The following is a 57,671-nucleotide window of genomic DNA, read 5'->3' as shown; positions in this document are numbered from 1 at the left end:
AATGACGTAGCCGGTTGTGATAGCTGGAATAACGTATTAGAGCTTGGTAAAGACGACAGTAATCAGGAAGAAGTAGAAAAATTAATGGCTTCAGTAAAAGAGGATGATCTTGCTACCTTAATATATACTTCAGGAACTACAGGAAGACCCAAAGGAGTTATGTTAAGTCACAAAAATGTGGTAAGTAATGCCTTGCATAGCTCTACCCGATTCCCAATAGTAGATGGTAATACAAAAGCACTTAGTTTCTTACCAGTTTGTCATATTTATGAAAGAATGCTCATGTATCTTTACCAATATCGTGGTGTTGGTATTTACTTTGCAGAATCATTAGAAACCATAAGCGATAACCTTAAAGAGGTTCACCCTGATGTAATGACTGCGGTTCCGAGATTATTGGAAAAGGTATACGATAAGATTATTGCCAAAGGAGCAGATCTCACAGGAATTAAAAAGAAATTATTTTTCTGGGCTGTAGAATTAGGTCTAAAATATGAGCCCTATGAAGCGAATGGCTGGTGGTATGAAAAGAAATTAGGAATTGCAAGAAAACTTATCTTTAGTAAATGGCAGGAAGCCCTGGGAGGAAATCTAAAAGTGATCGCTTCAGGTAGTGCTGCCTTACAGCCTAGACTAGCAAGAGTATTTAATGCCGCCGGGATTAACGTAATGGAAGGTTACGGGTTAACAGAAACTTCTCCTGTAGTATCGGTAAATGATGTTAGAGACAGAGGTTTTAAAATCGGTACCGTTGGAAAAATGATTCCGGAAACTGAAGTTAAGATAGCCGAAGATGGAGAAATACTTGTAAAGGGACCACAAGTGATGATGGGCTATTATAAAGACGACGAAAAAAGTAAAGAAGTTCTAAAAAATGGATATTTCCATACCGGGGATATAGGCGAAGTAGACAGTGAAGGATTTCTGCGCATCACAGACCGTAAAAAAGAGATGTTTAAAACATCTGGCGGAAAATATGTTGCACCTCAGGTAATAGAAAACGCAATGAAACAATCCCGTTTTATTGAACAAATTATGGTAATTGGAGATGGAGAGAAAATGCCGGCTGCATTTATTCAACCTAATTATGAATTTCTTCATGATTGGGCTGAAAGAAAAGGAATCTCTATAGGAAGTACTAACGAAGAAATAGTAAACAACCAAACTGTAATCGATCGCTTCCAGGAAGAAGTAGATGAACATAACGAAAAATTCGGAAAATGGGAACGTATCAAAAAGTTTGAACTAACTCCTGACGAATGGAGTATCGACGCAGGACACCTCACTCCTACTATGAAGTTAAAACGAAGAGTGATCAAAGCAAAATATCAAGATTTATACAGCAAAATTTATGGCTAATTCAATTCACTGATTACAAATGTATAGTGTAAAACTTTAACTTTAAATCAGTAAACTCCTCATTTTATGAGGAGTTTTTTTATTAATTCAATAGAAAAATGTAAATTACTTACTCTTTTCGTAATATTTTACAAAATTTATTATGCGTGCATAGTATATTTTTCTTACCTTTACACCATAACAAATTTTCTGAATGAGAGAAAAAACAATTGATTATGCACTTCGTGCTACGTGGATGGCGGTTGCCAAAATGTATAACGAAGAAGCAAGTAAAAAAGGTAGTACTATGGCCACGGGGTTTGCTTTAATTAGCATCGATCCCGAAAACGGAACTCCATCTACTTCTTTGGGGCCTAAAATGGGAATGGAAGCTACCAGTTTATCACGAACTTTAAAAACCATGGAAGAAAAAGGATTGATCTTTAGAAAGAAAAATCCTCAAGACGGACGTGGTGTTCTAATATATCTCACCCCTTTCGGAGTAGAAATGAGAAATTTTTCAAAAGAAGTGGTTTTTACTTTTGATCATGCTGTAAGAAAGCATGTTTCTAAAGAAAAACTAGATACTTTCCTTGAAGTATTTCAATTGATTAACGATCTCATTGCAACAAAGAAAATTTACACAAAAAAGGAGTCTATAACATCTTAACAACCAGAAGTTAAAAAATGAAAAGAGTCATTAAAAAAGTTGCAGTCGTCGGTTCAGGAATAATGGGTTCCGGTATTGCATGTCATTTCGCTAATATCGGCGTCGAAGTCCTATTACTAGATATAGTTCCTCGAGAATTAAACGACAAAGAAAAGGCCAAAGGCCTGACATTAGAGAACAAGGTAGTTCGTAATAGGTTAGTAAATGATTCACTAACCGCTGCTCTTAAATCCAAACCTTCTCCAATTTACCATCAAAAATTTGCAAATCGTATCACTACAGGAAACCTGGAAGATGACATTGCAAAAGTTGCTGATGTTGATTGGATTATCGAAGTAGTTGTAGAAAGACTAGATATCAAAAAACAAGTTTTCGAAAACTTGGAAAAATATCGAACACCCGGAACACTTATTACTTCGAACACTTCAGGGATTCCTATAAAATTCATGAACGAAGGAAGAAGCGAAGATTTTCAGAAACATTTCTGCGGAACTCACTTCTTTAATCCTGCACGATACCTGAAATTATTTGAAATTATCCCAGGACCAAATACTTCTACTGAAGTACTTGAGTTCTTAAATGGTTATGGTGAGCAATTTTTAGGAAAAACATCTGTGGTTGCTAAAGACACACCTGCTTTTATCGGTAATAGAATAGGTATCTTTAGTATTATGAGCTTATTCCATATGGTAAAAGATATGGGACTGACTATTGAAGAAGTTGATAAATTAACCGGTCCGGTGATTGGGCGTCCTAAATCAGCTACTTTTAGAACTGTCGATGTGGTAGGATTAGACACCTTAGTTCACGTAGCTAACGGTATCGCAGACAATTGTCCTGATGATGAGCGACACGAGCTATTTAAACTACCTGATTTCATCGATACGATGATGGAAAACAAATGGTTAGGAAGCAAAACAGGACAAGGTTTCTATAAGAAAAACGTATCGCCAGAAGGAAAGAAAGAAATCCTTTCATTAGACTTAAACACTCTAGAATACCGAGCTAATAAAAGAGCATCATTTGCTACTCTAGAAATGACTAAAACTATTGATAAAGTAGTAGATCGTTTTAAAGTATTGGTTTCAGGAAAAGATAAAGCAGGAGAATTCTATCGTAAAAACTTATCAGCTCTTTTTGCTTACGTTTCAAATCGCATCCCTGAGATTACAGATGATCTATATAAGATTGATGATGCAATGAAAGCCGGTTTTGGATGGGAACACGGTCCTTTTCAGATTTGGGATGCCGTTGGTGTTGAAAAAGGAATCGAAATGATGAAAGCAGAAGGATATGAACCTGCTGCTTGGGTTAATGATATGATCGCATCTGGAAGCACTTCTTTCTACACCGTGAAAGACGGAGCTACGTATTATTATGATATTCCTAAGAAAGAACAAGTAAAAGTTCCTGGTCAGGATGCATTTATTATTCTAGATAATATCAGAAAATCATCTGAAGTTTTCAAAAACAGCGGAGTTGTTGTTGAAGATCTTGGTGATGGTATCCTTAATGTAGAATTCCAAAGCAAGATGAACACCATTGGTGGAGATGTACTTGCAGGATTAAACAAAGCTATAGACATCGCAGAAAAGGATTTCCAAGGATTAGTAGTAGGTAACCAGGCAGCCAATTTTTCTGTTGGAGCTAATATCGGAATGATCTTTATGATGGCCGTAGAGCAAGAATATGATGAATTGAATATGGCAGTTAAATACTTCCAGGATTCTATGATGCGTATGCGTTACTCATCAATTCCAACTATAGTTGCACCGCACGGTATGTCATTAGGAGGTGGATGTGAAATCGCACTACACGCTGATAAAGTGGTGGCTGCAGCAGAAACATATATGGGATTAGTAGAATTTGGTGTAGGTGTGATCCCTGGTGGTGGTGGATCCAAAGAAATGGCATTAAGGGCTTCTGATCTCTTCAAAAAAGACGATGTAGAACTTAATATACTTCAAGAGCATTTCTTAACCATTGGTATGGCCAAAGTATCAACTTCTGCTTATGAAGCCTTTGATACAAACCTACTTCAGAAAGGTAAAGATATTGTTGTGGTGAATAAAGATCGTCAGATTGCTACTGCCAAAGCCTATGCTAAATTAATGGCTGAACAAGGATATACACAACCTATACGACGTAAGGATGTAAAAGTGCTTGGTAAACAAGCGCTGGGTATGTTCTTAGTAGGTACTGATTCAATGGAAGCTAGTAAGTATATTTCTGAACATGATCATAAAATAGCGAATAAATTAGGTTATGTAATGGCTGGAGGGGATTTATCAGAACCTACCTTAGTTACAGAACAATATTTATTAGATCTAGAGCGTGAAGCTTTCTTGTCTTTATGTACAGAACGCAAAACATTAGAGCGTATAGAACATATGCTTAAAAAAGGTAAACCCCTTAGAAACTAGAGAAAAGAGAAAAGATAAAAGAATAAAGACAAGAGAGAAGAGTGTCTATTTTCTAACTTCTTTTTTCTCTTTTCCAAAAAACATAAAAAAAATGAAAACCGCATATATAGTAAAAGCATATAGAACAGCCGTAGGTAAAGCACCTCGCGGAGTGTTCAGATTTAAAAGAACTGATGAGTTAGCTGCTGAAACTATTCAGTATATGATGAAAGAGCTGCCTCAATTAGACAAAGCTCGCATTGATGACGTAATTGTTGGTAATGCCATGCCAGAAGGATCTCAAGGTCTGAATATGGCACGTTTAATTTCACTAATGGGATTGGAGTCTATTGATGTTCCTGGCGTAACAGTAAACAGATTTTGTTCTTCAGGAATAGAAACAATCGGTATGGCAACTGCAAAAATCCAGGCTGGAATGGCAGATTGTATCATTGCTGGTGGTGCAGAAAGTATGAGTTCTGTTCCTATGACAGGTTATAAAACAGAATTAAATTATGACTTAGCAAAGTCTGGTCACGAAGATTACTATTGGGGAATGGGTAACACTGCAGAAGCTGTTGCCAACCAATTTAATGTATCTCGCGAGGATCAGGATGAATTTGCATATAATTCTCACATGAAAGCGCTGAAAGCTCAGGCAGAAGACCGATTTCAAGATCAAATTGTTCCAATCAATGTAGAGCAAATCTATGTAGATGAAAATGGGAAAAAAGCATCAAAGTCATATACAGTAACCAAAGATGAAGGACCACGTGCAGGAACTAGTAAAGAGGTTCTTGGTAAACTAAGACCTGTATTTGCAGCAGGTGGTAGCGTAACCGCTGGTAATTCATCTCAGATGAGTGATGGAGCCGCTTTTGTTATGGTAATGAGCGAGGATATGGTAAAAGAATTAAATCTTGAACCTATCGCAAGACTTGTTAATTATGCAGCCGCAGGTGTAGAACCCAGAATTATGGGTATCGGTCCTGTTAAAGCAATTCCTAAAGCCTTAAAACAAGCTGGGTTAAAACAAGACGATATCGAGCTAATCGAGCTTAATGAAGCATTTGCGTCTCAATCATTAGCTGTAATGAGAGAACTAAATATCAATCAGGATATCGTGAACGTAAACGGTGGAGCGATTGCATTAGGTCACCCACTTGGATGTACTGGAGCTAAACTTTCTGTTCAGCTTTTTGATGAAATGCGTAAGCGAAATATGAAAGGTAAATACGGAATGGTAACCATGTGTGTTGGAACAGGACAAGGTGCTGCAGGTATTTTTGAGTTCCTTAATTAAGAACATAGATTACAGAACAAAGAAAAAAGAAAAAAGAATACAATTTTGAGAAAAAGACACAATTATAAAAACTTAAAGATATGGCAATTAGGATTAGAAATTGCTAATGAAGTATCTGATGTTTTAGTGACTTTTCCTAAACACGAAATTTATGATTTAGGTTCTCAAATAAGTAGATGTTCTGTTTCTATGCCAAGTAATATAGCAGAAGGCTCTGGGAGAACAGATAAGTCATTCAATAATTTTATTGACTTTTCTTTGAGCTCTTCTTTTGAGCTGGGAACACAACTATTAATTGCAAACCACAGAAAATATATTGATAATAAAACTTTAAAAAAGTTAGAAGACAAAATTGAAGAGTGGCAACGAATGACTATGGGATTTCAAAATGGACTCAATAAATAGATTCTATTTTCTCACTTCTATTTTCTCTTTTCATTTAAATAAAATTGAATAACTATGAGTACAGAAACTTTAAACAAAGACATTCTTAGAGGAGGACAATTCCTTGTAAAAGAAACGAAAGCTGAAGATGTATTTACTCCAGAAGATTTTTCTGAGGAGCAAAAGATGATGCGTGATAGTGCAAAGGAATTTGTAGACCGTGAGCTATGGGCGCATTGGGAAAAATTCGAAAACAAAGACTATGCGTATACAGAGGAATGTATGAAGAAAGCTGGTGAGCTTGGTCTTTTAGGTGTTGCCGTTCCAGAGGCATATGACGGACTCGGAATGGGATTTGTTTCTACTATGTTAGTATGTGATTATATTTCTGGCGCAACTGGATCCTTCAGCACTGCTTTTGGAGCACATACGGGTATTGGTACTATGCCAATTACATTATATGGTAACGAAGAACAAAAGAAAAAGTATGTACCTAAATTAGCTACCGGTGAATGGATGGGAGCTTATTGTTTAACAGAACCAGGAGCAGGATCTGATGCAAACTCCGGTAAAACAAAAGCTGTTCTTTCTGATGACGGAAAGCACTATCTAATTTCTGGTCAGAAAATGTGGATCTCTAATGCAGGGTTCTGTAATCTAATGATCGTTTTTGCCCGCATTGAAGATGATAAAAATATTACAGGATTTATCGTAGAATACGATCCTAACAATCCTAACGGTATTTCTTTGGGAGATGAAGAAAAGAAACTCGGTATCCACTCCTCTTCTACTCGTCAAGTATTCTTTAGTGACACAAAAGTTCCGGTAGAAAACATGTTGTCAGAAAGAGGGAATGGTTTTAAAATCGCTATGAATGCTCTTAATGTTGGTAGAATCAAATTAGCAGCTGCTTGTTTAGATGCACAACGTAGAGTAATCAATGAAGCTACAAAATATGCTAATGAGCGTATACAGTTCAAGACACCGATCATAAATTTTGGAGCTATTAAATCTAAAATTGCTGAAATGGCTACCAATACCTATGCAGATGAATCTGCAAGTTATAGAGCTGCAAAAAATATCGAAGATAGAATTGCTATCCGTCAAGCGGAAGGAAATACTCATCAAGAAGCAGAGCTAAAAGGTGTTGAAGAATATGCTATTGAGTGCTCTATCCTCAAAGTTGCAGTTTCTGAAGATGTTCAGAACTGTACAGATGAAGGTATCCAAATATTTGGAGGAATGGGATTCTCTGCAGATACTCCAATGGAATCTGCTTGGAGAGATGCTCGTATCTCTAGGATTTATGAAGGTACTAATGAAATCAATCGTATGCTAGCAGTGGGAATGTTAGTAAAGAAAGCCATGAAAGGACACGTAGACCTTTTAGGACCTGCTATGAAAGTAGCTGATGAATTAACAGGAATTCCTTCTTTTGATACACCTGATTATTCTGAATTATTTGCAGAAGAAAAAGAAATTCTGGCAAAACTTAAGAAAGTATTCTTAATGGTGGCGGGATCTGCTGTTCAAAAATATGGCCCACAATTAGAGGAGCACCAACAATTATTAATGGCTGCTTCTGATATTTTAATTGAAATCTATATGGCAGAATCTACGATCCTTCGTACAGAGAAAAATGCAAAGCGTTTTGGAGAAGATTCTCAAGAGGTTCAGATCGCAATGTCACAACTATACCTATACAATGCAGTAGATATCGTTATCAAAAAAGGAAAAGAAGCAATCGTTTCTTTTGCTGAAGGTGATGAGCAACGTATGATGCTTATGGGACTTAAACGTTTCACTAAATATGCGAATCAGCCAAATGTGGTTGCCTTAAGAACTAAAATTGCAGATAAAGTAGCCGTAGAAAATGGATACTGCTTCTCATAATAATATATCCGCTCCTAAGGATTAAAACTAGGAAGTTGTTTAATTTTGATTTAAGAGACCGTCTTTCTGTTGGGGAAAGGCGGTTTTTTTATGTTGTCAATGTATGAATTAAGTGTTGTAAATTTAAAAAAGTTATTAATTAGTAAATTATATATATTTGCCAATGCGCAGATTTTTAGACATCATTATTCTATCTCTTATTTTTTCATTGTCAACCACAATAATAGGGCAAAACCAAGATATTAAAACATCAAAATTAGAATATCTAAAAGAACTTGAGAAAAAGGAAAATAAATTATCTAATGAAGTTAGAAAATCTCTAAGCAGCAACAAAGAAAGTGAAGCCTATCAACAAGCTCAGAAATACTTAAAAAACTTTAAAACTGATCTCGGAAAAGCAAGTATATCTAACCTTTTGATATATTATTATAACGTGAAAAGTGTTCCGGATTCCTCTATATTTTATGCTAACAAAGTACTATCTCTAAAAAACTTTAGTAATGATACTGTCAGGTATAAATACTATATTGAGGCATACACGGCTTTATCCTACAATTATGGAGTAAAAGGTTTGTATGAAAAAAGTAAAAAAAATCAATTTAAAGGAATTGAAATTGCTCAGAAAATCCAGGATACATCAAGATACTATAAACAACTATTAGGTTTAGGGATATCATATTCGCGAGAAGGAAATGATGCTGAAGCCTTAAAATTGTTCAACGAAATTTTAACTTATAAAAAAGTTCCAATACTTACCCAAAAAACATATAGTAACATTGGCGTGGTCTATAGGAATTCAAAAAATTACAAAGCATCGATTGCCAATTATAAAAAGGCTTTGGAACTTTGTCATCCCAAAGATTATTACAGTCAGATTATAAATACGATGAACATTGGTTCCGGTTATATTGATTTAGGTGATTATGATAAAGGAATTGAATTTATTCGAGAAAGCATTAAGATCGGTTCCGAGAAAGAATATATACAGATTAAGACTGAAGCTTTAGGAAAAATAGGTAGTGCTTTAGTTTTACAAAAAAAATATGACGAAGCGAAAAATATATTCGATTCTTGTCTCATAAAAACAGCACAATATGGTTGGATAGAAGAACGGTTAAATATTTATAACAAACTTAGAGAACTTGCTATCCTTCAAAATAATTATACGGAAGCATATAAGTATCAAACAGAACATTATAAAATCAAAGATTCTCTGGATAAGTTACAAAAAGACAAAGAAATTAATCAATTAGAAGTAAAGTTTAGAACACTTCAAAAGGAAAAAGAAATTAAAGTTTTACAAAATCAAAATACGATAAAATCTTTAGCCTTAAAAAGCCAGGGGGAAGCCCTAGAAAATATACGTTTACAAACAAAAATTACTGAGCAAGAAAATCAAAATAGGATTCTATCTCTTCTTAATGAGTCCGAAAAACAAAAAAATGAATCTGCCAAAAGAAAAAATGAAATAACTATTCTTAAGAAGGATCAAAAAATTCAGGAATTAGAGATAAATAGACAAAAATCTGCCAAACAAATCATATTAATTGCTTTTCTTATCATTTTAATCCCAATTATTGGTTTACTTATTCTTTATTACCAAAAGCTAAAAACCCAAAATTTATTAAACATAAAACAGAAAGAGATTAGTGAACAAAAAATAGCAACATTAATAAGTGATCAGGAACTAAAAATGATCAAAGCATCTGTAAAAGGACAGGATAAGGAACGAAAACGAATTGCTCAGGAACTTCACGATAGTATCGGTGGCAACCTAGCCGCTATAAAATTACAATTCAGTAATCTTTCTGAAAATTATACAGAACTAGATACTATGTATCAACAAATAGATGAAACCTACCAACAGGTAAGAACACTTTCACATAATTTAATTCCTAAAAAATTTAGTCAAAATAAATTTGTTGCATTGCTAAAAGAATATATGCAGAATATTGGCGATGCAAGTAATTTAACTATTAATATCCAAGCATATCCAGAAAACGAAGTCAATATTATAAATCCGAAATTTCACAATGAAATATTTGCAATATTACAGGAATTAATTACTAATACGATCAAGCATGCTAAAGCTTCCATAGTTGACATACAAATTGATATTACTCAACATACGATTCATCTGATTTTTGAAGACAATGGAAAAGGATTTGATACTTCTAAAAACGTGACAGGAATTGGTCTTTCAAATATCAAAAATCGTCTTCAAAATTTACAAGGTACATTCGTTATCGATTCCAACCTGAAACGTAAAGGAACTATTTTTATAATGGAAATACCCAACGTACCCGTTTCTAATGAAACAGATGTTCTCGAAATATAACCCAAAGTTTATTATAACTATTTTAAGAAAGAAAAGTGTCGTACAGATCTTTTTAAACTCTCTTTTCTAAAATGAAGCACCACTTTATATGATTACCTCAAAAATAACACCTGCAAAATAAATAATTGTTAATCACATCCTGTTTTTCAATATATTATGTGAAATAATAAGAATTTATCAACACGAAAACGTTGTAGTAACTTTTCGAAACAGTCAAATTGAATAATTCGTAATAACTTAGTGAAAATTTAACACAAGAAACACTTTTACAAACAAAAACTTATGAATTATGGAATCATTTTATCCTCCCCCGAAAATTTCGAAATTATTTGAGCTACTTTAAATTTAGAAGATTGATTCTTTAAGATGATAGTCAGAAAATCGAAAACCAACTTCTAAATTCTTAATCCACAAGAAAACTACTTTTTTATAGGCGTCATAATTATTACTACAGTAACTATATAATAATCAAACCAGTATCGTTCTTAGTACTAAATAAAATAAGTCTGTTACAATTTCCTTTTTACAAGGAGTCTGTTTTTTCTTCTATAGATGACCTTTACAAGTTATTTTCTTAGGATTATTTTTCTCACAACGAAAACTTGCGAGAAAACGAATACTCACTCATTACAAACTCTAGTTCCTAACAGAACTTTAAAAAACTTAAAAATGAAAAGAAAAAACCCATTACGAATTTTAGTAAGCCTACTTTTTTGCTTGCCATTTATTGGATTACAGGCACAAGATGAGGATGTAATGTTTCAGGCGTTTGACTGGAATGTACAAAATCAACCCGCTGGTCAAACTTGGTATAATGTTGTTTCTAGCGTAAGAAATACTATTAGTGACGCAGGAATCGATCTGATCTGGATGCCGCCACCAAGCAACTCTGCAGCACCACAAGGATATTTACCAAGGGAAATTAACAATTTTGACAGTGCATATGGTACTACGCAACAGCTTAAAACCTTAATCGATCAGTATCATAGTCTGGGATTAAAAGTAATAAGTGATATTGTTGTCAACCATAGAGTAGGAACTAATGATGCGGTTACTTTTACAAATCCTGATTGGCCTACTTTTTATATTGTTGCTGATGATGAAGGAAGAAATTTTGTGAACGGACCTGTAGAGTTTAGTATTAATAGTGATTTTGTTCCAGGTTTCGAACTTAAATCAGATGGATCTAGTGGTGGTTTTGCAGCTGCCAGAGACTTAGATCACAAAAACCCAGCAGTAAGAGCAGAGATTATAAAATGGATGAAAAAACTACAAAATGATCTTGGTTTTGATGGATGGAGATATGATTTTGTTCATGGATATGACCCTATCTACAATAAAGAATATAATGATGCTACCAATCCTTACTTTGCAGTTGGCGAACTATTAGAAAGTAGCAGAGTGCAGACCAATAACTTTGTAAACAGAACGCAACAGTCTTCTTCTGCTTTTGATTTTAACACCAAAGTAAGCCTTCAAAATGCAATTAGAGATAATAATTTATCATACCTAAGAGATGGCCAAGGAAGACCTTCTGGTATGATTGGGATCAATCCTTCTAAATCTGTTACATTTTTAGATAACCACGACACGGGATTTGCACAACAATGCTGTGGATCTAATTATGTGTTCCCAGGTGGAGAAACAAACCTTAGAAAAGGATACGCATATATCCTAACGCACCCAGGAAATCCAATGGTATTTTGGACGCATTTTTTTGAAGGAGGATCCGGCGTACAAAATGCAATCAAAAATCTTATTACCGCTAGAAAAAGTGTAAGAGTGCATTCTGGTTCAACGATAAGTATTGATCAGGCGAGACCTGATTTGTACGCAGCATATATCGATGGAAAATCCGGAACATTAGCGATGAAATTGGGATCTGGAAACTGGTCTCCTAACGGAAGTGGATGGACATTACAAACTTCGGGTACTGACTATGCTGTTTGGACTCAAGGTGGAGATCCTGTAGGAGGAGAAACAGTACCGCCATATACAGTTAATTTCTTTAGACCATCAGGCTGGGGATCAAATATTAATGCTTACGTATTTGATGCCGGAGCAAACGCGACCCTGCCCGGAACAAGTGGGTGGCCAGGAAATAATATGACTAATATTTCAGGAACAAACTGGTATTCATATACTATCACCCCACCAGCTGGAGTATCTGCTAACAATCTTAGAGTTATTTTTAATGATGGAAATAATCAAACTGATGACTTATCCAGAAGCACCAATGGCTGGTACAGGGGTAATAGCTGGTCAGACAATTGCCCAAGTGATTGCAGTGGATCCGAAACATCAAATGATGTAACACTAAATTTCCTGAAACCTAGTGGATGGGGTAACAACACTAACCTTTATCTTTATAATAAGTCTACTAATCAAACACTTTCCGGTACTTCTGGATGGCCAGGAACACTTATGAACAACCTTAGTGGTACAGCTTGGTCCAGAAAAACCTTTACCCTACCAAGTGGTGTATCTGCAAGTAACGTAGGCGTTGTATTCAATAATGGTAATGGACAACAAACTGTTGATCTTACCAGAGGAACAGACGGATGGTTTAGAGTAACCGGAACCAGTAATGGAAAAAGAACAGGAACTTGGTCCGGCAATTGTCCTACGAATTGCCCTTCGAACAGAGCTATGGAACTGGCAGATCTGGCTGATAAAGATATCCCTTCAGCGTTTGAAAACGATATAACTATTTGGCCAAATCCCATCAAAAACAGAGGTACTCTTAGCATAAATACGGCAGAAAATGGTATTCTAGAAGTATCTGTTTCTAACATATTAGGACAAACAAAAACGGTATATAGTCAAAACACTCAGGCTGGAAACCACACTATAGAAATCGCAACAAAAGATTTAGGAGAAGCCGGTATTTATTTCTGTACTGTAAAACTAAATGGAAGTAAATTGAAGAGACTAAAGGTTGTAAAACAATAATTTTTTTGTCCCTATAACCAAATACATCTAAAGGTGTATTAAAAAAGCGGTCGTTTAGCGCATAACGACCGCTTTTTCGTTTTATAATTTTTTAAGTAAGCTAATCGTCACCTTTACAAAATCTTAACTTTATTATATTCTTCTAAAAATTATATTACTTTTTAATATCTTTCTCATTAATTCAATAAATCAAAAAAAATATAACACTTTGAAAAAACTGATTATCCTACTAGTTTTGACTCTGATAATAGGTTGTAAAAACAAAAACAGTCACAATTCAGGAAAAGTAATTGCTGATGTAAATGAAAAAGCAGCCCTTAAGAAACAAGAAAAAAAAGATCACCAAGTTCGACAGATAAAAAAAGCTGAAATAGCTCCAAACGTCGACGGCAAAATGGATGATCCAATATGGAATGAGACAAAATGGTACCCTATGGATCAAAATTGGATCGGAGAGTTTCCTGATGTAAAAGATTTTTTTGGTCGTTACAAAATGACCTGGACTCCAGAAGCTCTATATATTTTGGTAGAAATAAAAGATGATATTTTGTATGATCAATATAAAGATCCTTTAAAATTATGGTGGGATGATGATTGTGTGGAAATTTTTATAGATGCTGACAACTCTGGCGGTGAGCATCAATTTAACAACAATGCATTTGCCTATCACATAGCACTCGATGGTAATGTTATAGATCTGGATTCTCAAAAAAAACCAGTACTTTATAATAACCACGTAAAAACCAGACGTATTACCAATGGTGATGTCTCTGTTTGGGAATTTGAATTGATCGTTTATGACGATAGCTATCAGGAAGGCAAAACGAATGATCCGGTAATATTATCCAAGGATCAAAGACTTGGGTTTGCTATCGCTTACAATGATAACGACAACAGTAAAGAAAGAGAAAACTTTATGGGTTCTGTTTTCGTACCTGGTGAAGATAAAAATCAGGGTTGGATAAATGCTGATATCTTCGGCACTATCATTCTTGAAGAGTAAAAAAAACTATACACCCAAAGTGTATTTTTACCATTTTACCTTTTCCAAAATCGTAATAATATCCCATCTTAAATAATTAGGAACAGATTATTTAGGACTACATATTGTTAAGATCCTTCTATAAATTACTTTTCAGTATAATATCCGAATTATCTTTTTAAAGGTAAAAGCAATCAAATGTAACTTGATGTTTTTATGAATTAAATCCTTAAGGTTTTAAGAGTAAACCAGCTGCCTTCTATCCTTTTACAACTTTAAAAGATTAAAAATTTTGTAATAAAGAAGCATTAACTACATCGGCTAAAATAACACAAAAAATCGTTTATTTACAACGTATTCGACACACTTACTGTATCGTCAAAACCACTAAACAATTGTTAATTACGGTTTTTCAGTAAATTTAATATGCAAAAAACCCTAAAAATTGATAAAATATATTAATTTCGCAACCGCGTTAAAGAATTACTGATAAAATTTTAAATATCCTTTGTAGCTTTTTACGCACGCCCAATTTCGAAATGTATTTTTAAAACTTAACAAAGCTTATGGAAAAAAAACTACTCAAGTTTCATTGTGGAATCAACTTAGGTATAAAACATAGCAGGCCTTTACTTTCTGCAATCTTTATCCTATGTTGTCTAAATGTAATTAAGGGAGAAAGTCGTATTACTGAAATGAACAATTCGGAACGATTTTCATTAACCGCTAAAAACTCTTTTAGCACTACTGAAATAGCTCTATTTCAGGGAAAATTTGAAATTAAAGGACAAATCACAGATGATAGAGGCGTGCCTCTTCCCGGAGCTACGGTTTCGGTTATTGGCACACAACGCGGAGTGATTACAGATTTTGATGGAAATTTTACCATTTCTGTTTCAAAAGGAGAAACTCTTAAATTTCAGAGTTTAGGATTCTTGGATCAGCAAATACTTGTAACCGGAGATAAAAAAGAATTTTCTATTCAGATGGAAGCCGCGGTTGAGTCGCTGGATGAAGTAGTTATTACCGATGGATATAGAAAAAGCTATAAAAAGTTATTTGCCGGTGTAGCGACTAGACTAAAAGCTGAAGATATCAAAATTGACGGAGCCACAGATGCATCTAGACTTTTAGAAGGAAGAGATGCCGGAGTAGTTGTTGATAATCTATCAGGAACTTTTGGAGCTTCTCCTCGTATTAGAATTCGTGGTAACACTTCTTTAAATGGAAATAATAATCCTATTTGGGTTGTTGATGGGGTTATTCTTGAAGATAATATTGAATTATCTCAAAACGAGTTAGGTTCAGGAGATATTAGTTCTGTCATTGGATCTTCTATAGCTGGATTAAATCCGGAAGACATAGAATCTTTTTCTATTCTAAAAGATGCTTCTGCAACAGCTTTATATGGAGCAAGAGCAAAAAACGGTGTGATCGTTATTACCACAAAAAAAGGTAAAAATGGCGCTTTAAAAATAAACTACTCAGGTAATTTCTCTTATAGATTAAGACCTAGATATGAGCAGTTTAACGTTTTAAACTCACAACAAGAATTATCTGTTTACGCAGAATTAGTAGACAAAAATTTAATTGATCTTACTACCGCACAATTTGCTGAATCTTATGGGGTTTTAGGAAGTTATTTTAATCTTAGAGGGACAAATGATGTAGAAATCGGAGCTAATGGACAACTATCAGATGATTTCTTTAGACGATACCAAACCGCTAATACAGACTGGTTCAAAGTGCTTTTTACTGACATATCTACAGTCCAGAATCATTCGGTAAGTCTATCTGGAGGTTCTGATAATGCTACATATTTATTTTCTTTAGGTTATTTAAAAGATGAAGGTGTAACGATCGGAGATCAAGCAGAAAGACTGACAACAAGATTGAGAAATACTTTCAAAGTTTCAGAAAAAGTAACGTTAGGCACAACTCTGGCGCTTAGTATCAGAGATCAAGTTGTTCCTGGAACGAATAACAGAACTTTCAATCCAATTACCGGTGAGTATAATCGTGAGTTTGACATTAATCCGTATAATTATTCACTTACAAATAGTCGTAGTGTTACCCCTTATGATGAAAACGGTAATTTAGAATATTTTAGAAAAAACTATGCTCCTTTCAATATTATAAACGAATTAAATAATAACAGAATTAATATTGATGTTGCAGATATTTCTGCACAGCTTGACCTAGATTATAAGATAAAGGAGAATTTGACCTTCAATTCTATTGTAAATTACAGACAAGCTATCACCAGACGAGAGCACGTAATTGGAGACAATTCTAATCAAGCAGAAGCTTTTAGAGCTGACGAAGGTGTTTTAGTTAATATAAATCCTTTCTTATATCAAGATCCGGACAATCCTACAAGACCGGCATATTCAATTTTACCTGAAGGAGGTTTAAATATTTATAACGAAGATGTATTAAATTATTTCTACATAAGAAATTCAATTTCTTGGAATCCGGAAATTAATTATGATAATCAATTTACTTTTCTTTTAGGACAAGAAATAAAATCTTCTACTAGAAATTCTAGAGAGTACACAGGTATTGGTATATCTTACGAAAATGGATATATCGTAAATACAGATCCTGACGCAATTGATCAATTAGCTAATCAGAATGATCAATATTTTGGAATAAGCAATCTAAGAGACCGATTTGTTGGATTCTTTGCTAATGCAGGATACACCTTGAAAAACAAATATATTTTAAACGGTACTCTACGTTACGACGGATCTAATTTACAAGGTACAAGTACTAAATCACGATATCTTACAAGTTATAACATCAGTGGTGCTTGGAATATTCATAAAGAAAATTTCATTACAGCTGACTGGATCAATCAATTAAGATTAAAAGCCACTTATGGACTTTCTGGAGGAAGAGGACCTTTAACCAGTGCCACATTGGACTTACGTAGTAGAGTTCCCTTAAGACCTACCGATCAAGAAACTGTAATCGCCATTAATTCATTAGCAAACGACGATTTAACATTCGAGAAGCTGAAAGAATTTAGTACGGGATTAGAATTTTCATTTTTCGATAATCGACTTAGCGGAGAAATTGGTTATTATAACAGAAATTCATTTGACCTGATCGGAATTGTAAAAACCAGTGGTGTTGGTGGACAAGCTTTCCAGAGTGGAAATTATGCAGATCTTAAGACCGAAGGTTATGAATTTGGAATTTCTACTGTGAACTTAAAAACATCCAACTTCCAATGGAATACAAATATTAACGTTGGATATAATACAGAGCAAATAACAGAGTTACTTTTTGACCCAACTTTGGTTCAGTTAACACAGCCATCAGGAGCTCCATTCTCCGGAAGAGAGATATCTGCTCTTTATTCAACGAGATTCGCGGGATTAAATGAGTTTGGTATTCCAACATTTTTTGATGAAAATAATAACATAGTAACAAATATCAATCTTCAGGAAAGAGAAAATCTAGAACAGATTTTAAAGTATGAAGGCCCTACGCAGCCAAGAGGTGCAGGTGGTTTTAATAACACTTTCAAATATAAAAATCTTACATTAAGTGCCAATATCACCTTTAAATTTGATTATAAAATCCGTCTTAATAGTAATTTTGGCCCTTCTTATACTGATTTCAACTCTTTATCTGGTGATTTGGTTAATCGATGGAGACTTCCGGGAGATGAAAACACGACCAACATACCAGCAATACTAAGCGATAGAACGATACAAAATCAACTTGGTGCTGACAATGCCTATGATCTGTACAATATTAGCGACGCAAGAGTTGCTGATGGTACGTATGCAAGAATGAGAACTATCGCATTAGGATTGGATGTTCCTAAAAACTATTTACAAGGTTTAGGAATTGAATCTGCGCAATTTAGAATTCAGGGAGAGAATTTATTCCTTATTTATTCTGATAAAGCGCTTAATGGTCAGGATCCAGAATTTTTCAATTCAGGAGGAACAGCGCTACCGGTAGCTAGATCATTTACATTTTCACTTAACGTTGGTTTCTAAAAATTAAAAAAATGAATAAATATAAATTAACACCATATATACTACTGGTTTCATTTATTTTGTCATTCACGTCCTGTGATGACTATCTAGATGAATTACCAGATGACCGATTAGAACTCGACACTGCAGAAAAAGCAGCAAAAGTAGTTGCTGATTCTTATTCACAAGGTAGTTATGCCTTTACAGATATGTACACAGATTTAGCTGGTCCAACCGGATTAGAAAATGGCGGTGTCATAGCCAATGCAGGAGGTAATTTTATCGATCAAAATTCGCTTCAATTATACACTTGGCAAGACGTAGACGGAATCTCACAGGATACTCCTACTTATTTCTGGGACAGATCCTACGAAGCTATTGCACAAACGAATGAGGTGCTTGCTGTGATCGATGATTTACCTGGAAGTACTGATTTTAAAAACGCTATTAAAGGAGAAGCATTACTGTCCAGAGCGTACAGCCACTTTATGTTGGTGAATGTATTTGCCTTACATTATGATCAAAACGCATCTACAAATTTGGGTATACCTTATGTACTTCAACCAGAAACCCGTTTTCTTCCTGCTTATGAAAGAAACACGGTACAAGAAGTATATGATTTAGTTGAAAAAGATCTTCTGGAAGGATTATCCCTAATAAACGATCAGTTTTTCTCTGGATCTAAAAAATATCATTTTACGAAAAAAGCAGGATTAGCTTTTGCATCACGCTTTTATCTATGGAAAAGAGATTATGTGAATTGTATAAAATACAGTGACCTTTTCCTTGATGGAAATCCAGAGTTATACGTAAAAAACTATGATGAACTCCAAGGATCAACGTACAATGACATTGCAGATAAATACAATGAAACTACTGATGACAGCAATGTATTAGTAATGCAAAAATTCAGTAATCATCAAAGATACGCAACAGGTTTTAGACTAAACATCACTGACTTAGGTGTGTTATTTAACAATCCATTAAATGCTTTTGACCAAAGGACTTCAACAGGTATTTGGAATGTGGGAACAGATGCAAGGTACACGGCTAGATTGAGAGAATATTTTTTCAGAGAAAACTTGAGTTCTAACTCTGGATTACCATATCACATTTCTATAGAATTAAAAGGTGAAGAGGTTTTGTTAAATCGTGCAGAAGCACTATTATTTAATGGAGCGCAAGACGACGCCCTATCAGACATTAATGTACTTGCAAGATTAAGATATAACAATCAAGAGTATAACGATATCAATCAGTTAATCACTTATTACAATGCCACAGATGCGATTGATGCGATTGAACAATTAATTTTGGATGAAAGGAAAAAAGAATTTTGGGATCATGGTCTTCGTTGGTTTGACATAAAAAGATTTAATCTTTCTGTATCACATAGACTACCTGAAAATTTTGGAGGAGAGACTTTAGAACTTTCTGCAAATGATTTAAGAAAAGCAATTCAAATCCCAGATAGTGCAATAGATTTTGGAATCGCACCTAATCCTAGATAATATTAGACATGAAGAAAACAAATAATTTTATAAAAAAGCTTTTTACGATCTCTTTGTTAAGTATTACACTTATTAGTTGTGAAAGAGAAAAAAGCATTACTGCCGAAAATATTTTTGAACAAGAGCAAGAGTCTACAGACCCTTTAGATATTTATTTAAAAGAGGAATTTAGAGACCCTTACGGAAGTGTTATCATCTACAAGTTTGTAGATCGCTATATCGATCCAAACAGAACTGCAGTTCCTCCTAGAAGAGATGTAGTACAACCTGTTGCAGAATTAATAAAGCAAGCCTGGATAGAGCCGTACAATATGGGATCAGATCAAGGAGAAGAATTTTTGAAGAGATATTTTCCCGCAGAGATTGTATTTTTAGGGTCTCCCCTTTATAATGGTGATGGTACTATTACTTTAGGAACAGCAGATGCCGGGGTACGAGTTACTTTAACTCAGGTTAATGATTATAGTCCTGATAATAATGAATGGATTATACAATCATTTAGAACATTACATCACGAATTTGCTCACATCATTGATCAAAATTTCAATTTTGATGTAGAATCATTCTACGAAATCTCAGGAGAAGATTACACTTCTCCCGGTACTTGGACTACCTTGATTTCTGGAAGTGAAAACAGTACTCAATCTATAAACAACGCTATTTCACGCGGTATGGTTACACCTTACGGTACTTCATCGGTAGCTGAAGACTTTGCAGAGATTGTTGCCAGAATAATTACTACGGATCCGGTTGAATTTGAAAATACGTATTTAACTCTAGAAAGCTGTGCCGGTGGCGATGAAGCTTGTTTTCAAAGAAATATTGGACGTCAAAGAATTCAAGAGAAATATAACGCTGTTTTACGATACATGAAGGAAGATGTTGGTATTGATTTATTAATAGTGAGAGACGAATTTTTAAATACCCTTAATTAATAATACAAAACATAATAATATGTTACGAAATATAAAAATTAGTTCATTATTGTTTTTACTATTAGCAGTTTTTGCGTGTAGTGATGATGATGTTCAACCCTTATTCGAACAGGATTCTGACACAAGAGTAAATCTTTTATTAGAATCTTATCGCGAGACCTTGATTAATTCAGAATTTGGTTGGAAAACTGTGTACCAGCCAGGAAACAATTTTGGAGGAAATAATATCTATTTAAATTTTAATGAAGATAACACAGTAGATATTGTTTCAGATGTATTAGGTGGTCAGAATGATTTAGAGACAACCTATCGAGTAGGAATTAGCCAATTTCCTGAATTAGTATTCGAAAATTACACTACGTTCCACGCTCTATTCGAAGCTCAAAACTTTAGTCTTGGTGCTGAATTTGAGTTTATATTTGAAGAAGTTAATGATAATCAGATTATCTTTAGAAGTAAAACAGATATTTCTAACCCAACAGAAATAATTTTCGAAAAAGCCTCTGCAGAAGATCAGGAAATCATTGAAAATTTAAGAGATTTCTATTCACAATTAGAAGATGAGAATAATACTTTTAGATTTATTCGAAACTTAGTAGTGTTAAATGACGCTAATGAGATATTGTACAATAGAACCTTTACCTATTTTGATGATTTAGAAAGAACTGCCGGTGTCACCAATTTTGATGCGGCAACTGGATCTATTTCTACAGAAATTTTACCTATCACGGTAACCGATGAAGGATTTCGTTTTTTACAACCATTAACTCTTGGAGATTTAAGCATTACTACTTTTGTCTATGACCAAGACTTTGGTACCTACACCTCTACAGATAGTGGTGTGACAACCATAATCGGATATGACTTAGCTCCTGTCTCTACCGAAATCATTCCTGAACTTGCTTCTGCTGATGTAAATTCTTTTGGAGTGGATTTTTCTACCTACTCTTACTTTGATGAATCTTTTGGAAGTACTTTTCTTAGTCAAACTTCAGAGAATTTTATAAACCTAGCTAAGGTAAGTGACCTGTATAGAGTCGATATGGTTCTTGATGATCCTTTCTTTTCTAATCAATCATATTTTATTTTTAATATGAATGATGGAAGTTTCAACTTTGCAACATTCACTAGAGAAGTAATAGCAAATGAGAGAGTAGTTTTTACTTTTTCTCAATTCTTTGGAGACTCTGATGGTCTTATTAATATATTCGCCTTGTTATTTAGTCCAGATGGATTTTACATGACACAAACAAATGAAAGTCAGTTTAGTGGCAATCCATCTTATAAGTTCACAAGCGTAGCTGCACCAAATCTTAATTTCTCTGTTTACGGAATATAGTAAAAATGAGAGTTAGCCTATTTTTTAAAATCTTTGGGAACCAAAAATTCCCAAAGATTTTATTTTTTATACCAACCTGTATTAATAAAATAATTTTTAGTTTAGATCTTCAGCAAAATCTCTAAAATGTCTCAAAACTACTAGGCTATAGTTTCCATCAGCTCCTCTTCTTTGGTAACTCCTCCAGAAAAATTAACAGCGGTTTCTATAAGTGCTAAATGAGAATATGCTTGCGGAAAATTACCCAACAACCTTTTGGATTTAAAATCGATATCCTCACTAAACAAGCCTAAATGATTACTATATGATAATAGTTGATCGAACATCGTTTTGGCTTTTTCCTTTTCACCTATTTTATAAAGACTATTGATAAACCAGAAACTGCATATTGTAAAAGAAGAAGAAGGTAATCCAAAATCATCCTTGTTTTTATAACGATACAGTAGTCCATCATTACATAATTCTCTTTCGGTTGCTTTTACCGTGTTTATAAACCTGGTATCCTTAGCATCGATAAAACCATAAGATTCCATTAGTAAAGTAGAAGCATCAAGATCAGATGATCCATAAGATTGTGTATACGCTTGAACTTCCTCATTCCAAGCATTTTCATAAATATCTTTATAAATTCGGTCTCTTAGCTCTATCCATCTTGGATTATTGTCTGTTTTACCAATCAACTCCCCTATTTTAATAGCTCTGTCTACAGCAACCCAACATAACAGTTTTGAAAAAGTAAAATGTCTTTCTTCGGTTCTAAATTCCCAAATACCCTTATCTGGTTTTTCCCAATTGACATTCACAATATGCACAATACTTTTGCTAATTGTCCATAAACTCTCGCTGTTATCCAGATCACAGTCAAATTTCACAAACTGCTGGTAAATCACATTCATCAGAATACCATAAATATCATTTTGTTTTTGATGATACGCTGCATTACCGATACGTACCGGACTTGAACCTTTGTATCCTTCTAAGTGATCTAATGTTTTCTCTGTTAGTTTTCTTTCTCCATTAATTCCATACATAATCTGTATTTTCTCATCTTTATCAGGAATAATATCTATAATAAATTGAAGAAAACGTTGTGCCAGTCTTTTATGCCCAAGATCAGAAACTACTTTGATCACCATAGATGCATCTCTGATCCAGCAAAATCTATAATCCCAATTACGAACCTCTCCTATGGTTTCTGGTAATGAGGTTGTAGCTGCAGCCAATACTGCACCGGATTTTTCATAACTTAACAGTTTAAGCACCAATGCACTTCTTAAAATCTGGTCGTTATATACATTATAAGAAGTTGTATTCTCACTCCAGTTCATCCAATATACTCTTGTGCGTTGTAGCTTAAGATAACAACGTTCTAAAGACTGAGCTAACAATTTTTCGTGATAGCTAATCACAAAATAGGTGTGTTTTGTTAATTGAATTTCATCACCATTTATAATAGTTTCAGAATCAATATCTGAATAAAGGTATAAAGTATCATACTTATCTTTATCGGTGATGCTTTTTATATAGTTCTCTTTAGTTACAAAGTATGTCTCCTCTTTTGCATATTCTAGCCTAGGGTTGTATTTAACTCTAAAAATAGGCACACCAGATATATGCTTTATATAACGTATGATATCCGATGGAGCATAATAAGAACCATCTGCTTCCTGATACCTAGGCATAAAATCAATGCTTTCAAAAACATCACTTCCGTTTCTAAACTCTGTAACCAAAATATTTGTTTTTGGTATGTATTTCTGAGAAACCGTATAGGCATCTGACACCAAAATTTCAAAGGAACCTCCTTTTTTTTCATCGAGAATTTTTGCAAAAACAGAAGAAGAATCAAAATTTGGCAAACAACACCAATCAATCGAACCTTCTTTCGAGATGAGTGCAGCGCTTTTACAATTTCCTATAATTCCGTAATCCAAATTGTCCATATAATTTCTTGTTCTTTTAAATAACCGTACCTTTATTCACTGAACCGAAATTTAATCAATCATAATTAGTCAACCAACTTTCGCCACGCTTTATGAGTAAAACTATCATAATCTCAAATCGATTACCCTTACAATTAGAAATTAATAATAATTCTATCAATACAATACCAAGTGTTGGAGGATTAGCAACCGGAATGAAGTCTATTCACTCCAGTAGTGATAGCATTTGGATTGGATGGAGTGGTCTAACCGAGGAAAAATTGGACGATAATAAAAGAAAACTTGTAGAAAATGCGCTAAAAAAACATCAATGCGTCGGGGTGCCGATGACAGCATCAGAAATAGATGGATTCTATTATGGTTTTAGTAATAATACCTTGTGGCCCCTATTCCATTATTTTATGGAATACACAGAATTTGACAAAAACAACTGGGAAACTTATCAGTCTGTAAATCAAAAATTTGCGGATGTAGTCATTGAGAATCTCGAAGAAAATGATACCATTTGGGTCCACGATTATCAATTGCTCTTGTTACCAGAGATGATTCGTAAAAAGAAACCTAATGTCACTATTGGATTCTTCTTGCACATCCCGTTTCCTTCATATGAGGTTTTTAGAACAATACCTTGTAGAGAAGAACTATTAAAAGGATTATTAGGAGCTGATCTTATAGGTTTCCACACTTATGATTATGAAAGACATTTCTTAAGTTCGGCACAACGAATTCTTGGACTCGAGATCAACTTCAACAAGGTTCTTCTAGAAAATAGAATGGTAAAAGTAGACTCGTTTCCCATGGGAATTGATTATGATAAATTTCATAACGCTGCCAAAATTCATAACGAAAAAGAAAAGAAAGACAAAACAGAAATACAACAAAAAATAGATGAACATTTGGTTAATGGAGACCGCGCAAAACTAATTCTATCTATTGATCGGTTAGATTACACCAAAGGTATTGCCAATAGGTTAAGAGCTTTTGAATATTTCTTAGATAAATACCCGCAGTTTAAAGGAAAAGCTAGACTGGTTATGCTGGCTGTACCATCAAGATCTAATGTTCCTCAGTACCAATTATTAAAAAATGAAATTGATCAACTAGTCGGCAGAATCAATGGTAAATTTTCTGAAGTAAGTTGGACACCTATTTGGTATTTTTATCGTTCTATGCCATTCGAAAATTTAATTGATCTATATACCTCTAGCGAAGTTGCTTTGTTAACTCCTATCAGAGATGGAATGAATTTGGTGGCCAAGGAATACATCGCTTCGAGAGTTGATAAAAAAGGTGTGTTGATTCTAAGTGAAATGACTGGAGCTTCTAAAGAAATGAGTGAAGCCCTTATCATCAACCCTAACAATTTTGAAGAAATCGCAGATACACTCAAATTTGCCTTAGAAATGCCCGAAGAAGAGCAAATAAAAAGAAATACGGCATTACAGAAACGGTTAAAACGATATAATGTAGAGAAATGGGCCGATGATTTTATGGAATCTATGGAAACAACCAAAAATTCTGCAAAAAAATATTCGCTCAAAAAATTAACCCCTACTCTAAAACAAGAAGTAGTTTCTGATTTTAAAAAGGCAGCTAATAGAATACTGTATATTGACTATGATGGAACACTGGCTCCTTTTGAGAAAATTCCTGAAAACGCAAAACCAACTCAGAAAATATTCGATATTTTAGATACTCTGCAAGAAGATGAGAATACCAAACTAGTACTTATTACAGGCCGTGATAAGGTTACTTTTAACAATTGGTTTGGTCATAAGGATTACACATTGATCACAGAACACGGGGCCTGGTTAAAGGAAAGCTCGAAAGATTGGGAACTTTTAGAGCACGTAAATAATGAGTGGTTCGAATCCATTGCACCGGTATTAGAATCCTTTACAGACCGAACACCAGGTTCTCTCATAGAAGAGAAAAATTACTCATTAGCCTGGCATTTTAGAAATGTCGATCCGGATTTGGGTAAACTAAGATCTATGGAACTAAAAACTACTATACAGCACCTCATCGCTAACCATAATTTGGAAATCTTGGAAGGCGACAAGGTATTAGAAATTAAAGTAAGTGGAATTAACAAAGGGAAGTCTGCTTGCAAAATGCTAGTCGAAAAGAAGTATGATTTCATTTTTGCTATTGGCGATGATTGGACAGACGAATACATGTTTAAAGAGCTACCCTCTGCTGCCTGCACTGTTAAAGTAGGATTGAAGAAAACCATAGCTAAATATTACGTAGACGGTACCGATCAAGTACACGAGTTACTAAAATCTTTTAAATAACGAATAGCAAACAGATATCTCTGAAACATAAGTTTTACATACTTCCAGTCATTATCATAGCACAGTTTTTCTGTACTTCATTATGGTTTGCAGGAAATGCAGTCATTGATGATTTTGCAGCTCAGTTTAATGCTGGTTTCAATATCCTTGGATACTTATTATCTGCAGTTCAGTTTGGATTTATTGTAGGTACATTAACCTTTGCTTTATTAACATTGGTAGACCGATTTCCACCATCCAAGATTTTTATGATATCAGCTCTTCTTGGAGCACTCTGTAATATTGCATTATTGATTCCTAATATAACGGTCCTAAATGTACTGACTGCCCGTTTTGGCACTGGTTTTTTTCTGGCGGGAATCTATCCGGTAGGGATGAAAATAGCATCAGACTATTATAAAGATGGATTAGGAAAAGCACTAGGATATTTGGTAGGAGCTTTGGTTTTAGGAACCGCATTACCTCATTTATTAAAAGAGCTCTCGTGGAATAGTGATTACACATCGGTCATACAGTCTACCAGTATATTGGCCTGTATCGGAGGTGTTTTAATCTACTTATTCGTACCTAATGGCCCTTACCGAAAACCTGTAGCAAAACTTCAGTTCGGAGTGATCACGGAACTTTTTGGGATTATGAGTTTTAGGAAAGCTGCATTGGGATATTTTGGACATATGTGGGAGCTCTATGCTTTTTGGGGATTTGTTCCTGTCCTATTAAAAACATATGTAGAACAGCACAGAGTTGGGCTCCCTATTTCATTTTGGTCCTTTATTGTGATTGCTGTAGGATTTTTTTCTTGTATTCTTGGTGGTTATATATCCTTAAAAACAGGAAGTAGAAAAGTAGCAAGATATTCATTAACTATGTCCGGATTGTTTTGCATTACCTCTCCACTACTTTTCCTGCTACCTTCAGGAATCTTTATCTCACTTCTTTGCATTTGGGGAATATTCGTGATATCAGATTCCCCTCAGTTTTCCACTTTAGTGGCTGCTGCAGCTCCACCGGAGTTCAGAGGAACAGGATTAACTATCGTTAATTGCATAGGTTTTGCAATTACTATTATCAGCATACAATTACTTTCTTACCTGGTAACGAAAATTGACGCTACCTATTTGTTCGTGTTTTTAGCCATTGGCCCTATCTTAGGTTTATATGGCTCCAGAAAAAAGTAATTGCAATAATAAATTATCAATCCGAGCTGTCACCCTAAGCTTTTACACTGAGCTACCACACTAAGCTGCCACACTGAGCTGCCACACTGAGCTGCCACACTGAGCTTGTCGAAGTGTTGTCGAAGTGTTATTGTATTATGACCAAAGTGATCAGGATATTAGAAGTATATACACACTTACTCACTAAAACTTTTTCTATGTAATTTTTTCAATGTATTTTAGAAAACAAAAAGTATGCGATACTTACTAACACTGATAGCTTGTATATATACATCGCTCCTATTTACACAGCCCGAAACCGAAGTATATTTGTTTGATATCTCTAAAAAAGGAGATGCATTCTCATTAAAAAATCAACGAAATATTTCTAACAATCCGGGCTATGATAATCAACCCTTCTTTTATAATGATAACATTGTGTTATTTGCCGGTACCAGAAATGGTCAGACGGATATTGCTAAATATAATATCAGAGATGCCAAAGTCGATTGGGTATCTAAAACGATGATCGGTAGCGAATACTCTCCTACCAAAATCCCAAATCAAAAAGCGATATCAGCGATTCGATTAGATACTACGGGGAAACAATTGTTATATCAATATGATTTCAAAACCGGAAAATCCAGAGTACTACTCAAGGACCTTATAGTTGGATATCACACTTGGTACACTAAAGACATTATTGTTTCTTCTGTTCTGGAAGATGGAGGTTTATCACTAGTTGTTTCTAATCTAAAGGATAAAAGCAATTATACCTTTCAGAAAAAAGTAGGGCGCTCATTACATAAAATTCCAAATACAAATCTGATCAGCTATATCAGCAAGGAAAACGATCAATGGGAAATAAAATCATTGAATCCAATAACGGGTGCGACCAAAAAGATCATAAACACCATTCCACAAGCAGAAGATATGTGCTGGTTGATTAACGGTACTATATTAATGCCCAAAAATAACTTGATTTACAAATACAATCCCAAAACCGATACCGATTGGAGTATTTTTTATACTGCGACTGACTCTGAGATCAAGAAAATTACTAGAATTGCTACCAATAGTATCAGTAATTTATTAGCTCTGGTAGCAGAGAAATCCGATAAACAGAAATGATAACACAATTACTTATTAAGTCCACGGATACTAAAACAGATCGTCTCCATCCGTTCGTAATTGCTATATGTAGTAGGCTGTAGGTTTTTGCAATATGTGAAATTTTACACTACTTTTAAATGGAGATAACAAAAAGTAAACGGTCTTCAAACATTGTATTTAGAAAGCAAGTATGTAAAACAAGTTGATAATAAGCCAAAAAATGAAAAATAAAACTAGTGATTTACTTATTCAAATAATTTCTGTTACTATTGGCGTTTTTCTTGGTTTCGCTATTTCAAATTGGTCAGAAAATAGAAAGGAAACTAAAAAAATTAATTCGCTCATAGAAAACTTAACATCTGAAATTCGGTCAAATAAGAATAAAATAGAACAAGTTATCGAATACCATCAAATTCTCGTTTTTTCCTTAATTAAAAAGACCTGAATAACGTTAAACCTACATTTTAACGGAGTTAATACGCTGTCATTTGATAATAGTGTCTATCAAACCGCAATTCAACCCGGACTTTTTAATAATTTGGAAATCGAAAAGTCTCAGGCAATAAATAATATTTACACAAAACAAAGAGCTTATTAAGAGTATTCAAACTTATTATTATCAGGTTTGATTAGGATGGACTTTGAACAAAATGAAAAGTCCTTTCGGCGAATAGCAACGTATCTATCTATTACAATCACCGATGTTGTTTTCAAAGAGGAACAACTATTAGAAAATATGGCGGAAACACTTAAAATAATAGAATAAAGAGTTACCAACAAAGTAACCGCTCCTCCTCTGGCAAACAGGTGTACAAATGAACAATTTCTAAATAATTGACCTTAAATAAATTCTTTTAAGATCAGTATATAGTATTTAATCTGAGCAGGAACAAAATTATGATAAATCGTATGTGGTTGAAAGCGGTGATCATGCAAAACGACTTTCATAAAAGATGTAAATCAGTAAAGCAAACTGCAAAACCGCATCTCTAATGTCCCAGAACAAGCAATTAACTTCAAAAATTAGAAGGATAAGCGAGCAATATTTAAATAAGACAACAGACCTGAGTTAAAAACGAAATAGAACAAGACCTGGAGGTCAAAATTTATTTGTAAGTTTATTTCAAAAAACTATAGACCCATGAATCAGTTTCTAAACGTTTATCAAAATGTAAAAATACCTCAACGTCTAGAAAGTTTTTTTGAAACAGAAGATTACAAAAACTATAGCACTCATTTTGCCTGGGGATTGAAAGGTTTCTCAAGAGATGTAAAAGCTAAAATAAATTTTAGTTCAAAGGGCTTGGAAAAAATATTTGAATATTTCGCGGAACAAGGACTCAGTGAGAAACACCCATATTTCATACCATTTGCCATACTAAAAAATATGGAACCTTCTTGTTTCGTCATAGATCATAGAAACTCAGACTGTCCAGTTTTATTTTTTGATTGCGAAAAAGATCTTTTTTATGACCACAGCGCAAATCTTGATGAATTCTTAAATAGCTTATTAACAAGTAAAGAGAAGACTCCAATAAAGCGGGTTGAAGCAGCAACAAAGAAAGCGCAAACACTCATCAAAAAGAAAAATTATCCAGAAGCTATTGAGCAACTTTCAGGTGCTTTGCTAAACTACCCTGATCGTGATGATAATTCAATATTTGATAGCAATACCAAAACATTACCTAATGGATTTAAAACATTAGCGACTTGTTACTTACTAAATAAAAATCCTGAAAAGGCTAAAGAAGTATTGGAAAAAGGCGTGCACCGTAAACTATTTTCTTGCGGCGCTTACTTGGTAGAGGTTTATTCCAAAGGGTTGGGAGATTATCAAAAAGCCATTAAAGTGGGTGAGGAAGCATTACACAATATTAATAATATTGATAACTACAGAGCCTGGTGCGACCTTAGAGAAAATTTAGGTTTGGTGTACGTATTGGAAGGTATGGAAGAAGAGGCTAATAAAATGTACAAACAACTCCATGGTGGTAATATCGAAAATGCCAGAAAATCACTTCAGACCCTCATAAAAGAAAATCATTCTAATAAGGGTTTGGCAGAAGAAATCTTGACTTGGTTCACACCAAAAAAATGATTAAAGTTTATTTAATATAACCAGAAAACAAACAAAATGAACAAAGTTTCAAACAATCCGCATCACTTTATCATTTTTGGGATACCTACATTGATTATCGGGGCTATGATCCTCATTTCGAAATCATCCGTTTTTTTATCTAATCCAAACGGATTATCAGTAGGGATCACTGTTGATTTATTATTGACAGTTCCACTGATCTATTTTTTGTTAATTCGGAAAACAAGGATTCCCAAAACCACAGTGATACCCTTGATGGTTATCGGGTTTTTAGTCTGCACGTTAATCATTCCGGCACAGAATCAATATTATCTCGAGCTTTTTAAAACCTGGGTGCTGCCGGTAATTGAACTTTCAGTGATATCCTATGTGATTTATAATGTGCGTAACGCTATAAAGCGTTACAACACGTATAAAAATGAATCCGTTGACTTTTTTACTACCCTAAAAACCACTTGTAATGAAATACTCCCAAAACCCTTGGTTGCCCCTGTGGTGACCGAAATCGCGGTGTTTTATTATGGGTTTATTTACTGGAAAAAAAGAAAACTAAAAGAAAATGAATTCTCTTATCACAAAGATAGTGGCACTGTTGCTTTACTGATCGCAATCATTTTTATCATCGCTATAGAAACTGTGGTGTTACATATGCTCCTTGCAAAATGGAGCACTGTAACCGCCTGGATTTTGACCTTTCTAAGTATATATTCCGGAATTCAACTTTTTGGATTTTTAAAATCCATGTATAAAAGACCCATATCGATCACGAACGATCAATTGATTCTTCGATATGGAATGATGGGTGAAACGATTATTACTATCGCCAATATTGACAGCATAGACGTTTCTTCATCAGAAATTGAGTTGAATAAGGAAACTCGTAAACTTTCTTTTTTAGGGGAACTAGAAAGCCATAATGTTATCATTCGTTTAAAAAAGAAAAATACCCTGACCGGACTTTACGGAATAAAACGAAACTATAAGAATCTGGTGTTTTACATTGACAAAAAAGACGCTTTTAAAGACAGCATAAATAATCATTTACAGCAATATAAATAATAGCCCCCTAAATATTTTGTCAGAAAAAAAGATCTTAAAAGAATGTCACTAAAAATGCAAACAACAGCTTTTTTTGCGATCATTGTGAAGAATAACAAACATAAAAAATCACATAAGAGATGTACATAAAAAAATACAGTATTACTATTCACTTTTTTGATAATTGGTTGCCAACTAATGTGCGCTCAATCGATTTTAATAGAAAACATCAACCTGATTGATGTTGAAAGCGGAAAAATCAAATCAAAACAGCATCTCTTAATCGAGAGAGATAACATCTCGAAAATTTCGAGAATTTCTTCCGAAAAAATAAAAACAAATGAAAAAAATCCTAAGGTAATTGATGGAACAGGAGAATTTCTGTAGTTACTTTTCTGCGATAAACCGATTTTTGCAATCCAGAGGATTTTTAGATTATTTTAGAATCCATATATCATAAGCTGTAGCAGTAAACATTTAACATATGCATGCAAATAGTTACAGTTGGATATTGAAGTGAAAAATACGAAGTATTAGATTTACAACATTATTACCAGCAATAAAACGAAACGAAATGAAATGAAAGTAATATATATCGTATTAGTATTGATTCTTCTCTATTCCTGTAATGGCAAGAAACCGGATTCTAATAAAAAAGAGGATAAGGTGGCTGAGCGTGAAATAGTAGTTCCAGAATTTCATAAAATTATAGACTCAGCAAATGTTAAAGGTTCAATTGTAATCTATGACGTAAAAGACGCCACGTACTATTCGAATGATTTTCAATGGGCAAAAAAAGGAAAACTACCAGCTTCTACATTCAAGATAACGAATTCAATTATAGCTCTCGAAACGGGAATCGTGGAAAGCGACACTGCGCTCTTCAAATGGAACGGCGAAAAAAGGATGCTGAAGAATTGGGAACAAGATTTAATGTTTAGAGATGCTTTTCATTTTTCTTGTGTCCCTTGCTATCAAGAAGTAGCAAGGAAAATTGGAGTGAAAAATATGACTCAATATCTAAAAAAACTGAAATATGGGAATATGAAAGTTGATTCAACCAATATTGATTTATTCTGGCTTGAAGGAGAATCTCGAATTAGTCAATTTCAGCAAATAGGTTTTTTAAAGAGATTCTATAACTCTGAACTACAAATTTCTAAACGGACTGAAAGGATAATGAAAAGAATGATGGTAATTGAGACCAATAATGAGTACAAACTTAGTGGAAAAACTGGCTGGTCAATCAGAAATGGAAATAACAATGGATGGTTCGTTGGATACATTGAAAATCAATACTATACATATTTTTTCGCAACAAACATTGAACCTAACCGCCAATTTGAAATGGACATGTTTCCGATGATTAGAAAGGAAATAACTATGCAGGCATTCGAACAAATGAAAACAATTAAACAAAACCGTTAACAATCGCTTCTTTGAAAAACACTTATTACGAAAGCCATAAAACGAAAGTATAAACATAAAACTAAGGTCAATACTTTTCTAAAAAAACAGGGTATAATCCAATAACTGCTCATAGCTTAGACTACTATTTCTAATTAAAATTAAGAAGCCCAAGAACCTGCTGGATACAGTTTCTTGGGTTAAAATATCTATAACAAATGTAATTATTGTTTATTTAAAAGCAGTTTGAATATCAACTGCACCATTATAGGTCCCTTCTAAATTAACGTAAAGGTCGCTGGCATTCAAAGGTATCACGATCATTGTCTCTGCGTCCCCTAATGTGTTGGAACGAACACTAATTGTCAAATCAAGTTCGCGCGAATTATAACCTAATCCATTAGGCACCTGATATTCAACTCCTCCTCCTATTTGTGGTGTGGAATAAGACAGTGCATCTTTTGGCTTAAAAGTTACTACTGCGTCTACATTCTTTCCGTCTTTTACTATTGCATTTAAGTTGTTCCCTACGTGTACATTAATATGTTTAACACTCATGTTATTAAATTTCTATGAACCTACTCTATTTAAAATCGGTTTTTCGGATTCCACCTTTGTAATAAAAACATCATCCTAGTTACTGGATAGCTTGTTTTCCTTTATCACATTACAAATATCTAATGATACTTTTTTGTTTTTTAGAGTAGAAATACCTGATTTTTTAAAAAAAAGATGAAAAAAGCCAATATTCTTAACCTCTTACTTATAGAATTCTCATTTTGTTATGTGAGAATTTTTATACTATTTTTAGAATCTACATACAAAATATCCATAACAGTATCCACCTAATTATACAGGTGGAAAATGGTTACAGTTGGATATATAAACTAAATATGTGCGATATTAGATGTATAATATTGCTAGGAATCAAAATGAAAACTAGAAAATGAATAAAGACGAGTATAAAAATAAATTTAAAGAAGATGATGCCGTTGGTTGGTTAAGTATAGATAAATTGACAGAGAAACTATATCCAAACCAAGAACCTAAACATTATGGAACAATTATCAAATATATGCTCGGCGGAGAAGATCCACTAGATGGAGTAAGCATTTACGAAAGCAAAAACCAGAAAGACCATTACCATTTTGTGTCTTATGGAATGTCCAGTCTATATTACGATTTGGAAAACTGTGAAGAAGAATATAGTGGATGGGGATTTGAATTTACATTTAGACTAATCCCTTTTGAAGAAGATAATGAAGATCCTAAATGGGCGATATCTTTAATGCAGAATCTCGGAAAATATGTTTTCAATAGCAAAAAATGGTTTGAAGAATATCATTTCATTCCTGCAAATGGTCCTATTAGGTTAAATACAGAAACTGATATTACCGCAATCGCTTTTATTGAAGACCCGGAGATGGGAAAAATTAATACGCCTAATGGAGAAATTCAGTTTTTACAAATGGTAGGAATTACTTCGAGCGAATATGCACAACTAAAACAAAATCCTAAAACAACCGAAACTAAGAGAATACTGGACAGTCTAAAAAAAGAAAATCCATTATTAATAACTGACTTAAAGAGAAAATAACACAACTGCAATCGACGCATATATTGCTTTTATTTAATAAGGAAACAAGCGCATCGTACAAAAGAAATTGTAGACCAAAAATTATGAAAAAAAATATTACAATCCTTGTGTGTGGAATTTTGTTAGCTTTAATTTCTTGTAAATCAGAAATTAGAACACCTGAATTGGAAAAACACTTCTCATCAAATCAAATTTCAGATGTAAATAAAATAACAGAATTCTTTACTGAACAAATTTGCAAGAATAATAAAAAGTCTGATTTCAAAAGTTGTTTTGAAAAAATGCTTCCCGAATTAGTACAAAATGGTTGGAAACCTATCCGTGAAATTGTTGATTTTGAAAAACAAAAAGAAATGTATAATTCAATCTCAAATGAGACTTTTAATGAGATTTGGAATTACCACAAAAGACAAAACCTTACCAAAGAAGTCGAATACAACTCAATTGGGATAAATACATCTGGAAAATATATAAATTACCTGAAAGAAATAGGAAGTAAAAACAACTATGTTGCTAAATATGTCGAAGAAATCTCTGCCTCTGGTGATGTACCCAGTAGAGCTTCTGTTCAAAATCACATCTTCGAAAATCCAAATGATTTAAATTTGATGGATCCTAATATTCAGGTATTAATTGCTATTAATTATTTGACACAAAATAACCGATAAAAGTGGGATAAATGAGAATTAAATTATTGTACGCGATACTATATGTGCAATCATCGTGATCCTATCTACCATCTAATTGACAAATACTTAAAAAATTACTTATTTGAGATTAGTTGTCCAATTCAAAATATTATACTATCTATTAAAAAATTCAAAATAACCCTTTGATAATATTTGGTTGACCAATAATTGCATCCCTGAAAATTTTTTGATACTTTCTACGTTATATAATCGTAACCCACATCGCCAAATCATGATAAAACAAACGCTATCAGTACTGCTGCTTATTTCATTTTTTACACTATCTGCTCAAAACACCTACTACGTCTCTCAAACTTTTGGTAATAATATGAATACTGGTTCACAAGCATCACCCTGGAAAACCATACAATTTGGAGTGGATCAACTAGATCCTGGTGATATCCTGAATGTAGAAGCCGGAACCTATACAGAGATTGTAACATTTAGTGGTTCATCAAATTCTGGTGTATCGGATAGCCCAATTACTGTGCAATCCATTGGGAATGTAATAATTGACGGAAGTTCTATAACTCCAACCGGAAGAAAAGGATTGATCACCATTTCAGGAGCAAGTCATTTGATTATAGATGGTTTTGAATTACAAAACTATCAAACTCCAAATCCGGTAAGTAATGACAATAACACTCCTATCGGAATTTTGATAGAAGGTACTTGCAACAATCTAATAATTCGAAATAACAAAATCCACGATATAAAAAACTTCTCCTCATGCTCTCAAAATAGTGGCTGTGGTACGGGTGCAAATGGCATTGCAGTATATGGAGATACCACCTCAGGGATTCAGAACATAGAATTAATAGCTAATGAAGTATATGAGTGTGTTACGGCATCTAGTGAATCTTTTACCATCAATGGTAATGTAAACGGATTTAAAGTAATTGATAACTATGTTCACGATAACAACAATATCGGATTTGATTTTATCGGTTTCGAGGATGATGTCTGTGCAGCTTGTGGAGATGATAATCAGGCAAGGAATGGTATCGTCAAAGGCAATCGTGCTATACGCAATACAATCTTTGGGAATCCCTCTTTAGGTGTTCCGGCAAATCCGTGGTATCAATCGGAAATCAATAACAACGAAGGAAATGCCGGTGGATTCTATGTAGATGGCGGTCGCAATATCATTTTTGACAGTAATTTATCCGCAGAAAATGATTTGGGCTTCGAATTTGGTAGTGAAAACCAGTTTAGAGAGACATCAGATATCCTTATGATTAATAACTATGTCTACAACAATAAAGAAAATGGGGTCATTACAGGAGGCTACTCTTCAACCGAAGATGATCCCGATGGTGGTGGCGGAGACGCAGTTAGAATTTATATCTACAATAATTCCTTCTATAAAAACAAAGGATGGGGAAGCGAAGTTGTATTTCAAAATCGTGTTAAAGATAGTCGAGTTGCTAATAATATTTTCTTCGGAGAATCATCTACTGCTGCCTGTCACGAAGACTTCAATCCAAGCTCCAATACTAATAATACTTGGGGAACGAATCTCTGGTGGGGAACTTCGGTATCAGGATCAGTACCGGGAACCTCTATCACTCAAAATCCTAATTTTACAGATCCGGATACTGGCAACCTAGATATACAAGAATCCTCTACTTCGGCTATTGATGAAGGAATCATACAAAATGATATTAATACCTGGACAGATTCATTTTGGGATACCAATTTTCCACCTAACGGAACGATAACAGTACACGGAAATACAGATTATAACGGAAACAATCGATTTGTAAACACCATCGATCTCGGAGCTTCTGAGTACAGCAGTACTCTGGGAATAGGAGACTTTCAGGAAAAACCAGTACCTATGACTTACCCCAATCCTGTGAAGAATATAATTAATTTTTCTACTTCTGACGGAGACTATAAGTATACAATCTACGATCTTACTGGTAAAAAATTAGCTCAAGGAAAAGCGACTGATAAAATTATGGTTTCTGACCTTCGAGCTGGAATATACATCTTATCACTGGAAGATACAAAGAGTTCCTGGTCTTATAAATTTGTTAAGGAGTAACAGCTAATGATTGCTTTTATTTAAATTAGGCGATCAAATACATACAAATGAAATTACTGCTTACCTCAACTCTCTTTTTATTTTCAATTATCATTACCGCCCAAACTGATCAAAGAATATATGAAATCATAGATGCAGTTTCTTCGGAAAGAATAGAAGCTGATATCAAAAAATTAGCTGGTTTTGGCACACGACATACATTAAGCGACACCATTTCTACCACACGAGGAATTGGGGCTGCAAGAAGATGGATAAAGTCTGAGTTTGATAAGATTTCCAAAGATTGTAATAATTGTCTAGAAGTTTTTTACCAAAAAGATCTCGTAAAAAAAGGAACAAATCAACGAATCATCAAAGATGTGATGGTAGTAAATGTAGTGGCTATACAGAGAGGTACTAAATACCCGAATCGCTTTATCATAATGAGTGGCGATATCGATTCGCGCATCACAGATCCAACCAATTTTACAGATGATGCTCCGGGAGCAAATGATAATGCTAGCGGAATGGCCGGAGCTATCGAGGCTGCCAGAGTATTGTCAGAATACAAGTTCGAAAACAGTATTATATATGTTGGATTATCAGGAGAAGAGCAAGGATTATTTGGTGGTAAAGGATTAGCCGCTTATGCCAAGGATAAAAACTGGGATATTATTGGTGTTCTGAATAATGATATGATTGGAAATATAAAAGGCGTTGATGGAGTAATTGACAATAGAACTTTTAGAATATTTTCTGAACCTACCAATCTTACAGATGATGAAAAAATGGTTGAACGTAGACGTTTTTACGGTGGTGAAGTTGACGGAATATCCCGTCAATTAGCACGACATATTCATAAGACTACTAAGACCTATATGCCGGAAATGAATCCGATGATGATTTATCGTTTGGATCGTTTTGGTCGCGGCGGTCATCACCGTCCATTTAATGATGCAGGATTTGCAGGAATCCGAATTATGGAGGCACACGAAAATTATACGCAACAACATCAGGATATCAGAGTTGAAAATGGTATCAAATATGGAGATGTTGTCGAGCACGTTAATTTTGATTACGCCGCAAAATTAACAGCTGTTAACGCTATCAACCTGGCTAGTATTGCTTGGGCACCACCTGCTCCTACAGAAGTAAAAATTGGTGGAATTGTAGAGCCATCTGCCAAATTCAAATGGAAAAAAGCAAATGACCCAAATATAAAAGGGTATAAAATCTATTGGAGGGACACCACATCTCCAACTTGGGATTATAGTCGTTTTGTTGGCAACGTCGATAATTTCACCTTAGATGGTATTGTTATTGATAATTACTTTTTTGGTATCGCAACCGTAGGAAAAAATGGACACGAAAGCCCCGTGGTATTTCCTTCCGGAGTATTTAGATAACACAACCTTTCTTATTAAATTAACCACAATAAACATAACCACTTTTAATGAAAATTATTAAAACACTTTCGGTACTATTCTTATTTGCTCTAATCTCTTGCAAACAAGAAGGAATTAAAAGAAAATTACCACCACCCTTGGATATAGCAGAAAACCTATCCGTTCCTGCAAAAGGCAAAGTAATCATTCACGAAAACTTCAAATCTGAATATGTTACCCCCAGAAACGTAGAAGTATTTCTACCAGATGGATATGAAGCTGATTCAGAAGTAAAGTACAAAGTTCTTTATATGCATGACGGGCAAAATGTATTTAATCCAAAGACATCCTACACCGGAATTGACTGGGGCGTAGATGAAACGGTGGATAGTTTGATAAAAGTTGGAAAGATTCAAAAGACCATTGTGGTTGCTGCCTGGAATGGAGAAAAGAAACGCTTTTCAGAATATATGCCAAAAGCACCGGCTGAAGCTACCAGCAGCGCTGAAGTAAAAGCCGCCTTAAAACAAAATACGGGATTCGATGATTTGTATTCTGATGATTATCTGAAATTCTTGGTAGAAGAATTAAAACCATTTATTGACAAGACATATAACGTTTCGACCAAAACTGAAGACACATCTATTATGGGATCCTCTATGGGAGGATTAATATCTCTATATGCGATCTGTAAATACCCCGAAGTTTTTGGCGCTGCAGGATGCGTATCTACCCATTGGCCGGTTCCCGTTTTGGGAGAAGCCTATATGCAAACATTGCCTTCTACCCTTCCGGATCCGGCAACTCACAAAATTTATTTCGATTTTGGAACTGAAACATTAGACGCCCAATACGAACCATTTCAAAAAAGGGTAGATCAAATGATGAAAGATAAAGGGTATACAGAAGGAAAAAATTGGATTACCAAGAAGTTTGAAGGCGCTGCACACCACGAAAAAAGCTGGAATGAACGCGTACATATCCCGCTTGAATTTTTACTACAATAAATTAAACCAAAAAAAATGACTAGGTTTTTCTTTACCATATGTTTTGTTTGCGGATTATCATCAATTTTCTCGCAAACATCTCTTTTTGATCAGCAACAACAATTTACCAAGCAAGATACGCTAAGAGGTTCTATTACTCCAGAAAGAGCTTGGTGGGATCTCTCTTATTACCATCTGGACATATCTGTAGATCCTGATAAAAAAACTATCGAAGGAAAAAACACCATACATTATAAAGTATTGGAAAATCATAATGTGTTACAAGTAGATTTGCAACCTCCTTTGGTTATAGAAAAAGTAGTACAAGACGGAAAAGAGTTAAAAGTAACTTCAGAAGGAAATGCACACTTTATTACGCTCGATAAAAAACAAAAAAAAGGCACTATCAACTCTTTAGAAGTATATTATAGTGGAAAACCCAGAGAAGCCGTTCGTGCGCCATGGGATGGTGGTATTTCTTGGAAAAAAGATGCTAACGGAAAACATTTTGTTGCATCTTCCTGTCAGGGATTAGGAGCCAGCGTTTGGTGGCCAAACAAGGATCATATGTATGATGAAGTGGATAGCATGCTAGTAAGTGTTACGGTTCCAAAAGGTTTGATGAATGTAGGCAATGGAAGACTTCGTAAAGTAGAAGAACGTGATCCAGACACAAAAACATTTCACTGGTTTGTAAGCAATCCAATCAATAACTACGGAGTTAACATTAATATTGGAGACTATGTACATTTTGGCGAAAAGTATGAAGGAGAAAAAGGTGAGCTGGATATGGATTACTATGTTTTAAGAGATAATCTCGAAGCAGCCAAAAAACAATTTAAAGATGCACCTAGAACCATGAAAGCCTTTGAATATTGGTTTGGGCCATATCCTTTTTATGAGGATAGTTTTAAACTAGTAGAAGTGCCTTATTTAGGAATGGAACATCAAAGCTCTGTTACCTACGGAAATAAATATGTAAATGGATATCTGGGTAATGATTTATCCGGAACTGGTTGGGGTTTAAAGTTTGATTTTATCATCATACACGAATCCGGTCACGAATGGTTTGCTAATAATATCACCTATAAAGATATAGCAGACATGTGGATTCATGAAAGTTTCACAGCCTATTCAGAAAATTTATTTCTGGATTATCATTACGGCAAAGAAGCTTCTTCAGAATATGTAATTGGTACTCGACAGGGTATTAGAAACGACAAACCTATTATTGGTCAATATGACGTAAATCACGAAGGCTCTAGTGATATGTACTATAAAGGTGCTAATATGCTACATACCCTACGCCAACTTATAGAAGATGACGAGAAATGGAGATCCATCCTTAGAGGACTTAACAAAGAGTTTTATCATCAAACGGTTACCACAAAACAAATTGAAGATTATATTAGTGAGAAAACCAAAATTGATCTGACGGCCTTTTTTAATCAGTATTTAAGAGATACCAGAATACCTACTTTAGAATACGGTTTTGATGATAACGGATTAAAATATCGATATATCGATACCGTAGAAGATTTTGATATGCCTGTGCGGCTAAAAATTGATGGAAAAGATCAATGGGTGCAGCCCAATGCAGAATGGCAAGTATTAAAGGTCAAAGCTGATGAAATTGGTATTGACCCCAATTTTTATATAAAAGCTAAATCCATTTAATAAAAGAACGTGTGAAAATTTACTTTCCACAGTGGCAAGGATCAGGAACCGGAAAGGTAATCGAAAATGGAGCGAAAGCTATTTTAGATTATTTAAATGATCCTGAATTTGTTCAAATTCCATTATCAAAAATTTTGGCAGGAAAAAATGGAGAAAAAAAACACAATATCAACAACTATGATGCAATAAAAGAACAACTAACCAGACTGAAAGAATACACAAACCAAACACAACCTAAAACCATCAAAACGATTGGAGGAGATTGCGGATTAGAAATTGTTCCTGTTTCCTATCTCAATTATAAATATCCGAATCTCGGAGTTATTTGGTTTGATGCCCACGCAGATATTAATAAACCCTGTGAGTCGCCAAGTTGTAATTTTCACGGTATGCCGCTAAGAATATTGCTAGGTGAAGGTGCTGAAGATATGAACCCACTACTGTTTTCTACTATCAAAGCCTCACAAATCCATTATATCGGTGTAAGGGATTTAGATGATTTAGAACAAATCAGAATTAATGAGGATGAAATCTACGCGCCAAAAAAAACAGATATTACTGAATTGACTCATATTTTAAAATCAAAAAACATCACGAATCTCTATTTGCATTTTGATTTTGATTGTTTGGAGCCAAAAGATTATGATAAAACTTATTATCAGGTACCTCAAGGTATTACAATTGCTGAAGCCGAAGAAGCTATCAAGGCTTTACAAGAAAACTTTAGAATTGTTGGTAGTAGTGTATTAGAATCAATCACAACTGAACTTTCAGAATTACAACCTGTAGAAGAAATTATCCATTTATTGATGAAATAACTTTTTCTAAATAACAATAAATCCCAATACGTTAACACCACTATATGACTGCATATATTATCTCATTTATAGCTGCAATGATTCTAGGAATGTCAAAATCCGGATTAAAGGGTATGGGAATTCTTATCGTAACCATGATGGCCTTGGTTTATGGAGCGAAAGCATCTACCGGCATCGTTTTACCGCTTTTAATTTTTGCTGATATTTTAGCAGTGATCTATTACAATCGACATAAGCAATGGAAATATCTTATCAAATTTCTTCCCTGGATGATTGGCGGAGTACTAGTTGCTGTTTTTGTTGGTAAGAATCTTAGTGAAGAAGTTTTTAAAAGAGGAATGGCCATTATCATAATTATCAGTGTTGTCATTATGTTTCTTTGGGAACGATATGAAAAGAAAAATATCCCTACTGCAATGTGGTTTGCAGGTTCTACAGGTTTTTTAGCGGGATTCACCACAATGATAGGTAATTTGGCTGGAGCATTTTCTAATATTTTCTTTCTTGCGATGCGGATTCCAAAGAATGAATTTATTGGTACTGCCGCCTGGTTGTTTTTCATCATTAATCTCGTAAAACTACCATTTCACGTTTTTAGTTGGAAAACGGTAACACAACAATCTTTATTGATTGATTTATATTTAATACCAGGAGTGCTGCTAGGGTTTATTATCGGACTAAAAGTGGTAAAGCTTTTTAAAGATCAGCAGTATCGAAGGTTTATTTTAATTATGACTGCAATTGGTGGGATCATCATTCTGCTCAGATAAACAAAATCTTATAAAAACGTTATTTAAGATAACTTTCTCATATGTTTATAGGCGTATAGATTATCTTTATAATAAAACGACGCTATGTTTACATTATTTAAGAAAAAATCGGAAAAAGAAGTACTTCAGAAAAAGTATCGATCTCTAATGGAAGAGTCTTATAAGTTGTCACATACAAATCGCAAAGCCAGTGATGACAAACAAGCCGAAGCTGATTTAATCCTTAAAAAAATAGAACAACTACAGGAATAGTATATAAGGTTTCTGTCCAAAAGTTATGAACCTGATACTATCATATACGTATTTATTTTTAATGACAACTTCTCTGCTTATTTTTGATTTTGATAAAAATAGTAACCTTTCTAATTGGAATGTAGTTGATGATGGCGTAATGGGAGGTTTGTCTCAAGGGAATTTTGAAATTAATAATGAAGGAAATGCAGTTTTTTCAGGAACCGTTTCTTTAGAAAATAATGGAGGATTTTCGTCGGTCCGTTATCGTTTTGATACGAAAAATGTCAAAGGATATACTAAGGTGTTGATACGATTGAGAGGAGATAAAAAGAAATATCAATTCAGAATAAAAACGAATGCCAATGACCGCTTTTCATATATCGCCAATTTTGAAACAACCGGTGATTGGCAAACTATCGAGATTTCCTTATCAGAAATGTATCCGGCTTTTAGAGGTAGAAAACTTGATATACCCAACTATCCTGCAGAAATAATGCAAGAAATTGCCTTTCTTATTGGTAATAAAAAAGCAGAGCAGTTTAGGTTAGAAATAGATACAATAGAATTGAAGTAAATATCCGAAATCAACCTCCTGACAAAAGTCATAGAAAAATGTTTTAGTTTTTTCGACCTTTATACTTGTTTTGATTTAAACACTAAACTATGAAACGGTTACTGCTTTTAATGGTTCTACTTTCAGGTATATGGGCTTGTAAAAAACAAATAACCACTCAAAAACAAGAGATTCCCGAGTCAAATTCAGCACAACAAAAAAAAGAAAATAAAGGAATCGCCCAATCATCTCCTTTTATAAAAGAGTTGGTCACATTTGCTAATATAAAAGCAAATGATAGTTCTGATATTGATAAACTATTTCAGGTAAAAATCATTGACTCGACTGGAAAAATATTTCCTTCGAATATAACAGAGGGTATCGATCTATACAAAAAGGCAGTAACATCTCAACAACAAATCACACTACCAATTTTTGAAATTGCCAACTCTGATCAAGTTATTCTTTTTGCTGTTGGTAAAGGTTATATGGATGTTATATGGGCTAAAATTTTGATCAATAAAAACTCACAAGAAATTAGTAAAATTGCATTTGATCACAAAGCGGAATCCGAAGGTTACGGAGCAGAAATAACCTATGCCACATTTGAAAATAAGTTCACCGGCACAAAAATATCCTTAACGCAAAACACTTTCGGTCTAATGCAAAATGGTAAAAATCTTATCAAAGGAGATAAAAAAATCGACGGAATATCAGGGGCAACCATCACCAGCCACGCTGTCATACAAATGCTAAATGAAAGATTAAAAAAATATCAAAGTTATTTACTCGATTAATATTCTTAATATGATAAAAACATAAATTCGACTAATTCTTAAGATGAATTTCGTTAAGACTCTCCATTCTATTTCTTTCTAAGAAAGCATCGATGGTTTCAAAATGTTCGATAACACGCTTGTCCTTAAACTCAAAAACTTTATTCGATAATCCTCTCAAAAAATCACGGTCATGAGATACTAATATCAAAGTACCATCAAAAGCTAGTAAAGCTTCTTTTAGAACATCTTTAGACCTGATATCCAAATGATTTGTTGGTTCATCGAGAATTAATACGTTTACCGGTTCCAACAGTAATTTTACCATAGCCAATCGTGTTCTTTCTCCACCAGAAAGGACTCCAACTTTTTTATCAATATGATCTCCACTAAACATAAATTGTCCTAATATGTTCTTGATCTGCGTTCTTACATCGCCTTTGGCTACCTCATCGACTGTTTGGAATACGGTGAGATTAGGATCTAATAAAGCTGCTTGGTTTTGAGCAAAGTATCCAACCTTCGCATTGTGCCCCAGATCACATTGTCCTTCAAAATCAATTTCTCCCATAATGGCCTTGATCATCGTGGATTTTCCTTCACCATTTCTTCCTACAAAAGAGACCTTTTCTCCTCTTGCTATAGACATACTGGCATCTTTAAACACCACATGATCGTCGTACTTTTTAGACAAATCTTTAGCGATAACAGGATAATCACCCGAGCGAGCTGAGGGAGGAAACCTAAGCTTTAAAGAAGAAGTATCTACCTCATCAATCTCAATAATATCTAATTTTTCCAACATACGCTCACGAGAATTCACCTGATTCGTCTTAGAATAGGTGCCTTTAAATCTTTCTATAAATTGCTTGGTATCAGCAATAAACTTTTGCTGTTCCTGATATGCTTTTATCTGATGTGAGCGTCTTTCCTCTCTCAATTGTAAATAATGTGTGTAATTGGCCTTATAATCATAGATTCTACCCATAGTAACTTCTATGGTTCTATTCGTAATATTATCTATAAATGCTTTATCATGAGAAATTACAATCACTGCTTTTGCCTTATTAAGCAAAAAGTCCTCTAACCATATTACTGATTCGATATCCACGTGATTGGTTGGCTCATCAAGGAGAATCAGGTCTGGTTTTTGTAATAATATTTTAGCCAGCTCAATACGCATTCTCCATCCACCACTAAATTCGCTTGTAGGTCTCGTAAAATCTTCTCTTTTAAAACCTAATCCTTGTAATGCTTTTTCTACCTCCGCATCATAATTAACCTCCTCAATTGCATAAAACTTTTCTCCTAAGTCAGTCACTTTCTGAATGATATTCATGTACTCCTCAGAATCGTAATCCGTACGAGTTTCGAGCTCTTTGTTAAGTCGATCCATTTCTTGCTGCATCTCGTGAATTTGACCAAAAGCTTTGGATGCTTCTTCAAAAACCGTACAATCGTCATCAGTCAACAAATGCTGTGGTAGATAAGCAATCACCGCTTCTTTCGGGCAGCGTACATTTCCTCTGGTTGCTTTTTGTGCTCCGGCAATGATCTTCATCATAGTGGATTTTCCGGCTCCATTCTTACCCATTAGGGCAATTTTATCGTTTTCATTAATCACAAAAGAAACATTACTAAATAATGTTTCTCCACTAAACTCTACAGCAATTCCATCTACAGAAATCATATCATCTTATTTTAAAAATGCAAAACTATGAAAAAGGAGTTCACAGCAAAGAAAATACAATATTATCCTTTTCTTTAATTAATACTATTTGAACAAAAAATATTATGAACTGTCTTTCTTCAATTAAACAAGTCTTTAAATAATATAATTTCACTATATTTTACTATCCATTTTATCCTTTAAAAATCATAAATCCAAATACTAGTTGAATCCTTATCATACAACCTTCAAGACATACAATAAAATAGCCTCATTATACGAAAAAGTATTTATGGAGTTAGATCTATATAATGATACGTATGATAATTTTTGTAATGAACTGATAGATGAGAATCCAAAAATTTTAGAAATAGGTTGTGGACCCGGTAATATCATAAAACATATAATATCCAAAAGACCTGACAGCATAATTTTTGGGATTGATATTGCGCCGAATATGATTGCATTAGCAAAAAAAAACAATCCATCCGCTAACTTCGAAATAATGGATGGAAGGGAAATAAACACATTAAATTCTAGTTTTGATGGTATTATCTGCGGTTTTTATCTTCCTTATTTATCAAAATCGGATCGGTTTAATTTGATTAAAAATTGTGCAAATCTATTAAATAACAACGGTGTTTTATACATTAGCTTTGTGGCAGGTAATTATAAAAATTCTGGTTATCGAACTGGTAGTACCGGAGATCAGGTATACTTTTACTACCATAACTTAGATGATACTAAAAAGGAATTAATCGAACATCATTTTAGCATTCTTTATATCATTCATAAAAACTATCAGAGAAAAGACGGCAGCATAGAAATCCATACGATAATTATCGCCAGGCGAAAAGCTTAATGAAAAATATTGCGTATTTAATTTATGTATTCAATGAAGAATCTATGATCAATTACTTGATAAATTTCCTAGATTCACGAAAAAAGGGAAAATAAAGGTGTGTACCTTCGTTTAGAGATATGTGTTCTCTCGGATAATAAAGCCGGTGAAATTAGAATTAGATTCTCTAAAGAAGTTCAAAAACAATGTATAGAAGAGTTTCCCCACTACCTTATATTAACCTTATAATGCAGTTGTCAAAGGATTTACTTTAATTCCTGCATCTATATTAGATGATTTGAATACTTGAGCGGCATAGCTAGATACAACCTTCTTCCTACACTATGCAATCTTAACGGATTAAAGAAGAATAGTTTCAATTTCTACAATAGATAATTTTCACCAAAGAAGCATCACTGGCAACTGTCAAATATTTACTATAAGGGAAAAACACCCTTTTACAACCGGTTGTAAAACTACACATAAACGGTGTTTTACTTATTGATTAACAAACACTTACACCATAAATTTGCCCCCAGAAGGTACTTCCGGAACACCTGAGTAAATGAAATACATACTTTTAAAACCTTTAATTATGAAAAAATCAATTTTTAAAACGCTAGCAATTGCCTTTACCATTGGAATTGCGTTGGTTGCGTGTGAAAACAAAGAAGAAGAATTACAAGATGAGACTCTTCAAAAGGTAAACGAAACACCGACAGAAGATGCAGTCTATCCGACAGAAGTTAGCGAAACATCTCTAGAGGTAGCAAAAATTCAAAAAGACGGTCATGAATATCGTTTTATTGCCATTGGTGAAAATGACGATATGGTGGTTATTGAGAAATTATACGGTAATGCGGAAAAAAGTAATGAAGACAGTAGTCTAGGGGAAGATTTAACTCCATTTGACATTTTTATTTCTTTAACTGACACCAAGCTTCCGGTACCTGAGCGTATTGCAAAAACTGCAGAAGGATCAGCATTAGCGAACTCAGGAAGACAGATTAATGAATCCTTAGCTCCCATAGAAATTTTGGATCCTAATTATACGGATACCGGGATTCAAAAAGCATGTTATGATGTAGGTTCTACTGGATTTAGAAATTCATATTGCGGTGGAACACCAGTAGTATCGACTCCTACAGACATTAGATTCTGTGATAATGGATTATGGTATTCTAATACTCGTAATTCTTACTACGGAGGATCATGGAGAGAACGTGACGATGTATACACTTGGACCAATGTAGTATGCGGATTGACCAGAGTTCAGTTCTATGCTTGGAAAAGCAGCGGTATATGGCCATTTAATAGTTACTCTTGGCAATTGCAATATCAGGTTGACTTCACCAATGGAATCTGGTATGCATATTACTACACTTCTGATTATACAGAAAGAGAAGTAAGAAGAACAAGACCAACTAACAGTGGTTCTTTTAGAGCCTACACTAGATTCTTCTAGAAGATCATATTACACAAAATCATATAACCCATAACATCATTGATAATGTTATGGGTTTATTTATATTATATATTTCAGATTTAAAAAAGATTTATAACTGTTAACTCTTCCAAAGAATAGATTCTTATTATTTTAGTAACATATCAATAAAAATAAGGTCAAAGCACATGTTTTACAGTAATTCAATTATATGGATATTTTGTTTTTCGATATGCTTTAGTATATCAGGATATTCTCAAAATAAACTCGAAAAAGAATTCCGAATTAACATTTCTGAAGTACCGCAGTTAGCTAAAGAATTTATGAAGCAAGGACCTTTCGATAAAAAGATTAAATGGTATACAGAAGAAAGCCAGAATGGTAAAAGCATTGAAGCAAAAACATGCTACGATAGTAAAAAATATAGTATAGAATTCGATACAGATGGAAAACTTCAAGATATGGAGCAGAAAATCGCTTTTGTATCTATTTCTAGCAGTTTACAAACAAAAATAAAAAGATCGTTAGATAGTGTTTTTATCAAACATAAAATCAAAAAAACTCAAAAGCAATGGGTGGGTTCTCCATCAACTCTTATTTCTTTACTTTATCGAAAAAACACAACCGAATCATACAATATTAACTATGAACTCATTGTAAGAGGAAAGAAAAACAAAAGGTATGAATATTATGAATTGCTATTTGATCATAAAGGAGTTCTACTACAAATTCTGAAAATCGTAAATGATAATACCGATAATCTTCTATACTAAATGAAAAAAGGGATTAGCACTTTAATATTAGTATGTTTATACAATATATATTTTTACCAGTTAAGGGCTCAAACTTCTTTTACCTCTGGATTATTACCAAAGGTTGTTGTATCAAACAAATTGTCTAATACTATCAAATTAGTGAATAGTTTAGAGTCTCGCCAACAGTTATGGGAACACCAACCTGATCAAAATTTCTCCTATGATTACTTACTAACTGATCTTACAACGATCTTATCTTATAAAATATCTTCAGACAAGGTTTTTAATGTTGGATATTTATTAAGATTAGAAGAAAATCAACTTATTCACCGTTCTATAATTCAGTATTCTATAGCTCGTCAATTAGAATCTATGAGAGTAGCGCATCGTTTTGTAACAGATCAAACCTTTAGCAGTAAAGAATCTCCAGAATTCAGGCTACGGTATCGGATTACTATAGAAGTCCCATTTAACGGCTATCGAGTGGATCCGGGAGAATTTTACCTCAAAGTAAATAATGAATATTTAGGAGCCTATCAAAGTACGAATACAGATTTAGAAATAAGGATCATTCCATTTATCGGATACGAACTTAACCAGAAGAGTAAAATTGAAATAGGGCCAGACTATCGCATTAGTCAATTATTCGAATCTAAAACAAAAAATCGACTTTGGCTAAGCATCAATTACTATTATGCAATAGACTGGACCAAACCTATTCAAAATGAAAATTAAACCAGAGTTATATTTCAAAAACGATAAAGAATGGCGTCAATGGCTTCATAAGAACCACAATGCGAGTGATGGGGTTTATTTGATTTTTTATAAAGTTGAAAGCAAACAACAAAGTATGCGTTGGGAAGAAGCCGTGAAAGTAGCGCTTTGTTATGGTTGGATAGACTCAACAGTTAAAAAATTAGATGAAGAACGGCGAAGACAATATTTCTGCCCACGTAAACCAAAAAGTGTTTGGAGTAAATTAAATAAAACCTATATCATCGATCTTATTGATAACAATCTGATGCACGAAAGTGGTTTGAAATCAATTTCCATTGCAAAAGAAAATAGATCCTGGACAGCTTTAGATGATGTTGAAAATGGGGTAATCCCAGATGACCTTCAAAAAGCCTTTACTAAAAATCAATTAGCATATAGTAACTATCAAAATTTTAGTAAAGGGTATAGAAAGAGCTATTTATATTGGTTAAACCAGGCAAAACGACAAGAAACAAGGGATAAAAGAATTAAGGAAATTATCAGACTCTGTGAAGCTAATATAAAAAACCGTGATAACGGGAGATAATATAACTAACCAGTATAAGGAAAAGTCTCGAGAAATTCTTAAGATTTGAAAAAACTCACTTACCCACCAATTAAAGGACTCACTTAACAACACTTTAAGACATTTTGTTATCGAATTCATTATTTTCGATTTAGATAAATCGAATATCATGCACAAACACATCATCACTACCCTATTCCTAGGAGTATTTCTAGTATTCAATGCTCAAGCACAAAAAGATAAAAAAGACGAAAAAAAAGAAGAGAAATGGGATGTTTCCAATCCAACAGGAGCATTTAATTATAAAGACCACTCTTTCACAACCGATGAAGGAACCTGGATGAATCTAGATGTCAGTCCAGACGGAAAAACTATCGTTTTTGATCTTATGGGAGATATTTACAGTATTCCGATTTCTGGTGGAAAAGCAAAAGTTTTACGCTCAGGAATTCCTTTTGAAGTACAACCACGTTTTAGTCCGGACGGAACAAAAATCTCTTTTACAAGTGATGCCGGTGGCGGAGACAATATTTGGGTAATGAATACGGATGGTAGTGATCCTAAACAAATTACCAAAGAAAACTTTAGGTTATTAAACAATGCTGTCTGGATCCCTGATGGTAATTATCTGATCGCTAGAAAACATTTTACCTCTCAGCGCTCTTTAGGAGCCGGAGAAATGTGGCAGTATCATATTACAGGAGGTTCAGGAATACAATTAACTAAAAGAAAAAATGATCAACAAGATGTAAACGAGCCTAGTATCTCTCCAGATGGAAAGTATATGTATTACAGTGAAGATATGTATCCAGGTGGTTTTTTTCAATATAACAAAGATCCAAACAAACAAATCTATGTTATCAAGAGATATGATTTTAACACTGGAGAAACGACTACTGTCACAGGAGGACCAGGTGGTGCTGCCAGACCGCAGGTATCAAGAGATGGTAAAAAACTAGCTTTTGTAAAACGAGTTCGCACGAAGTCAGTATTATACATTCATGACCTGGAAACAGGAGAAGAATGGCCTGTATACGACCAATTAAATAAAGACCAACAAGAAGCCTGGGCCATTTTTGGCGTGTATCCTAATTTTAGTTGGATGCCTAATAATAATGAAATTATATTCTGGTCTGCAGGAAAGATTCATAAAATTAATACTGACAATTCTAACGTTACCAACATCCCATTTACTGTAGATGCTACTTTAAAAATAGCAGAGACCGTACATTTTGATGCTCCGGTAGCGCCAAAAGAATTTGCTGCTAAAGTAATTCGTCATACAGTTACTTCCCCAGATGGAAAAACGATAGTGTTTAGTGCTCTTGGAAATCTTTGGAGTAAAAAGCTTCCTAAAGGCAAACCACAACGCCTTACTACACAGAATTCAGATTTTGAGTTCGAACCAACCTTCTCTCCGGATGGTCAACATATAGTATATGTAACCTGGAATGATGAAACCCTTGGGGCAGTTTGCAAAATACCTGCTGCAGGTGGAACTCCTACCAAATTAACCGTAGAAAAAGGAATCTATAGAACACCTGTATACAATCCTTCAGGTAATTTAATCACTTATCGAAAAGAAGGAGGAAATAATGACCAAGGAAGAAGTTTTGATAAAAAAACCGGAATATATACGATGTCTTCTTCTGGAACTAATCAAAAACTAATTTTAAAAGAAGGTGAATACCCGACTTTTACTAAAGATGGAAAACGTATTTTCTATCAAACCGGAGGGACTTATTTTGGTAATCTTACCAAAGAACTAAATTCAGTTGACCTAAACGGTAAAGATAAAAAGACACACGTAAAATCAAAATACGCTAACAGACTCGTACCAAGTCCGGATAACAAATGGATTGCCTTTACGCATCTTCACAAAGCCTATATTGCTCCTTTGATGATAAACGGCCAAACAGTCGATTTGGATAATAAATCCAAATCAGTACCTGTATCACAATTATCCAAAGATGCAGGAATCAATTTACATTGGTCTAAAGACAGTAAAAAAGTCTTCTGGACTTTAGGGGATGAATATTTTTCTAATGAGATTAAAGATCGATTTACTTTCTTACCTAATTCCCCTGAAAAAGTAGAAGAAGTTACATCTAAAGGTATCAGTATTGATTTAGTCACAAAAACAGATACACCATATGGTAAAATCGCTTTCACCAATGCTCGTATCATTACGATGGAAGGTGATCAAGTTATTGAAGAAGGAACCATTATAATCAACGGAAATACGATTGAAAAAATTGGCAATACAAATGAAGTGCAGGTTCCTGGTGATGCCAAAGTATTTGATGTAAAGGGTAAAACAATAATGCCAGGAATTGTAGATGCGCATGCACACGTTGGAGCATTTAGATATGGATTAAACACCCAGAAGCATTGGCAATTATACGCTAATCTCGCTTTTGGAGTTACCACCGCTCACGATCCATCTGCCAATACGGAAACCGTATTTAGTATTTCAGAACTTATTAAAAGTGGAAAAATGGTAGGACCTCGCCTCTACTCTACCGGTTTCATATTATATGGTGCCGATGGTGATTTTAAAGCTGTCGTAAACAATCTAGAAGATGCCAGATCTTCTATCAGACGAACAAAAGCTTTTGGAGCAAAATCCGTAAAAAGCTATAACCAACCTCGTAGAGATCAAAGACAACAAGTAATGCAAGCGGCTCGCGAGTTAGGAATTAACGTGGTTCCGGAAGGTGGTTCTACTTTTTATCATAACATGACGATGATTATGGATGGTCACACAGGTATAGAACATAACATACCTGTGGCACCGGTTTATAAAGATGTACACGAATTATGGAAGACTAGTAAAACCGGATACACGCCTACCTTAATTGTAAATTACGGAGGAATGAATGGAGAATATTTCTTCTACCAAAAAGATAATGTGTGGCAAAATGAAAAGCTATTAAAATATACACCAAGAGCGATTATAGATGCCAGATCTCGTCATAGAACGATGATACCTGAAGAAGAATATGAAAACGGACATATTTTGGTTTCTAAAACAGCTACAAATTTAACCAACAAAGGAGTTAAAGTTAATCTAGGCGCACACGGTCAGCTACAGGGTCTTGGAGCGCATTGGGAATTATGGATGCTTCAACAAGGTGGTATGACTAATATGCAAGCATTACAAGCGGCAACAATCAATGGTGCTAACTATATTGGTGCAGGAAATGATATTGGCTCCCTCAAAGAAGGAAAATTAGCCGATTTGATTGTCCTTGATAAAAATCCGCTAGACGATATTCGAAATACTGAAACCGTAAAGTATGCGATGGTAAATGGTAGATTATATGATACCGACACGATGAATGAAATCGGCAATACTACTAAAGAAAGAACCAAATTCTGGTGGGAAAATTCTAAATCTAATACTGCTTTTCCTTGGCACGAAGCATCTCAAAGTTTTATGAAACCTGGCTGTGGATGCCATTTAGGTCATAATTAATAGTAGATAGAAAATTCAAAAGAAATAATTATGCAATTAGCACAAGTAAATATTGCTGAAATGTTAGCTCCGATTAACGATCCGATTATGGCCGATTTTGTAAACAATCTGGATCGTATTAATGAACTGGCAGAACAAAGTAACGGTTTTGTATGGAGACTGAAAGACGAAGAAGGAAATGCAACAGCTATTACAGTATTCGACAATCTTTTTTTAATCATCAATATGTCTGTTTGGGAAAGTATGGATGCACTATTTAATTTTACTTACAAATCGGATCACGTAGAAATCCTAAAACGTAAAAAAGAATGGTTTCACCAAATGCCGAGAATGCACATGGCGTTTTGGTATCTAGAAAATGGTCATAAACCCAGTCCAGAAGAAGCTAAGGAACGTTTGTATTACTTACAGGAACACGGTGAAACTCCCTATGCTTTTTCATTTAAAAGTAAATTCACAATAGATGATGCAATTAATTACCAAAAGGGATAACATCTTAGTATTCATTTTTTTATTCTTTAGTATTTTAAGTTGTTCCGAAAAGAAAAAGGTGCAGTATGATATTGTGATTTCTAATGTCAACGTAATCCAAATTGAAGATGGAAATCTTTCAACAAAAACAGTATACATCAATGATGGAACGATCGTAAAACTTGAAACAATAGATAGTATTGAGAATTATACTACTGAGAATAGAATTGATGGTACCGGCAAATTTTTACTTCCGGGATTTTGGGATAACCATATTCATCTTAGAGGCGGAGATTCTTTAATTGAAGCAAATAAAAATCTACTACCTCTGTTTATTGCTAACGGAATCACAACGGTAAGAGATGCAGGAGGAGATCTTACTAATGAAATTTTAAGATGGAGAAAAGAAATAGAAAATAACAGCCTTATAGGCCCAACTATCTACACATCTGGTCCTAAACTGGACGGAGCAAATGCAACTTGGGCTGGCTCTTTAGTTGTAGAATCACCTGGAGACGTCAAAAAAGCGTTAGATTCTCTTGAAAAAATCCCTTCTGATTTTGTAAAAATATATGACAGTAGAATTTCTAGAGAAAACTATTTAGAAGTTTTAAAACAGGCAACAGAAAGAGAAATGATATCTTCTGGACATATGCCATTTACGGTGGAACTAAAAGAAGCATTAGACGCTGGAATAGGTGCGATCGAACATCTATACTATATTCTTAAAGGATGTTCTGTCAGAGAATCTGAAATTACACACGCCATTATCAATAAAGAGCTTAGTTTTTGGAATGCTATGGATGATTTGATCAAGTCATATGATACTACTGCAGCTCACAAAACATTTGAAAATTTAAAAAACACCAATACTTATGTAGTTCCAACACTGCATATTGGTACTATATTAAGTTATCTTGATGAAGTAGATCATAGCAACGACCCTTATCTAAAAATAATAGGTGAAGGAATTATTAAAACCTATGATGGACGCATCAAACGGGCACTCACAGCATCTGATGAAGCTAAAAAATCTAGAAAAGAACTTAATGCCTTTTTTAAAATCCTTACAAAGGATCTGCAAGATGCTGATGTTCAACTTTTGGCCGGATCAGATAGTGGTTCATATAATTCATATGTTTATCCTGGTATTTCGTTGCATAAAGAACTTGAGGCTCTTGTTTCTGTTGGTTTGTCTCCGATACAAGCAATTCGAACCTCGGCATATAATGGATCTAAATTCTTAAAAAAAGATAAAATCACAGGTACAATTGAAATCGGAAAAGTATCAGATCTTGTTATTCTAAATAGTAATCCATTACAAAATATTAAATATACACGTGATATTTATAGGGTTATCAAAGGAAATAAAATTTATGACCCTCAAGAGATTACAAAACAATACAATTGCTCAAATTGTTTTATTTTTAAAAATTGATGTTTTCCAGATTTATTAAATTCTTAACGCCAAATTATGAATGCCATTATTAAAATTAAACCACTAGATTTTATCTGGGAAACAAGGGATCCTTTTTTATTTTGTGCATATCACGAAGATCAATACCCTAAAGGAAATGAGAAATTAGGTCCCGATGCTTCACTGGCAGGAAGAAATATTGGAAAAGATTTTACTCCCAAGGATGGATGGAGAATGTATCACGGAACCACGGTTCCCGGTTTTCCTGCGCATCCGCATCGTGGTTTTGAAACGGTTACTATTGTACAAAAAGGCTTGGTAGATCATTGGGATTCATTGGGAGCTGCTGGTCGTTTTGGGAATGGTGATGTCCAATGGATGACCGCCGGAAAAGGTGTTCAGCATTCAGAAATGTTTCCTCTTTTAAACACTGAGGAAGAAAATCCTTTTTTATTATTCCAGATTTGGCTCAATCTTCCAAAAAGTAAGAAAATGGTCGAGCCTCATTTTAAAATGCTTTGGAGTGAGGAAATTCCGATTATAAATAAAATTGATGTTAATGGTAATACTTTGGAGATCAAGCTAATTTCCGGAAATCTAGAAGAAAAAACAGCTGTTGATCCGGCTCCTGATTCCTGGGCGGCAAATCCAGACAATGAAGTAGCCATTTGGACAATCAAAATGGCTCCAAACGCCGAATATACATTTCCAAATGCTTCTAAAGGAGTGAATCGTTCTATTTACTTTTTTAAAGGAAATGAAATACAAAGTGAAGGATATACAATTCCGGTAAATCACGAATTAATAACACAAGCCGAAAAAGAGTTAACTATAAAAAATGGAGATACCGAGTCTCATTTTTTACTTTTGCAAGGCAAACCTATAAACGAACCTGTGGCAAAACAGGGACCTTTCGTGATGAATAATCAGCAAGAAATTAGAGAAGCCATCCTAGAATATCAACAGACTCAATTTGGCGGATGGCCTTGGCCCAGTTATGATTATACGCACGACAAAAACAAAGGTCGTTTTGCACTCTATCCGGACGGATCAGAAATTTCTAAAGACATTTAAAACTTTAACAAACAACACATTACACCTATTCAGTATAAGGTTTTAAAACGTTCCTCTTTTAAAACTATTATTAAAACACTATCTTTATTTATGGGATCAAAAAAATCAGGTGTTTAAATGATGTATTCGTATGGTAAAAAAACTACGCTGTTTATTCCCTTTCTTTTTGACACTTCTCTTCGCAGGCTCCTGTTCGAAATCATTAGTATTAAGTGACGCTGAAAAAGAATGGTTATCGCAAAATGATAGTATTACCGTTGCCATCTATCCCTATTATCCTCCATATCAATTTATCAATGAACAAGGCGAAGCTGATGGTGTTTTTATTGAATACTTAGAACTAATCGAGCAAAAAATCAACTATAAATTTATAAGAAAACAATATAATCATTGGCCAAAGCTCATTGAAGATGCGAAAGCTAATAACATCGGTTTGATCCTTGAAATTCAAAGAACACAAAAGAGAAAAGCTTATTTAAAGTTCTATCCTCCTCTATTTGAATCACAGCACGTTATTGTTACAAGAAAGGATGCCACATTTGGAAACACCCTAAATAGTTTGGAAGGTAAGATATTAGTACTTCCCGAAAATTATGGAATAACCGAAACTTTAAGTTACGAATACCCAAAT

General features: G+C 34.2%; 43 protein-coding genes (2 of these 43 running past the window's edge). 40 read left to right on the top strand and 3 right to left on the bottom strand.

Translation table 11 applies throughout. From position 1 onward, the window contains the following. From ACE94K_RS11580 to ACE94K_RS11520, 13 genes are all read left to right on the top strand, one after another. A protein-coding gene (locus ACE94K_RS11580) for an AMP-dependent synthetase/ligase (RefSeq protein WP_378172167.1) crosses the window boundary here: on the top strand, nucleotides 1–1,359 show its 3' portion. The gene continues 414 nt to the left of window position 1, outside the view; 1,359 of the gene's 1,773 nt are visible here — the last part of the coding sequence; its start codon lies off the left edge, out of view; it ends in the stop codon at nucleotides 1,357–1,359. A gap of 193 nt (nucleotides 1,360–1,552) precedes the next feature. Further along, entirely contained in the window at nucleotides 1,553–2,008 is a 456-nt protein-coding gene (locus ACE94K_RS11575) for a MarR family winged helix-turn-helix transcriptional regulator (protein WP_378172164.1), read from the top strand. A 17-nt stretch (nucleotides 2,009–2,025) separates the two neighbouring features. Beyond that, nucleotides 2,026–4,431 carry a 3-hydroxyacyl-CoA dehydrogenase NAD-binding domain-containing protein gene (locus ACE94K_RS11570; RefSeq protein WP_378172161.1) on the top strand — a complete coding sequence of 802 codons (2,406 nt, stop codon included), beginning with the start codon at nucleotides 2,026–2,028 and terminating at the stop codon, nucleotides 4,429–4,431. Nucleotides 4,432–4,522: 91 nt separating this feature from the next. Further along, on the top strand, nucleotides 4,523–5,713 hold the full coding sequence (locus tag ACE94K_RS11565; protein WP_378172158.1) for an acetyl-CoA C-acyltransferase: 1,191 nt from the start codon (nucleotides 4,523–4,525) through the stop codon (nucleotides 5,711–5,713). 45 nt (nucleotides 5,714–5,758) lie between these two features. Then, nucleotides 5,759–6,118: a four helix bundle protein gene (locus ACE94K_RS11560; protein ID WP_378172155.1), complete on the top strand. Its 360-nt coding sequence runs from the start codon at nucleotides 5,759–5,761 to the stop codon at nucleotides 6,116–6,118. 54 nt (nucleotides 6,119–6,172) lie between these two features. Further along, a complete protein-coding gene (locus ACE94K_RS11555) occupies nucleotides 6,173–7,990 on the top strand; it encodes an acyl-CoA dehydrogenase family protein (protein WP_378172152.1) in 1,818 nt (605 codons plus the stop codon). 163 nt (nucleotides 7,991–8,153) lie between these two features. Beyond that, nucleotides 8,154–10,328 (top strand): histidine kinase, encoded by a 2,175-nt coding sequence (locus tag ACE94K_RS11550; RefSeq protein WP_378172149.1) that lies wholly within the window; start codon nucleotides 8,154–8,156, stop codon nucleotides 10,326–10,328. A 669-nt stretch (nucleotides 10,329–10,997) separates the two neighbouring features. After that, nucleotides 10,998–13,280, top strand: a complete 2,283-nt coding sequence (locus ACE94K_RS11545; protein WP_378172146.1) for a starch-binding protein — start codon at nucleotides 10,998–11,000, stop codon at nucleotides 13,278–13,280. A gap of 208 nt (nucleotides 13,281–13,488) precedes the next feature. Next, nucleotides 13,489–14,283 (top strand): sugar-binding protein, encoded by a 795-nt coding sequence (locus ACE94K_RS11540; RefSeq protein ID WP_378172143.1) that lies wholly within the window; start codon nucleotides 13,489–13,491, stop codon nucleotides 14,281–14,283. A gap of 545 nt (nucleotides 14,284–14,828) precedes the next feature. Next, entirely contained in the window at nucleotides 14,829–18,278 is a 3,450-nt protein-coding gene (locus ACE94K_RS11535) for a SusC/RagA family TonB-linked outer membrane protein (protein ID WP_378172140.1), read from the top strand. 11 nt (nucleotides 18,279–18,289) lie between these two features. Then, nucleotides 18,290–19,768, top strand: a complete 1,479-nt coding sequence (locus ACE94K_RS11530; protein ID WP_378172138.1) for a RagB/SusD family nutrient uptake outer membrane protein — start codon at nucleotides 18,290–18,292, stop codon at nucleotides 19,766–19,768. A gap of 8 nt (nucleotides 19,769–19,776) precedes the next feature. Beyond that, nucleotides 19,777–20,703, top strand: a complete 927-nt coding sequence (locus tag ACE94K_RS11525; protein WP_378172135.1) for a substrate import-associated zinc metallohydrolase lipoprotein — start codon at nucleotides 19,777–19,779, stop codon at nucleotides 20,701–20,703. Between the two features lie 19 nt (nucleotides 20,704–20,722). Continuing rightward, entirely contained in the window at nucleotides 20,723–22,042 is a 1,320-nt protein-coding gene (locus tag ACE94K_RS11520) for a DUF4302 domain-containing protein (protein WP_378172132.1), read from the top strand. Between the two features lie 140 nt (nucleotides 22,043–22,182). On the opposite strand, the gene ACE94K_RS11515 is transcribed toward ACE94K_RS11520, so the two are convergent. Further along, on the bottom strand, nucleotides 22,183–23,985 hold the full coding sequence (locus tag ACE94K_RS11515; RefSeq protein ID WP_378172129.1) for a glycoside hydrolase family 15 protein: 1,803 nt from the start codon (nucleotides 23,983–23,985) through the stop codon (nucleotides 22,183–22,185). Between the two features lie 92 nt (nucleotides 23,986–24,077). Here ACE94K_RS11515 and ACE94K_RS11510 point away from each other — a divergent pair, with 92 nt between their 5' ends. The 6 genes from ACE94K_RS11510 to blaOXA all read left to right on the top strand — a co-directional run bounded on the left by ACE94K_RS11510 (nucleotide 24,078) and on the right by blaOXA (nucleotide 33,116). Beyond that, complete coding sequence (locus ACE94K_RS11510) at nucleotides 24,078–26,282, top strand: bifunctional alpha,alpha-trehalose-phosphate synthase (UDP-forming)/trehalose-phosphatase (protein WP_378172126.1); 2,205 nt, start codon at nucleotides 24,078–24,080, stop codon at nucleotides 26,280–26,282. Then, entirely contained in the window at nucleotides 26,279–27,460 is a 1,182-nt protein-coding gene (locus tag ACE94K_RS11505) for an MFS transporter (protein ID WP_378184266.1), read from the top strand. Before ACE94K_RS11510 ends, ACE94K_RS11505 begins: the two co-directional genes overlap by 4 nt. Nucleotides 27,461–27,694: 234 nt before the next feature. After that, nucleotides 27,695–28,570, top strand: a complete 876-nt coding sequence (locus ACE94K_RS11500) for a hypothetical protein (RefSeq protein WP_378172123.1) — start codon at nucleotides 27,695–27,697, stop codon at nucleotides 28,568–28,570. A 1,123-nt stretch (nucleotides 28,571–29,693) separates the two neighbouring features. Beyond that, nucleotides 29,694–30,650: a tetratricopeptide repeat protein gene (locus ACE94K_RS11495; RefSeq protein ID WP_378172120.1), complete on the top strand. Its 957-nt coding sequence runs from the start codon at nucleotides 29,694–29,696 to the stop codon at nucleotides 30,648–30,650. Nucleotides 30,651–30,686: 36 nt separating this feature from the next. Beyond that, nucleotides 30,687–31,709: a hypothetical protein gene (locus ACE94K_RS11490; RefSeq protein WP_378172117.1), complete on the top strand. Its 1,023-nt coding sequence runs from the start codon at nucleotides 30,687–30,689 to the stop codon at nucleotides 31,707–31,709. Between the two features lie 558 nt (nucleotides 31,710–32,267). After that, the gene (blaOXA, locus tag ACE94K_RS11485) at nucleotides 32,268–33,116 is read left to right on the top strand and encodes a class D beta-lactamase (protein WP_378172114.1); all 849 of its coding nucleotides are present in this window, start codon (nucleotides 32,268–32,270) and stop codon (nucleotides 33,114–33,116) included. A 210-nt stretch (nucleotides 33,117–33,326) separates the two neighbouring features. On the opposite strand, the gene ACE94K_RS11480 is transcribed toward blaOXA, so the two are convergent. Then, nucleotides 33,327–33,653, bottom strand: a complete 327-nt coding sequence (locus ACE94K_RS11480) for a hypothetical protein (RefSeq protein ID WP_378172111.1) — start codon at nucleotides 33,651–33,653, stop codon at nucleotides 33,327–33,329. 388 nt (nucleotides 33,654–34,041) lie between these two features. Between ACE94K_RS11480 and ACE94K_RS11475 the strand changes: the two genes are divergently transcribed. The 11 genes from ACE94K_RS11475 to ACE94K_RS11425 all read left to right on the top strand — a co-directional run bounded on the left by ACE94K_RS11475 (nucleotide 34,042) and on the right by ACE94K_RS11425 (nucleotide 44,630). After that, entirely contained in the window at nucleotides 34,042–34,692 is a 651-nt protein-coding gene (locus ACE94K_RS11475) for a suppressor of fused domain protein (protein WP_378172108.1), read from the top strand. A gap of 83 nt (nucleotides 34,693–34,775) precedes the next feature. Beyond that, entirely contained in the window at nucleotides 34,776–35,360 is a 585-nt protein-coding gene (locus tag ACE94K_RS11470; protein WP_378172105.1) for a hypothetical protein, read from the top strand. 253 nt (nucleotides 35,361–35,613) lie between these two features. Then, on the top strand, nucleotides 35,614–37,431 hold the full coding sequence (locus ACE94K_RS11465; RefSeq protein WP_378172102.1) for a T9SS type A sorting domain-containing protein: 1,818 nt from the start codon (nucleotides 35,614–35,616) through the stop codon (nucleotides 37,429–37,431). Between the two features lie 47 nt (nucleotides 37,432–37,478). After that, entirely contained in the window at nucleotides 37,479–38,816 is a 1,338-nt protein-coding gene (locus tag ACE94K_RS11460) for a M28 family peptidase (protein WP_378172099.1), read from the top strand. Between the two features lie 47 nt (nucleotides 38,817–38,863). After that, on the top strand, nucleotides 38,864–39,802 hold the full coding sequence (locus ACE94K_RS11455) for an alpha/beta hydrolase (RefSeq protein WP_378172096.1): 939 nt from the start codon (nucleotides 38,864–38,866) through the stop codon (nucleotides 39,800–39,802). A gap of 15 nt (nucleotides 39,803–39,817) precedes the next feature. Continuing rightward, entirely contained in the window at nucleotides 39,818–41,458 is a 1,641-nt protein-coding gene (locus tag ACE94K_RS11450) for a M1 family metallopeptidase (RefSeq protein WP_378172093.1), read from the top strand. Nucleotides 41,459–41,469: 11 nt separating this feature from the next. After that, on the top strand, nucleotides 41,470–42,276 hold the full coding sequence (locus ACE94K_RS11445) for an arginase family protein (RefSeq protein WP_378172090.1): 807 nt from the start codon (nucleotides 41,470–41,472) through the stop codon (nucleotides 42,274–42,276). 44 nt (nucleotides 42,277–42,320) lie between these two features. Further along, nucleotides 42,321–43,046, top strand: coding sequence for a sulfite exporter TauE/SafE family protein (locus ACE94K_RS11440; protein WP_378172087.1), 726 nt, complete (start codon nucleotides 42,321–42,323; stop codon nucleotides 43,044–43,046). 84 nt (nucleotides 43,047–43,130) lie between these two features. Further along, complete coding sequence (locus tag ACE94K_RS11435) at nucleotides 43,131–43,298, top strand: Lacal_2735 family protein (protein WP_378172085.1); 168 nt, start codon at nucleotides 43,131–43,133, stop codon at nucleotides 43,296–43,298. Between the two features lie 25 nt (nucleotides 43,299–43,323). Further along, nucleotides 43,324–43,854 carry a CIA30 family protein gene (locus tag ACE94K_RS11430; protein ID WP_378172082.1) on the top strand — a complete coding sequence of 177 codons (531 nt, stop codon included), beginning with the start codon at nucleotides 43,324–43,326 and terminating at the stop codon, nucleotides 43,852–43,854. A gap of 89 nt (nucleotides 43,855–43,943) precedes the next feature. Then, complete coding sequence (locus ACE94K_RS11425) at nucleotides 43,944–44,630, top strand: FMN-binding protein (RefSeq protein WP_378172079.1); 687 nt, start codon at nucleotides 43,944–43,946, stop codon at nucleotides 44,628–44,630. Between the two features lie 31 nt (nucleotides 44,631–44,661). On the opposite strand, the gene ACE94K_RS11420 is transcribed toward ACE94K_RS11425, so the two are convergent. After that, complete coding sequence (locus tag ACE94K_RS11420) at nucleotides 44,662–46,299, bottom strand: ABC-F family ATP-binding cassette domain-containing protein (protein WP_378172076.1); 1,638 nt, start codon at nucleotides 46,297–46,299, stop codon at nucleotides 44,662–44,664. A gap of 271 nt (nucleotides 46,300–46,570) precedes the next feature. Between ACE94K_RS11420 and ACE94K_RS11415 the strand changes: the two genes are divergently transcribed. The 10 genes from ACE94K_RS11415 to ACE94K_RS11370 form a co-directional block, all read left to right on the top strand. Then, nucleotides 46,571–47,140 carry a class I SAM-dependent methyltransferase gene (locus tag ACE94K_RS11415; protein WP_378172073.1) on the top strand — a complete coding sequence of 190 codons (570 nt, stop codon included), beginning with the start codon at nucleotides 46,571–46,573 and terminating at the stop codon, nucleotides 47,138–47,140. A gap of 574 nt (nucleotides 47,141–47,714) precedes the next feature. After that, nucleotides 47,715–48,584 (top strand): hypothetical protein, encoded by an 870-nt coding sequence (locus ACE94K_RS11410; RefSeq protein WP_378172070.1) that lies wholly within the window; start codon nucleotides 47,715–47,717, stop codon nucleotides 48,582–48,584. Nucleotides 48,585–48,751: 167 nt separating this feature from the next. Continuing rightward, nucleotides 48,752–49,336, top strand: a complete 585-nt coding sequence (locus ACE94K_RS11405; protein ID WP_378172067.1) for a hypothetical protein — start codon at nucleotides 48,752–48,754, stop codon at nucleotides 49,334–49,336. Beyond that, complete coding sequence (locus ACE94K_RS11400; protein WP_378172065.1) at nucleotides 49,337–50,053, top strand: DUF2490 domain-containing protein; 717 nt, start codon at nucleotides 49,337–49,339, stop codon at nucleotides 50,051–50,053. Continuing rightward, complete coding sequence (locus tag ACE94K_RS11395) at nucleotides 50,043–50,621, top strand: YdeI family protein (RefSeq protein WP_378172062.1); 579 nt, start codon at nucleotides 50,043–50,045, stop codon at nucleotides 50,619–50,621. The genes ACE94K_RS11400 and ACE94K_RS11395 overlap by 11 nt, the downstream gene beginning before the upstream one ends. Before the next feature lie 148 nt (nucleotides 50,622–50,769). Further along, nucleotides 50,770–54,078 (top strand): amidohydrolase family protein, encoded by a 3,309-nt coding sequence (locus ACE94K_RS11390; protein ID WP_378172059.1) that lies wholly within the window; start codon nucleotides 50,770–50,772, stop codon nucleotides 54,076–54,078. A 30-nt stretch (nucleotides 54,079–54,108) separates the two neighbouring features. Continuing rightward, a complete protein-coding gene (locus ACE94K_RS11385; RefSeq protein WP_378172056.1) occupies nucleotides 54,109–54,570 on the top strand; it encodes a DUF3291 domain-containing protein in 462 nt (153 codons plus the stop codon). Then, nucleotides 54,542–55,987: an amidohydrolase family protein gene (locus ACE94K_RS11380; protein WP_378172053.1), complete on the top strand. Its 1,446-nt coding sequence runs from the start codon at nucleotides 54,542–54,544 to the stop codon at nucleotides 55,985–55,987. The genes ACE94K_RS11385 and ACE94K_RS11380 overlap by 29 nt, the downstream gene beginning before the upstream one ends. Nucleotides 55,988–56,023: 36 nt before the next feature. Then, entirely contained in the window at nucleotides 56,024–57,040 is a 1,017-nt protein-coding gene (locus ACE94K_RS11375) for a pirin family protein (RefSeq protein ID WP_378172051.1), read from the top strand. Between the two features lie 130 nt (nucleotides 57,041–57,170). Further along, nucleotides 57,171–57,671, top strand: partial view of a response regulator gene (locus ACE94K_RS11370; RefSeq protein ID WP_378172048.1) — the 5' portion only. Its footprint extends 1,584 nt past the window's final position; 501 of the gene's 2,085 nt are visible here — the first part of the coding sequence; its start codon is at nucleotides 57,171–57,173; its stop codon lies beyond the right edge, outside the window.

The sequence above is a fragment of the Aquimarina besae genome, from assembly GCF_042434905.1.
GTDB lineage: Bacteria > Bacteroidota > Bacteroidia > Flavobacteriales > Flavobacteriaceae > Aquimarina.
This window is presented reverse-complemented; position numbering and strand designations above follow the sequence as displayed.

What these genes read in the sequence shown, in the direction of transcription:
- ACE94K_RS11470 (WP_378172105.1), top strand. Translation starts at nt 34,776, where the DNA reads ATGAAAAAAAATATTACAATCCTTGTGTGTGGAATTTTGTTAGCTTTA.
- ACE94K_RS11415 (WP_378172073.1), top strand. Translation starts at nt 46,571, where the DNA reads ATGGAGTTAGATCTATATAATGATACGTATGATAATTTTTGTAATGAA.
- ACE94K_RS11395 (WP_378172062.1), top strand. Translation starts at nt 50,043, where the DNA reads ATGAAAATTAAACCAGAGTTATATTTCAAAAACGATAAAGAATGGCGT.
- ACE94K_RS11425 (WP_378172079.1), top strand. Translation starts at nt 43,944, where the DNA reads ATGAAACGGTTACTGCTTTTAATGGTTCTACTTTCAGGTATATGGGCT.
- ACE94K_RS11440 (WP_378172087.1), top strand. Translation starts at nt 42,321, where the DNA reads ATGACTGCATATATTATCTCATTTATAGCTGCAATGATTCTAGGAATG.
- ACE94K_RS11450 (WP_378172093.1), top strand. Translation starts at nt 39,818, where the DNA reads ATGACTAGGTTTTTCTTTACCATATGTTTTGTTTGCGGATTATCATCA.
- ACE94K_RS11405 (WP_378172067.1), top strand. Translation starts at nt 48,752, where the DNA reads ATGTTTTACAGTAATTCAATTATATGGATATTTTGTTTTTCGATATGC.
- ACE94K_RS11495 (WP_378172120.1), top strand. Translation starts at nt 29,694, where the DNA reads ATGAATCAGTTTCTAAACGTTTATCAAAATGTAAAAATACCTCAACGT.
- ACE94K_RS11550 (WP_378172149.1), top strand. Translation starts at nt 8,154, where the DNA reads ATGCGCAGATTTTTAGACATCATTATTCTATCTCTTATTTTTTCATTG.
- ACE94K_RS11400 (WP_378172065.1), top strand. Translation starts at nt 49,337, where the DNA reads ATGAAAAAAGGGATTAGCACTTTAATATTAGTATGTTTATACAATATA.
- blaOXA (WP_378172114.1), top strand. Translation starts at nt 32,268, where the DNA reads ATGAAAGTAATATATATCGTATTAGTATTGATTCTTCTCTATTCCTGT.
- ACE94K_RS11510 (WP_378172126.1), top strand. Translation starts at nt 24,078, where the DNA reads ATGAGTAAAACTATCATAATCTCAAATCGATTACCCTTACAATTAGAA.
- ACE94K_RS11530 (WP_378172138.1), top strand. Translation starts at nt 18,290, where the DNA reads ATGAATAAATATAAATTAACACCATATATACTACTGGTTTCATTTATT.
- ACE94K_RS11390 (WP_378172059.1), top strand. Translation starts at nt 50,770, where the DNA reads ATGCACAAACACATCATCACTACCCTATTCCTAGGAGTATTTCTAGTA.
- ACE94K_RS11435 (WP_378172085.1), top strand. Translation starts at nt 43,131, where the DNA reads ATGTTTACATTATTTAAGAAAAAATCGGAAAAAGAAGTACTTCAGAAA.
- ACE94K_RS11500 (WP_378172123.1), top strand. Translation starts at nt 27,695, where the DNA reads ATGCGATACTTACTAACACTGATAGCTTGTATATATACATCGCTCCTA.
- ACE94K_RS11575 (WP_378172164.1), top strand. Translation starts at nt 1,553, where the DNA reads ATGAGAGAAAAAACAATTGATTATGCACTTCGTGCTACGTGGATGGCG.
- ACE94K_RS11380 (WP_378172053.1), top strand. Translation starts at nt 54,542, where the DNA reads ATGATGCAATTAATTACCAAAAGGGATAACATCTTAGTATTCATTTTT.
- ACE94K_RS11555 (WP_378172152.1), top strand. Translation starts at nt 6,173, where the DNA reads ATGAGTACAGAAACTTTAAACAAAGACATTCTTAGAGGAGGACAATTC.
- ACE94K_RS11515 (WP_378172129.1), bottom strand. Translation starts at nt 23,985, where the DNA reads ATGGACAATTTGGATTACGGAATTATAGGAAATTGTAAAAGCGCTGCA.
- ACE94K_RS11420 (WP_378172076.1), bottom strand. Translation starts at nt 46,299, where the DNA reads ATGATTTCTGTAGATGGAATTGCTGTAGAGTTTAGTGGAGAAACATTA.
- ACE94K_RS11430 (WP_378172082.1), top strand. Translation starts at nt 43,324, where the DNA reads ATGAACCTGATACTATCATATACGTATTTATTTTTAATGACAACTTCT.
- ACE94K_RS11570 (WP_378172161.1), top strand. Translation starts at nt 2,026, where the DNA reads ATGAAAAGAGTCATTAAAAAAGTTGCAGTCGTCGGTTCAGGAATAATG.
- ACE94K_RS11375 (WP_378172051.1), top strand. Translation starts at nt 56,024, where the DNA reads ATGAATGCCATTATTAAAATTAAACCACTAGATTTTATCTGGGAAACA.
- ACE94K_RS11480 (WP_378172111.1), bottom strand. Translation starts at nt 33,653, where the DNA reads ATGAGTGTTAAACATATTAATGTACACGTAGGGAACAACTTAAATGCA.
- ACE94K_RS11460 (WP_378172099.1), top strand. Translation starts at nt 37,479, where the DNA reads ATGAAATTACTGCTTACCTCAACTCTCTTTTTATTTTCAATTATCATT.
- ACE94K_RS11490 (WP_378172117.1), top strand. Translation starts at nt 30,687, where the DNA reads ATGAACAAAGTTTCAAACAATCCGCATCACTTTATCATTTTTGGGATA.
- ACE94K_RS11465 (WP_378172102.1), top strand. Translation starts at nt 35,614, where the DNA reads ATGATAAAACAAACGCTATCAGTACTGCTGCTTATTTCATTTTTTACA.
- ACE94K_RS11545 (WP_378172146.1), top strand. Translation starts at nt 10,998, where the DNA reads ATGAAAAGAAAAAACCCATTACGAATTTTAGTAAGCCTACTTTTTTGC.
- ACE94K_RS11565 (WP_378172158.1), top strand. Translation starts at nt 4,523, where the DNA reads ATGAAAACCGCATATATAGTAAAAGCATATAGAACAGCCGTAGGTAAA.
- ACE94K_RS11475 (WP_378172108.1), top strand. Translation starts at nt 34,042, where the DNA reads ATGAATAAAGACGAGTATAAAAATAAATTTAAAGAAGATGATGCCGTT.
- ACE94K_RS11520 (WP_378172132.1), top strand. Translation starts at nt 20,723, where the DNA reads ATGTTACGAAATATAAAAATTAGTTCATTATTGTTTTTACTATTAGCA.
- ACE94K_RS11455 (WP_378172096.1), top strand. Translation starts at nt 38,864, where the DNA reads ATGAAAATTATTAAAACACTTTCGGTACTATTCTTATTTGCTCTAATC.
- ACE94K_RS11535 (WP_378172140.1), top strand. Translation starts at nt 14,829, where the DNA reads ATGGAAAAAAAACTACTCAAGTTTCATTGTGGAATCAACTTAGGTATA.
- ACE94K_RS11525 (WP_378172135.1), top strand. Translation starts at nt 19,777, where the DNA reads ATGAAGAAAACAAATAATTTTATAAAAAAGCTTTTTACGATCTCTTTG.
- ACE94K_RS11410 (WP_378172070.1), top strand. Translation starts at nt 47,715, where the DNA reads ATGAAAAAATCAATTTTTAAAACGCTAGCAATTGCCTTTACCATTGGA.
- ACE94K_RS11385 (WP_378172056.1), top strand. Translation starts at nt 54,109, where the DNA reads ATGCAATTAGCACAAGTAAATATTGCTGAAATGTTAGCTCCGATTAAC.